Here is a 57,671-nt window from a genome sequence, read left to right as displayed (position 1 = left end):
GCACGTTCGAGCTGCACATGGCGTGGCGTGGGTCGCAGGATAACGATCCGGGGGAGCGTTGGTTGAGGTCGCGGATTCAGATGTTTTTTGGCGATCCGGACAGTCTCTGAAGCAAACTGCAAGACACCATCAAAGCCCCGTTCCAGGGGCTTTGTTGCATCTGAACAATCATGCGCATGGCGCCGCAGGAATCACTTAAGATACGCCCCCCCGCAATCGATACCCTCATATGAAGTCACAAGGACGGACTCAATGCTTTTTCTGCAACACGTCTACGCAACTCCCGTAGTGCGCGCCCTGCGCACGCTGCTATTGATCAGCCTGGCAATGCTCGGCAGTGGTTGCGCAATGATGTCGAATTACACCACGCTGAAAACGCAGATGCCGGCTCAGTTCAGTGTCGATACAACCGCGCATTACAGTCCGTTGTTCGGCGGTGTATGTCTGTTGCCCGAGGATTACGCCGGGGACCCCGACCCTGACAGAAAAGACTTCTACAGCCCCGCGCATGCCGAACCGTTCACTACTGAGTTCGAGGTCAGGGTGAGTTACACCGTCGCCGATTGCCTGGCCGTACTCAGCGGTTTCAGCTTCCGGATTCAGGGGCAACCCGGCACCGATCCGGAAGAGTTTGGCGTGTCCACTGTCGAGGTGGAGGTCGAGACGTTCCTGAGAGAAGACGAAGAGCCTGCGATTCGTCTGGACGAGCAAGTGCTTGCAGTGCGCTGTCGCTGGAAAGACCCCGAGCGTGAAGGTTCAAAGATGCATGATCTCCGTTGCGTCGGGGTGGATGCCAACGGCAAGGAGCGCAAAGGACCACTATTGGGCGTTCTGAAAAACAGACAACTGCAAGGCCTGACCTTGCGATTACAGGTCAGCGTGGTGGATGAAACTCCGCAGACTTGACGCCCTTATAGCGCCCCGAAATGCACCGCCAAGCCTCGCTTTTGGCAAAAATGCCATTAATGGCACAGTGCCTGATGACAAATTTGGTAATAAAGATTAACTTAGCGCCGCCTCGGCCTATGGAAGGTCGGGGATTTCGCACTCAGTTAAGGAAAACGATGGCAATGGTCTATTGTCGTGCTTGCGCCAAGGAGCTTCACGAAACGGCGCCCTCCTGCCCCCAATGCGGGGCGAGCCAACAGGCCGTCGTGCCGCCTCACGCAGTCGGTACGCCATGGCTGGCCATCGTTTCGTTGGTTTTAGGCATCCTCTGTGTACTCAGCCTGTTTGATGATTCCGAATGGGACAGAGATACGCTCACCGGTTTGGGCGCTTTCGCTGTTGCCGGTCTCATCTGCGGCATCATCAGCATCAACAAAAGAAACCCTGGACACAATCTCGCAATCGCCGGCGTTGTCTTGTCGGGCTTGGCTGGGCTTGTGTTTCTAGGGCTGTCGATTGATTAATTTTAGGGAAAAAATATGAGCATGGTTTTCTGCCGCGGTTGCGCCAAGGAAATAAGCACTCTGGCCGTGGCTTGCCCACAATGTGGGGCGCCGCAAGCAACCCAACAGTCCTATGCACAGGGCCCCGCCATTGCGACGGGTAATCCTTATGTGGAAGCGTTCAAGAATTACGTCGTGTTTCAGGGCCGGGCGACTCGCCGTGAATACTGGATGTTCTTTCTGATCAGCCTGTGCGTCTCCATTGGTTTCGGCGTTGTCGATGCCCTGCTTCAGACTGGCGGCATTCTGTACAACCTGTACAGCCTGGTGGCGTTCCTGCCGAGCATCGCCGTTGGTGTACGTCGTATGCACGATACCGACCGCAGCGGCTGGTGGATGCTGCTGCCAATCGTCAACCTGGTGTTCCTGGCGCAAGACAGCCAGCCGGGGCCGAACCGTTTCGGTCCGAACCGCAAAGGCATCAACTGATACACACCAGCCTCTGGCTGATCGAGACGGCCTTCATGGCCGTCTCTTTGTTTCTGGCATCCGCCATTGCAGCGTGACTTGCCAGGCAACCCATCATGAAACTTTCATCACAGATATTGATAGCACCCTAACGAAAGGTGCATGCTAGAGGGCTCGCTTTGGTCTTATATCATTCCGAATGATAGTTACCTTTGCTTCATTCGATTCGTGCCATCACACCCCGCCGAGCATCATCCGCCCATCTTCAATACATTGGCGGATGCATCCATGGAACAGTCACTCAAACATTTGCGCTTCCCGTTGGCCTTGTTGGCCGTACTGGTGATGAGCGCCTGCGGCAAGACTCCGGAGACTGCCGCCACCGCACCTGCTGCCAAAGTCAGCGTGGCCAAGGTGATCGAACAACCGGTCAACGAATGGGACGAATTCACCGGGCGCCTCGAAGCACCGGAAACCGTTGAAATTCGTCCACGGGTCTCCGGCCAGATCGACGATGTCGCTTTCACTGAAGGCGCCCTGGTCAAGAAAGGCGACCTGCTGTTCCAGATCGATCCGCGCCCGTTCCAGGCCGAGGTACGCCGCCTCGAAGCCCTGGTAGCCCAATCCCGTGCCAACGCCACCCGCAGTGAAAACGAAGCCGGCCGCGGTGAGCGTCTGCGTGCCAGCAACGCGATTTCCGCTGAACTGGCCGACTCGCGCACCAGCGCTGCCCAAGAAGCCCGCGCCGCCGTTGGCGCACTGCAAGCGCAACTGGATCTGGCCAAACTGAACCTCAGCTTCACCCGCGTCACCGCGCCGATCAGTGGCCGCGTCAGCCGTGCGGAGATCACCGCCGGTAACCTGGTGACCGCCGACACAACGCCACTGACCAGCGTGGTTTCCACCGACCGCGTCTACGCCTACTTCGACGCCGATGAGCGTGTGTTCCTCAAGTACACCCAACTTGCCCGTAACGGTCAGCGCGGCGCCACCACCCCGGTGTACATGGGCCTGTCCAATGAAGACGGCAACCCGCACCTCGGCCAGATGAACTTCGTCGACAACCAGGTCAACCCGAAAACCGGCACCATCCGTGGTCGCGCCGTGTTCGATAACAGCGACGGCACCTACACCCCAGGCTTGTACGCACGACTGAAACTGGTCGGCAGCGGCACCTACAACGCCATGCTGATCAACGACGAAGCCGTCGGCACCGACCTCGGCAAGAAGTTCGTGCTGGTGATGGATACGGACAACAAAACCGCGTACCGCGCCGTCGAACTCGGTCCGAAAATCGAAGGCCTGCGCATCGTGCGTACCGGCCTGAACAAGGACGACACAATCATCGTCAAGGGCCTGCAACGTGTGCGCCCGGGCTCGCCGGTCACCCCAGAAGTGGTGCCGATGGCCAGCGAACAAACGATTGCGGCACTCGCTCAACAACGTCAAGCGCTGGAAGCCAGCAACCTGCCCAAAGTCGCCCCTGCCAAGGGTGCGTCCGGTGCGGTTGTGAAGCTGGCCGCCACGACCCCACGCGGTTAAGGGACGACAACTCCGATGAATTTTTCCCAATTCTTCATTTCACGGCCGATCTTCGCAGCGGTGCTGTCGCTGTTGATCCTGATCGCCGGTGCGATCTCGCTATTCCAACTGCCGATCAGCGAATACCCGGAAGTCGTGCCACCGACCGTGGTCGTACGTGCGAACTTCCCGGGCGCCAACCCTAAAGTCATCGGTGAAACCGTGGCGGCTCCGCTGGAGCAGGCCATCACCGGCGTCGAGAACATGCTGTACATGTCCTCGCAGTCGACTGCCGACGGCAAGATCACCCTGACCATCACCTTCGCCCTGGGCACTGACCTGGACAATGCGCAGGTGCAGGTGCAAAACCGCGTGACCCGAACCGAACCGAAACTTCCCGAGGAAGTGACGCGCATCGGTATCACCGTCGACAAGGCTTCGCCCGATCTGACCATGGTTGTGCACTTGACCTCGCCGGACAAACGCTACGACATGCTTTATCTGTCGAACTACGCGATCCTCAACATCAAGGATGAGCTGGCGCGTCTGAACGGTGTCGGTGACGTGCAACTGTTCGGTATGGGTGACTACTCGCTGCGTGTCTGGCTCGATCCGAACAAGACCGCTTCGCGCAACCTGACCGCGACCGATGTGGTCACCGCGATTCGTGAGCAAAACCGCCAGGTGGCCGCCGGTCAATTGGGTGCGCCCCCTGCCCCGAATGCCCAGAGCTTCCAGCTGTCGGTCAACACTCAGGGGCGTCTGGTCTCCGAGGAAGAGTTCGAGAACATCATCATTCGTGCAGGCGACGACGGTGAAATCACGCGCCTCAAAGACATCGCTCGCGTTGAGCTGGGTTCCAGCCAATATGCGCTGCGTTCGTTGCTGGACAACCAGCCTGCCGTGGCCATCCCGATCTTTCAGCGTCCAGGCTCCAATGCCATCGACATCTCGAACGACGTTCGGGCGAAAATGGACGAGTTGAAGAAAGGCTTCCCGCAAGGCATGGACTACAGCATCGTCTATGACCCGACGATCTTCGTGCGCGGCTCGATCGAAGCGGTGGTTCACACCCTCTTCGAAGCACTGATCCTTGTGGTACTGGTGGTGATCCTGTTCCTGCAAACCTGGCGCGCCTCGATCATTCCATTGGTGGCGGTGCCGGTATCGTTGATCGGTACGTTTGCGGTGATGCACCTGTTCGGCTTCTCGCTCAACGCACTGTCGCTATTCGGCCTGGTACTGGCCATCGGTATCGTGGTCGACGACGCCATCGTGGTGGTGGAGAACGTCGAACGGAACATCGAACTCGGATTGAACCCGGTGGAAGCCACCAAGCGCGCCATGCGTGAAGTGACCGGTCCGATCGTTGCCACGGCACTCGTGCTGTGTGCAGTGTTCATTCCGGCGGCCTTCATCTCCGGCCTTACCGGGCAGTTCTACAAGCAGTTCGCGCTGACCATCGCGATCTCGACGGTGATCTCGGCGTTCAACTCGCTGACTCTGTCGCCAGCGCTGGCCGCTGTGTTGCTGAGGAGCCACGACGCACCGAAAGACCGTTTCTCGAAAGTGCTCGACAAGATCTTCGGTGGCTGGTTGTTCCGTCCGTTCAACCGTTTCTTTGATCGTGCCAGCCATGGCTACGTCGGCACGGTTGGCCGGGTTATCCGCAGCAGCGGCATCGCCCTCCTCCTGTACGCAGGCTTGATGGTGCTGACCTTCTTCGGTTTCTCCAGCACCCCGACCGGCTTCGTACCGGGCCAGGACAAGCAATACCTGGTGGCCTTCGCGCAACTGCCGGACGCTTCGAGCCTGGATCGCACCGAAGACGTGATCAAGCGCATGTCCGACCTGGCACTGAAACAGCCAGGCGTGGAAAGCGCCGTTGCCTTCCCGGGCCTGTCGATCAACGGCTTCACCAACAGCCCGAACGCCGGCATCGTGTTCGTGACCCTGAAACCGTTCGACGAGCGTAAAGACCCGAGCATGTCTGCCGGTGCAATTGCCGGTGCCTTGAACGGCCAGTTCGCCAACATTCAGGAAGCGTACATGGCGATCTTCCCGCCACCGCCGGTACAAGGTCTGGGCACCATTGGTGGTTTCCGTCTGCAAATCGAAGACCGGGGCAACCTCGGCTACGACGAGCTGTACAAAGAAACCATGAACATCATCAACAAGAGCCACAACGTGCCGGAACTGGCGGGCCTGTTCACCAGTTACACCGTGAACGTGCCGCAGGTCGATGCTGCCATCGACCGTGAAAAAGCCAAGACCCACGGCGTGGCCGTCAGCGACATCTTCGACACCCTGCAGATTTACCTGGGTTCGCTGTATGCCAACGACTTCAACCGTTTCGGGCGTACCTATCAGGTCAACGTTCAGGCCGAACAGCAGTTCCGCCTCGAATCCGATCAGATCGGTCAGCTGAAAGTGCGCAACAACAAAGGCGAAATGATCCCGCTGGCGACCTTCATCAAGGTCAGCGACACCTCGGGCCCGGATCGCGTGATGCACTACAACGGCTTCATCACTGCTGAAATCAACGGTGCCGCAGCACCAGGCTACAGCTCCGGCCAGGCCGAAAAAGCCATCGAGAAACTGCTCAAGGAAGAACTTCCGAACGGCATGACCTACGAGTGGACCGACCTGACCTACCAGCAGATTCTGTCCGGCAACACCGCGCTGTTCGTGTTCCCGCTCTGCGTATTGCTGGCGTTCCTGGTGCTCGCCGCTCAATACGAAAGCTGGAGCCTGCCACTGGCGGTGATCCTGATCGTACCGATGACCTTGCTGTCGGCCATCACCGGCGTGATCATCTCCGGCGGTGACAACAACATCTTCACCCAGATCGGCTTGATCGTACTGGTGGGACTGGCGTGTAAGAACGCGATTCTGATCGTTGAGTTCGCCAAGGATAAACAGGAAGAAGGCCTCAACCCGCTTGCGGCGGTACTGGAAGCTTGCCGCCTGCGTCTGCGCCCGATCCTGATGACCTCCTTCGCGTTCATCATGGGTGTAGTGCCACTGGTGTTCTCCAGCGGTGCCGGTGCCGAGATGCGTCATGCCATGGGCGTGGCGGTGTTCTCCGGGATGCTCGGGGTGACCTTCTTCGGTCTGTTGCTGACGCCAGTGTTCTACGTATTGATCCGTAACTTTGTCGAACGCGGCGAGCAGCGCAAAGCGGCCAAGGCGCTCAATCTTCAAAAGCCACTGGAGGCGCAACAATGAGTCTGAAAGTCTTCCTGCCGAGTCTGCTGGTGCTGGCCCTCAGCGCCTGCGCCGTCGGCCCCGACTACAAGACCCCAGCCACGGAGGCGGCCAACATCACGGCCGCCACTGACGGCGCCGCCGGGCAAAAGAACTTTGACCGTTCGAAATTCGAAGGCATTTGGTGGCAGCAGTTCGATGATCCGACCCTCAACCAGTTGGTGACGCAATCGCTGCAAGGCAACCGTGATCTGCGCGTGGCATTCGCTCGCTGGAAAGCCGCTCGGGCAATCCGCGACGACGCCAGCAACGACGCAATGCCGACCATCACCAGCCGTGCCAGCAGTGATCTGGCCAAGGGACAAATCCCGGGCCAGACCACTAATCGCGTCAACAGCGAACGCTATGACCTGGGCCTCGACATGGCGTGGGAGCTGGACCTGTTCGGCCGTATCCAGCGCAATCTGGAAGCCAGCGACGCCGATCAGCAGGCTGCCGAAGCCGATCTGTACCAACTGCAAGTCACCATGATTGCCGAACTGGTCGACGCCTACGGTCAACTCCGCGGTGCGCAATTGCGCGAAAAGATCGCCGTGGCCAACCTGAACAACCAGCAGGAGTCGCGCAAGATCACCATCAGCCTGCGTGACGCCGGCGTCGGCGATCAGCTTGATGTCGAACGTGCCGATGCGCGTCTGGCCTCGGTCGAAGCCAGCGTGCCGCAACTGCAGGCCGAACAGGTTCGGCAGAAAAACCGTATCGCCACCCTGCTGGGTGAGCGTCCGGACAAGCTGACCGTCGACCTCAGTCCAAAAGACTTGCCGGCGATTGCCAAAGCCTTGCCAATTGGCAATCCGGGCGAGCTGCTGCAACGCCGTCCGGACATCCTCAGCGCCGAACGCCAACTGGCCTCGGCCACGGCGCGAATTGGCGTGGCGAAAGCCGATCTGTTCCCACGGGTCAGTCTCAGCGGCTTCCTCGGCTGGACAGCCGGGCGCGGTTCGCAAATCGGTTCCTCGGCGGCCAACGCCTGGGCACTTGGCCCGAGCATCACTTGGGCAGCGTTCGACCTTGGCAGTGTGCGAGCGCGTTTGCGCGGCGCCGATGCCGAGGCCGAAGGCGCACTGGCGACTTACGAGCAGCAAGTCCTGCTGGCCCTGGAAGAATCGGAAAACGCCTTCAGCGATTACGGCAAACGTCAGCAGCGCTTGATCTCGCTGATTCGCCAGAGTGAGTCGAGCCGCAAGGCAGCTGACCTGGCCGAGATTCGCTACCGCGAAGGCACTACGGACTTCCTCGTGCTGCTCGACGCGCAACGTGAACGTCTGAACGCTGAAGACACTCAGGCCCAGGCTGAAGTCGATTTGTATCGCGGCATTGTCGCGATTTACAAAGCCCTTGGCGGCGGCTGGCAACCGGAGACCGTCGCCAGCCAGTAATCGATTGTTAAAGAGCTCCTTTGGTTGGCCGCAACCAACCAAATTTTTGCCCCGCGTATCATTCGGTCGCGGGGCTTTTTTGTGCCCTCACCCTGTAAGAGCTGCCGCAGGCTGCGATCTTTTGATCTTGATCGTTAAAAACCAAGATCAAGAGATCGCAGCCTGCGGCAGCTCCTACAAGGAGGGTTAGGGATTTCTTGATTCCAGGACGGTGACGGTTGCGGTGGTGCCGGCGCGCAGGCGGTTTTTGCCGGCGTAGTCGTTATCGATGCCGATCCGCACGGGCACGCGCTGGGCCAGTTTGACCCAGGTATAACTCGGGTTGATGTTGGCCAGCAGACGACTGCCCGGTGCGTTTTCCCGATCAGCGATGGCGAAAGCGATGCTCTGCACGGTGCCGCCGAAGGTTTCTCCGCTCATCAATTGAATCCGCACCCGATCGCCCTCCTCGATACGCGGCAGTTTGGTTTCTTCAAAATAGCCGCTGATGTAGAACGAATCGCTATCCACCAATGCCAACAAGGCGCCACCGCTCACGGCGTAATCGCCCTCACGGGTCAACAGGTTGGTCACGTAGCCGCTGACCGGGGATTCAACGCGGGTACGCTGCAAATCCAGTTCAGCCTGGGTCTGCGCGGCAATTGCCAATTGCACGTTGGCTTCGGCCAGCCCGAGGTTCGCCTGATTGCGCAACAGATCGGCCTGTGCCACGGCCACGTCGGTGCTGGATTTTTCCCATTCCTCGCCCGAGATCGCGAACCCTTGCTTGAGCGTACGTCGCCGACGTTCTTCGCTTTGACGCTGTTTGAGCAATGCTTCACTGGCAACGATCGCTGCTTGCGACTGCCCCAGGGTGGCCTTGGCCACTTCGACTGAGCGGCGCGCATGCTCGACCGCCAATGTGTAACGTGCCGGGTCGATTTCCAGCAGCAATTGACCCTTTTCGACATGCTGGTTGTCTTGCACGGCGAGGCTGACGATGCGCCCCGAAACATCGGCCGACAACGTCACCACATCAGCCCTCACCCGGGCATCGCGGGTCCACGGCGCGCGGGTGTAATGCTCCCAGGCGAACCAGCCAAGCACGATGGCAAGAACCACCACGGCCAGCGTCAGCAATCTTGCGAATAACACTTTCAAGGCATCAGGCTCCCATCAGCAGAATCAGCGCGGCACACACGCAGGCATACAAGGCGCCTTCGAACAGGGCCTCATGCCAGACCAGGCGCAGTACGCCCAGGCGGCGCAAGAGCCAGTCGAGCAACATGAACAGGGGGATTGCCAGTAACAAGGCCTGGGCAATGGGCGGCAGATAAACGCCGCCAATCTCGAAATCAATGGGCAAGGGCTGGCGCTCCTTCCGAGGTGGAATTTTGCAACTCGTCACCATGGCGCTCCAGGAACGACACCACGATCAGCAGGGCTACGCGCATGCGAAACACCGACCATAAATGCTCGTGACTGGCGACATGCAGATCGTCCAGTTCATCGCCCAAGTCGTGCAAGGTTGCCAACAGTGGCGTCAGTTGCACTTCTGCACGTCCGGCAACAAAGCGCCCGGTCTTGCGCAATGCCGAGGACAGCCGGCGGCTGAACGGGTCCGACAGTAACTGATTGTTCTGCGCCTGCTGGCGTAGCTGATGCATCGCCACCCCCAGCGCGACACAGGCGAGGCTGATTTCATAGAGTCGCTGCATCGCCCGATCATTTACCGCAGGCAACAGGCCAAGCATGCTGGTCAGGCGATCGACCATACGGCTTTCGAATGCGAACTGTTGCTCATCGGTGGCCGGGCTTTTGGTCAGCTCATACACCTGCTCGCGCGCCTCTTTATACAAGCGGCGAATACGCCACGCCGGGCGAAACGGAAAAATCCACGCGTAGACAATCAGCGCCAGCATCGCCGCACTGACGTAAGCCCCGGCAAACTCGAACCATTGAATCGCGCTGTTCTGCCCGGTGCCGATATTCTGCGGGCCGAGCATCAGGAAACTCGACAAACCCAGGCCCATGCCGATCCCCGCCGTCGCCGGGCTCGCGAGGCCAACCGCAATGACGTAGAGCAATGGTGCGAGCAACAAGGCCAGCCACTCGAAATCACTGACCGCCGGCACCAGCATGAATTGGTAGAGCGCTGACACCAGCAGGGCCAGCCCCAACCCGCGCGCATAACTCTGCGCAGCCAGCAGTGGTCGCGGAAACGTCGCCATCAGCGAACAGAGGATTCCCACCAGAATCATCCCGCCACGCGCACCGTCCCAGGCTGTCTCGATCCAGATCAGTCCCGCCACCAGCAACGCGGTAAAGGCACGGATGGCATTCATCGAGGCCAAGGTGAAATCCAGATGCAGCGGATTGGTCTGCCCCCGATAGAGGCAACTGGCTTCGCGTCCTTCCTGAATGGCATCGCTCAATTCGAGAATCTGCTCCAGTTGTTGCAGCAGCCGCGCCTGCTCCCAGCGCAACGCCCAGGCCAGCGAGCGCAAGGTGGCACTCATGTCTTCGGTCAGTTGCTCGGCCTTGTAGGCCAGTTGATCGAACCGATGCTGCAGCGTGACAAAGCCGTGGCGCGTTTCGGCAGAAAGCGAACGCCCCTGCTCCGCCAGTTGATCGAGAAATGCCAGTTCCTCGGCACGCAGACGCTGGACATCCTCAGGCAAGTCGCCCTCCCAACGCTCGGTGAGCAATTGCCGCTGATGACGCAACGCGGTCAATCTGGAAGTCAGCAACATCAATTGATTGCCCAACAGCAGCACCAGATTGTTGGCACTGCGCAAGCGTGGAGCGTCGAAATACAGATGCCGGCGCAACCCCTCCAGTGCACTGATCTCGGTCAGCAATTGCATTTGTCGGCGCTGGAAGTCAGCCTCGCTTTCTTCCGTGCGAATCACCGCAGCCGCATGAACGGCAACCAGCTTGATGACTTGATCGACCTTGGCGAAGTACCCTTTTGCCACCGCTTCCGGCCGGGCCGTGAGCAGGCTCACCACACAGACGCACGCCACCGCCAGCAACGTTTCGGTCACCCGCGTGACGGCCAGCAAAAAGGTGCCGTCCTGATCCGGAATCGCCAGCAAAGCGACCACGACTGCGGTGTAGCCACTGAGCACGAACGCCTGGGAGCTGGTGTAGCGCAGCAGCGTCCCGCCGGCGGTGCACAGCGCCAGCCACAATGCCAGGGTCGTGATAAATGGCAGTGGCGCCTGCGGAAAAATCGCCATGATCAGCACGGCCACGGCGGCCCCGAGTGTGGTGCCGATCACTTGGCCAAAACTGCGCGCAAGCGCCATTCCAGCCAGTGGCTGGCTGACAATCACCACCGCCATGATCGACCACTTGGGCTGGTCAAGATCAAACAGAAAAGCCAGATACAGCGTCAGCAAGCCCGCCACAACAGTGCGCAAGGCAAACAGCAGTACCGCCTGACCGGGATGGATGACCGCTTTGAAGTAATTGAACAGGGCTTGCATGGGCGCACTCGTCGAAGCAACTCCTGCAAGCGTAGACACTGCATCGCAAGCCTGACGGTTCACAAAGTCGACGCAAGTTGTAGGGCGATTCGCTGGCAATGGGTTTGACTCAGGGCGTGCGCTGACCGAAGCTTGCCGCTCTGCTCAAGTACGCCTGCTTTCGGAAACCTGCATGCATCAGTCCCGCCGCTATCTGTTTATCAGCCTTGGCCTCGTACTCGTCATTCTCGTCGGCTGGCTGTCCCTGCGCACCAGCGCCCCTGTGGTGCCCGAAGCGATCAAACATGGATACAGCGAGGCGTTGGCGGCGGCACGTGCCGGCCAGCCGGGTGCGGCGCGTCAGTTGTACCAGCAATTGGGGCGCCCGGACCTGTCGGTCAAACGCCGTGTCTGGCTGCATGCCGAATTGCCCAACTACCCGAGCCCACAGGCGTTGAAACTGGCCGACGCCGACTTGCAGAGCGAAGCGCCCGAAGTACGCCTGGCCGCGATCAAAAGTGTGGTTGGTCTGGTGCCCGGCGGCCAACGCAGCCTGTTGCTTGGGCCGTTGCTCGATGATGAAGATCAAACTGTGCGTTTCGCCGCGATCAACGCGTTGCTCGGTTTGACGCCGGATGAGCTGGGCCTGTATTTCGCGCCCCTGCAGCAAGGCATCGATAGCTGGGAACAAGCCCTCAAGGGCCAGGCGCCAAGCGCTGAAACCTATGCGCAATTGGCACGCCTGCATTTGCACAACGCCGAACTCAAAGAGGCACAGCAAGCACTGGAAAATACCCTGCAACTGGAACCAGGCAACCTGCCCGCGCTGGTCATGCAGATCGATGTGCTGGATCGCCTGGGCCAGAGCGACGCCGCGCGGCAACTACTCGCCCGACAATTGAAAGCTCAACCTGATTCGGCGTATCTGCAACATGCTCTGGGCCTGTGGTTGCTGCACCACGGCCAGCGCGAGTTCGCCCTGCTGGGTTTATCCAAGGCCGTCGAACTGGACCCCGACAACAAGGATTATCGCTACGACCTGGCGACCACCTTGCACAGCGCCGAAGAGCTGGAAGCGGCGCAAAAGCAATTGCAGGACATCGTCCAGCGTCACCCCTCCGACCGTAAGGCCCGGGTGCTGCTGATCAATTACTGGAAAGAGAGTGGCCAGTTGCAGAATGTGCAAGTTTTACTGGCGCAACTGGAACAGCTCAATCCGGACGATCCGGCCCTGCAACAAGGCCTTTGAGCTGCAATAGACGCTATTCTTCGTCACATCCTGCAAGAATATGTGGAACTGCCATCACGCCTGCGGGTCAAGTAATCAGGCCGTCTGTTTCAGTCAGCCGCCTCGATTCCCCTAGTCATGAGAGGGCATTTTTTGTCTACATCTAACGAGTTGATCAGTGCGAAAGCCGCTACCGGCATTGTCGGTCTGGATGACATCCTTGCCGGTGGCTTGTCTCGCGGTCATGTTTTCTTGCTGGAGGGTGAGCCCGGCACCGGCAAAACCACGGTCGCTTTGCATTTTCTACTGGCCGGCGCACGAGCCGGCGAACGCTCGTTGTACATCACGTTGTCGGAAACCGAGCGTGAGTTGCGCCAAGGGGCGCTGTCCCATGGCTGGGAGTTGGGCGACAACATCGAGATCTTCGAACTGACGCCCCCGGAAAGTTTGCTCAACGCCGAGCATCAGCAAAGCCTGCTGTATTCCTCCGACCTGGAACTGGGCGAAGCAACCAAGCAGATCTTCGAAGTGGTCGAACGTTTCAAACCCACCCGCGTGGTGCTCGACAGCCTCTCGGAGATTCGCCTGCTGGCGCAGAGTTCATTGCGCTATCGCCGCCAGATCCTTGCGATCAAGCATTACTTCGTGCGCTACGACGCCACGGTGCTGCTGCTGGACGACCTGACCACTGAATCCCTCGACAAAACCGTACACAGCGTGGCGCACGGGGTGATTCGCCTTGAAGAGTTGACCCCCAACTATGGCGCCGAGCGCCGGCGCGTTCGAGTGGTCAAATACCGAGGGCAGAAATACCGGGGGGGGTTCCACGACTTCACCATCATGGGCGACGGTGTGCATGTCTTCCCCAGGCTGGTGGCGGCAGAGCATCGTGGCGACTACGCCCGCCTGCAGTTGACCAGTGGCATCAAGGAAATGGACGCGTTGCTCGGCGGTGGTATCGAAACCGGTTCCAGCACGCTGATCCTCGGCCCGGCCGGTACCGGTAAATCGCTGATCTCGATGATTTTTGCCGCAGCCGCCGTGCGTCGTGGTGAGAAAGCCGCGTTGTTCATCTTCGACGAAGAGCTGGGATTGCTCTTCGAGCGCATGAACAACATTGGTATCGACCTCAAGGCGCTGCAGGCCACCGGCAATCTGCTGATCGAACAGGTAGATGCGGCGGAGCTATCCCCCGGCGAGTTCTCCCATCGCGTGCGACGTTGCGTCGATGAAGGCCAGATCAAAACCGTGGTGATCGATAGCATCAACGGTTACCAGGCCGCGATGCCGGAAGAAAACGCTCTGGTGCTGCACATGCACGAACTGCTGCTGTACCTCAATCGCAAAGGTGCAGCGACGTTCATGACAGTCGCGCAACACGGTCTGGTCGGCGACATGCAGGCACCGGTCGACATTACTTATCTGGCCGACACGGTCATTCTGTTGCGTTACTTTGAAGCCATCGGCAAAGTCCGTCGGGCCATTTCGATCATCAAGAAACGCACCGGCAGCCACGAATCGACGATTCGTGAATACCGTATTTCGGCACAAGGCATGACCATCGGTGAACCGCTGGAAGCCTTTCAGGGCGTACTGCGCGGTGTACCGACTTACCTCGGTGCGAGCAAACCGCTGCTTCAGGAAGAAAGCTCGTGACAGTGTCGGTGCCACTGGCCGAACGGGCGCTGATTCTGGCGCCCGTGGGTCGCGACAGCCAAATTGCATTGATGATCCTCAACGAGGCCGGTCTTTGCGGTCTGGTCACGGCAGGACTTGGCTCGCTGTGCACGGAGCTTGAGCTGGGCGCCGGCCTGCTGGTGATTGCCGCTGAAGCGCTGCGCGGCCCGGAACTGGAAGTGTTGTTCGAGCACCTTGAGCAACAACCGGCGTGGTCAGACTTGCCGATCGTGCTATTGACCCATCATGGCGGTCAGGAACAAGGCCCCTCCTCGCAACTCAGCAAACTGTTAGGCAACGTGACATTCCTTGAACGTCCGTTTCACCCGGCAACCTTGGTCAGCCTGGTATCCGCCGCACTGCGCGGGCGACGACGACAGTACGAAGCCCGCGATCGACTGATCGACCTGAGTGAAAGCGAACGACGCCTGCAATCAACGATGGAGACCCTTGAACAGCAGGTGGAGGAGCGCACCGCGCAACTGCGCCACAATGAAGAAGCGCTGCGTCAGTCGCAGAAAATGGAAGCGGTCGGCCAGTTGACCGGCGGCATCGCCCACGACTTCAACAACATGCTGACCGGTATCATCGGCAGCCTGGAGCTATTGCGTCGGCGCCTGGCCCGTGGGCGCACGGATGATCTGGACAGCCTGATTGATCTGGGTGTCACTTCAGCTAACCGTGCCGCCGGCCTCACCCATCGTCTGCTGGCATTCTCGCGGCGCCAGTCACTCGACTCCAAAGCAGTGCAGATGAACAGCCTGGTCATGTCGATGGGTGAACTGCTGCAGCGCAGCCTCAACGAAAGCATCCAGCTAGACATGCGTCTGGACGACAATTTGTGGGTCGCCGAAGCCGATCCCAATCAACTGGAAAGCGCCCTGCTCAACCTCGTGATCAACGCTCGCGATGCCATGCCTGATGGCGGCAAACTGGTGGTCGAAACCAGCAACCAGGTGCTGCACCGTCAATTCACCGAAGCCTACAGCAATCTGGCACCCGGCGATTACGTGATGCTCAGCGTCACCGACAACGGCAGCGGCATGCCCCAGAGCGTGATCAATCGCGCTTTTGACCCGTTTTTCACCACCAAACCGATCGGCCAAGGCACCGGATTGGGCCTGTCGATGATTTACGGCTTTAGCAAACAGTCCCGTGGCCATGTCTCGATTGACAGCGAAATCGACCAGGGCACCACAGTCAAACTGTATCTGCCGCGCTTCCGTGGCGAAGAACTTGAACAGTCTGCCACCGCTATCCAGCAAGCGCCGGACGCGCTGGATGGCGAAACCGTATTGATCGTCGAAGACGACCCGGCTGTGCGCGTGCTGGTCAGCGCGGTGCTCAGTGAGTTGGGTTATGCGTTTGTGGAGGCCAGCGACGCCGATGGCGCCGTGCCGATTCTCAATTCGGCACAGCGTATCGATCTGCTGATCAGTGATGTCGGTTTGCCCGGTATGAATGGCCGGCAATTGGCGGAGGTCGGCCGCCAATACCGCCCTGGCCTGAAAGTACTGTTCATCACCGGTTACGCCGAACACGCGGCCGTGCGTGGCGGGTTTCTCGACTCGGGCATGCAGATGATCACCAAGCCGTTCACCTTCGATCTGTTGACCGCCAAGGTGCGCGAAATGATTCGTGGGTGACGCGCGACGCCGTCAATCATGCCGGGTGGCATGCCTGTAAAGCGGCTGGCTCTCCAGCCTATGCCTTTTTTCCAATGTCCAATAGCTGTCAACTTTGACAGCTATCCAACCCTTCTGATTAAGGTTTGACTCTCCTCTGAAGACTACCGTGTCCCTTTATTAGGTCGACGGTGTGCGTCTAAGCGAACGCTTTTCAAGGACAGTCACTATGATCAGGAATCAGCTAGCGTTTGTGGCGTTGACCCTCATTCTTGCCGGGTGTCAGACCCACGAACAAGCGCCATTGGTATCGACGAGCAATACAATCGATATCGCTGCCGCAGCGACAAACACCGCGCAGAGCGGAGCAACCGTTGCAGCGGATCTGACCAAGCGCTACAACGATGTGCGTGTTAATTGTGGCTCGGCTTCCACCCCAGCCTTTTTGTGTACAGGCGTTATTCTGCGATCAACCGTACCCGGCCCCGACTACTCCACCTGGAATCCAAGTCCGCATTCAGTAAAGAGTGGCGGTGTGTCGTTTTCCTTTGCGCGCAAGGACGCAAGGTTTCAAAAACTGGTGTTTGGTCAGAACAGCGGATTCATCTTCTATCCGATATTCGAAAACCCGGCAGGCAAGCTGAAAATCGAGGTGTTGTGCAGCTTCCCTATCGACGGCTGGAGTCACCTACGCGACGTGCCAGGGTGCGGGGGGCACCCGTACTATCCGACCCAAAGTCGACGCTGCCAGACCATTGGCATCAGCACTGCCGAACAATGGATGACACATTGGCGAAGCGCGCCTTCCGCCGCTAACGCACCCGCCTTTCAATGCAGTTTCGATGTGCGCGACAGCATGAATCAATTGGGAGCAGACTCATTTTACCAATCCATTCGCACGAGGAATTTGCTCGGCGCGACCTGGTTTCATCAGCAAAACGAGCTGATTCTGGCAACCTGGCCACAGAATGTTCCCAAACAATTACCGATTCAGGCGTTCTTTTACATTGACAACGGCCTCGCCAACGCAAGACATGATCAGCTTGATTATTTCAATAAAACTGGAGGGCAAGTGTTACCTATCATCAAGATGACAATGCCAGCCAGTGCGACTGCAGACATGACGTTCACCTTCAATGCGGCCGATCAAGCCAAATAACGACGAACGAGCCGAACAGACCGTGGAGGCGCCCGGCAGAAGCGGTCTTCAGGCCAGCAATTCCTGAATTTTTTCCTGCAGCACGTCCAGGTCGAACGGCTTTTCCAGTATCGGCGCCCGGCGCGTGATCGGGCTCCCGGTCTCGCGAATCTCCTGCGGATAACCGCTGATGAAGATCACTTTAAGGTCGGGGCGCAGCTTCACGGCAGGTTCGGCGATCTGCACGCCGGAAATGCCGCCAGGCAGGCGGAAGTCGGTAATCAACATGTCCAGATGCGGTTTGCTCGCGAGAATCTCGAACGCCTGCTCGCCGTTTTCGGCTTGCAGCACGCGATATCCCTGCCCTGACAAATAATCGGTCAGGATCATCAAGATAACCGGTTCGTCCTCGACGACGAGTACTACATCTTGTGCATCTACGCTCATGGGAAGCCTTTGTTCGGTCAATAGCTGCTGATACGACCGTGTGGTCACTCAGAGGTTGCGTCGGATTTGCCGTTTTCCTCGATCGGCAGACAAACGCGAAACAGGGCGCCCTCGTTGATTTCACTCTCGACGACGATGGAGCCGCCATGGGCGGCGACGATCTGCTCGGAAATGAACAGACCCAATCCGAGCCCGGCGACTACCGTCTTGGCGGAAACCCGTTCGAACTGTTGAAAAATGCGTTTCTGGTTTTCGGGACTGATACCGATGCCGCGATCCTGAACCTCGACCCGCGCTTCATTGCCCTCTCGGTAAACGCGCACCTGAACCAGGCTGCGCCCGCCGTAACGCAAGGCGTTGGTGATCAGGTTGGAAACCACCTGCTCGATGCGGAACTCGTCCCAATGCCCCTCAACCGGTTCTGTCGCGGTAAAGGACACTTCAGTTTCCGCCGCCTCGATCTGCTGCGCAAAGTTCTGCAACAAGTTGCTGACCAGTTGCACCAGATCAAAACGGTTTGGCCGAATCGACAATTTGCCAGTGCGAATACGCGACACGTCGAGCATGTCTTCGATCAAGCGGATCAGGCTTTTGATCTGCCGCTCATCGCGGTCGACCATGGCGTGCATCTTGTCGAGGGTGAAGGCTGCAGCGTTGTCGCGCGCCAGGTGCATCTTGCGCAATTGGGTTTCGAGTATCAGGCCATTGAGCGGTGTGCGCACTTCATGGGCGACGATTGACATGAAGTCGTCGCGCATCCGTACCGCCTGCTCCAGTTCCAGTTGCGTGCTTTGCAATTGCTCCAGCAGCGCCTCTTGCTCGCGGCGGGCCTGCTCCAGCGCTTCGACCTGCTGCTTCATCGCCTTGCTCTGGCGGTACAGGTCGACGAAGACGTTGACCTTGCTCTTCACCGCGTGAATATCCAGCGGCTTGTGCAGGAAATCCACCGCCCCGCTCTCATAGCCTTTGAACGCGTAGTTCAGTTCACGGCCGGCGGCGCTGACGAAAATGATCGGGATGTTCTTGGTTTTTTCGGTGCCGCGCATCAACTCGGCGAGCTCGAAGCCGTTCATGCCGGGCATCTGCACATCGAGGATGGCCATGGCGAATTCGTGCTGCAACAGCAGCGACAACGCTTCGTCCGCCGACAGTGCCTTGTAGACGGTGCGGTCTTCACGTTTGATCAGCGCTTCGAGGGCCAGGAGGTTTTCCGGCAGATCGTCGACGATCAGCAACTTGGCTTGGATATTACTCAGCATGCGATTCGTTCCAGCTCGACAAGCAGACGGCCGATGCCGTAAATGGGTAGGACATGATCCGGCTGCTGAACGTTCAGTGCAGCCTGAGGCATGGTGGCGACCTGCGCTTCTTGCGGGTCCTGGACGATGGTCAGTCCGCCCCGCCGTTTGACTTCAGCCAGGCCGCGCGCGCCGTCATGATTGGCGCCGGTCAGCAATACAGCGGCCAGTGCCGGACCATAGGCATCAGCGGCCGACTCGAACAGGTAATCGATCGAGGGCCGGGAATAATGCACGCGGTCTTCAAGGCTCAAGGACAGGCTGCGATCCTGCTCCACCGACAGGTGATACCCGGGCGTGGCGAAGTACACGGTGCCGGCGACAATGTCCTGTTTGTCGATCGCCTCGTGTACCGGCATATCTATTCGCCTGGAGAACACTTCAGCCAGCTGGCTGCGGCGCTCTTCCGGCAAATGCAACACCACAATGATCGGCAGGACGAAGCCCTGCCGAAGCGGCCCCAGCAGGCTCAACAGGGCCTCGACGCCACCGGCGGAAGCACCGACCACAATTGCCTCGATTCGAGGTAAGTCCACGGCCTCGTTCATGATTTGCGGTAGATCCGTTCTTGCTTGACCAAGGGTTCGAACTGATTGGCGTAGTTGGAAAAATCCAGCGTTTCCTTGCTGCCGAGCACCAGGAAACCGCGATGGCACAGCGACTCATGGAACAGCCCGAACGCGCGATCCTGCAGTTTCTTGTTGAAGTAGATCAACACGTTGCGGCAGGAAATCAATTGGGTTTCAGAGAACACACTGTCGGTCGCCAGGCTGTGATCGGCGAAGGTCACGTTCTCGCACAAGCTCTTGTCGAAAATCGCGTAGCCGTACGCCGCTGTATAGTAGTCGGCAAAAGAGCACTGCCCCCCGGCCTGCTGGTAGTTGGCGGTGTAGGCGCGAACATTTTCCATCGAGAAAATGCCCTGCTTGGCCTTGTCCAGCGAGCGCGGATTGATGTCGGTGGCGTAGATGATCGTGCGATCCAGCAAACCCTCTTCGCGCAGCAGGATCGCCATTGAATAGACTTCCTCGCCCGTGCTGCAACCGGCGATCCAGATCTTGATCGATGGATAGGTGCGCAACAGTGGCACCACTTCCCTGCGAATCGCCAGAAAGTGCGACGGATCGCGGAACATCTCGCTGACCGGAATCGTCAGCAACTGCAGCAATTGCATGAACGCCGTCGGATCGTGCAGGACTTTTTCCTGCAGCGCCGAAATGGTCGCGCACTCGAACTGACTCAGCGCGTGTTGCACCCGGCGCTTGATCGAAGCGCCGGAGTAATCGCGAAAATCGTAGCTGTATTTGAGGTAAATAGCCTCGATCAACAAGCGTAATTCGATCTCGCTGTTTCGTTCGGCGGGTGTACTGCGTTCCACTAAATGCGTTCCATCTTCGGTAACCACACGCGAATCAGCGAGAACAGGCGATCCAGGTCGATGGGCTTGGCCAGGTAATCGTTGGCGCCCGCCTGCAGGCAGCGCTCCTGATCATCCTTCATGGCCTTGGCCGTCACCGCGATGATCGGCAACTTGCGCCAGCGCGGATCCTTGCGGATTTCAATGGTGGCTTCGAAACCATCCATTTCCGGCATCATCACGTCCATCAGCACCAGGTCGATGTCCTCGACTTCATTCAATTTTTCAATCGCTTCACGGCCGTTACGGCCGATCACCACGACTGCGCCTTTGTGTTCCAGGGCGCTGGTCAGGGCGAAAATGTTACGCACATCGTCGTCCACCAACAGCACCTTGCGACCCTCGAAGACCTTGTCGCGGCTGCGCGCGGTCTTGAGCATCTTCTGCCGTTCATGGGACAACTGCGATTCGACTTTGTGCAAAAAGAGTGTGACTTCGTCGAGCAAACGCTCCGGCGAACGCGCGCCCTTGATGATGATCGAGCGCGAATACTTGCGCAGTTCGGCCTCTTCATCGCGGGTCAGATTACGCCCGGTGTAGACGATGACTGGCGGGAACGAGCAGATGTCTTCCGTGGACATGCGCTTGAGCAAATCGTTGCCGAGCATGTCCGGCAGCTTCAGGTCGATGACCATGCAGTCATAGATCGTCGTGCGCAGCAGCTCCAGCGCATCTTGTGCGAGGCCGACGGCGGTAATTTCGATGTCCTCGTCGCCAATCAGTCGCGCAATGCTTTCGCGTTGCAGGTCATCGTCCTCGACCAGCAGCACGCGTTTGACCTTCTGCGTCAGCTTGGCCTCAAGACGGGCGAACACGTCCTTGAGCTCTTCGCGGGTGGTGGGTTTCACCGCATAGCCGATGGCGCCCATGTGCATGGCTGCTTCAACGCGGTCTTCGACTGAAATCACGTGGACCGGAATGTGACGGGTTTCCGCGTGCTCTTTCAGGCGCTGTAGCACGGTGAGGCCAGAATGATCCGGCAGGCGCATGTCGAGCAGGATGGCGTCCGGGACGAATTCGCGGGCCAGGTCGTAACCTTCATCGGCGCCATGGGCTACCAGGCACTGATAACCCAGCTCGTGGGCCAGGTCATACAGGATATGCGCGAAGTTGGGCTCGTCTTCCACCACCAGGATGCAGCGCGTGGCAAACGGGGCCTTGTCGCGGTCATCGGCAAAACGCGGAATGTGCACCGGGGCCAACGGCGAAACGACGGGGGCCACGGGTGCTGGTGCGCTCGGTGCTGGCGGGGTGAAGGTCGATGGCGCGCTGGATATTTCGCCGCCCTCGCTGTATTGCTGCGGCAACAACAGAGTGAACACACTGCCCTGCCCCGGCGTACTGCTGACGCTGATCGAGCCGCCAAGCAGCGTCGCCAGATCGCGCGAGATCGACAGGCCAAGGCCGGTGCCGCCGTACTTGCGGTTGGTGGTACCGTCCGCCTGACGGAACGCTTCGAAAATGCTTTCCTGCTGATCCGGGGCGATACCGATCCCGGAGTCACGCACGATGAACGCGATATGGTCATTCGGCTGACCGGCGATGGTCAGGCTGACCGTACCTTTTTCAGTGAATTTCACCGCATTGGACAGCAGGTTCTTGATCACTTGCTCCAGACGCTGACGGTCGGTGAACAGCATCCCCGGTGTGCCCGGCTGCAGGTCGACAGTGAAGGTCAGCTGCTTGTCTTTGGCCATCGGCTCGAATACGCCACGCAGGCCATCGGCCAGACGCGCAACGCTGGTGTTCTCCGGAAGCACTTCAAGCTTGCCGGCTTCGACCTTGGATATATCCAGGATGTCGTTGATCAGGTTAAGCAGGTCGTTACCGGCGGAGTAGATCGACTCGGCAAACTTGACCTGTTCGGCGCTGAGGTTGTCCTGCGGGTTTTCCGCCAGCAACTTGGCGAGGATCAGCGAACTGTTCAGCGGCGTACGCAGTTCGTGAGACATGTTGGCGAGGAACTCGGACTTGTACTTGCTCGAACGTTGCAACTCTTCCGCGCGTTCTTCCAGTTGCACTTGCGCCTGATTCAGTTCGGTGTTTTTCAGGTCCATGGCGTCGCGCTGCGACGCCAGCGTTTCCGCTTGTTCGGCAAGCTGCTCGTTGGTCTGCTCCAGCTCGACTTGCTGGGTTTCCAGATGCGCCTGGGACTCTTTGAGAATCCGCGACTGCTCTTCGAGTTCTTCGTTGGCGGTTTTCAGCTCTTCCTGCTGCACCTGCAACTCTTCGTTGAGCTGCTGGGTTTCGGCCAGCACTTCTTGCAAGCGCTGACGGTAGCGCGCCGCTTCAATCGAAGTGCCGATGTTGCCGGCAATCAGTTCCAGCAATTCGATGTCACGGTCATTCAACGGTCGGAGGAAGCCCAGTTCGATCACGCCATTAACTCGGTCGTCATCGCTGGTCGGCACCACCAGCACGCTGTGCGGCAGGCCTTCACCGAGCCCGGAGCTGACCTTGAAATAGTCCACCGGCACCGAATCCAGACGGATCAGACGCGCCTGTTGGGCCACCTGACCGACGATGCCTTCGCCGCTGTAGATCGATTGATCCTGCTCTTCCTGTTCGCGGGAGAAGCCGTAAGTCGCCACGCGTTTCAGGCCGCCATGTTCTTCCCGAACATACAACGCCGCCACCGCAGTGCCGAGGTATTGCGCACAGAATTGGAGGATATTGCGGCCCAGCAGATTGAGGCTCAGTTGCCCCAGGACCTGTTCGGCGAGTTCGGTCTGACCGTTGCGCAACCATGCCTGCTGCTCCAGACGCCCGGCGCTGGCCTGCTGCGCAGCGAGGTTGGCGCTGTAGTTTTGCGACAGCGTCATCAGGTCACGACGACCAATGTAGGCCAGCAGACCGCTGATACCGGCGATAAACAGCAGGTACAGGCTGATGCTCCAGATTGTTGTGCGGCGCACGTCTTCATTGCGCGAAGTGCGCAAGACCTGCTCGGTTTCAATCACGTCCTCGAATTGTTTACGAATCTCGTCCGTCAGGCGTTTGCCCCGTCCAGCCTTCACCGCGCCGCGATAATCGCCGCTGGCTCGCTGCAGATCGATCATCGATTGCGCGTAATTGGCCCACTCGGTCTGCAACGCCTCAAGGCGACGCAAGCGATCGGTTTGCACCGGGTTGTCGATCGTCAGCTCGGTCAGCGTCTTGAGCGCGACGGCGATGCGCGGCCTGGCCGTCTCATACGGATCAAGGAAGTGCTCGTCGCCGCTGAGCAAAAATCCACGCATACCGGTTTCCAGGTCAACGGTGAGTTTCACCGCTTCGTTGGCGTTATTGATCACCCGGTCGGTGTGCTCCACCCATTGGATGACCGACAGCAGATAAGTGATCAGCGACACGAAGAACACGGCACTGAGCAGACCGACGCCTAAAGGCAGGCCGATGTTGCGACTCAGAAGTTTGCGAAACCGTTGCTCATCAACCGAAGACGGAGAGGACATGGGGCAGCCTTGTCGAACTGTTGAAAACCAGAGAGTTTGCCCCAAAACGGCGGCGTGGATCCATTTTTCTGATCGGTTTAGCAGCAAATTTGCCGATTTGCCCGCGCTAGCACTGCAGCCAGCAGTTATCCTTGCCACTATTCTTTTTTGTATCCGCACGGGAACTTGTGGCTATGCGCCACTTACTCATGCAAGAGCCCGGCATTTCTGATCGACCGGCGCCCCTGAATTTCACCCCTTGAGAGCCTTTATTATGTCCGCCACCCTGTCCACCATCCTTGTCGTAGAAGACGACGACATCGTGCGCATGCTCATTGTCGATGTGTTGGAGGAACTGGAGTTCAAGGTGCTGGAGGCGGACGGCAGCGAGCAGGCGCTGGAGGTTCTCGGCGACGCGTCCCGACACATCGACCTGATGATGACCGACGTCGGCCTGCCCGGCATGGACGGCCGCGAACTGGCCACCGAAGCGCGCAAGCTGCGTCCTGCTCTGCCGATCCTGTTCGCCAGTGGTTATGCAGAAACGATTGATGTGCCGGCGGACATGCACGTCATTGGCAAGCCGTTCTCTATTGATCAGTTGCGCGACAAGGTCAAGGCTGTGCTCAAACAGGGCAACTAAGAGCCGCGCTGGCTGTGGTTTAATTGCGCCCCGTTTTTTGCCACAGCCCGCCTCAAGGAATACCCGCGCATGAATCAAGCCCCCGCCACCAAAGTCCTGGTTATTGGCTACGTCTGGCCGGAACCACGCTCTTCGGCTGCCAGCGGGCATGTCATGCAGATCCTTGAAACATTTTTGCAGCAAGGCTGGCAGATCACGTTCAGCAGCCCCGCCGGCCCCGGCGAGCACAAGGCTGATTTGGCCGAACTGGGCATTCGCGAAGTGCCGATCGAGCTCAACAGCAGCTCTTTCGATACCTTCATTGCAGAACTGGCGCCGGATATCGTGCTGTTCGACCAGTTCATGATGGAAGAGCAGTTCGGTTGGCGCGTCGAAAAACATTGCCCCGATGCCTTGCGCGTATTGGAGACGTCCGACCTGCAAAGCCTGCGGCATGCCCGTCATCAGCGGCTCAAGGACCGCTTGAAGGCCAGCGCCGATGAAAATGACTTCAGCGAATTGTTCGCCCCGGCCCTGCGCGAAGAGTTCCAGTTGATGGCCGACACCGATCTGGCTAAACGCGAGATCGCCGCACTCTATCGCTGCGACCTCAACCTGATGATCTCCGAGGTCGAGATTGAGCTGCTGCGTGAGCAGTTCGGCCTGCCGGGCGAGTTGCTGCACTGGTGTCCGCTGATGATCGACCCACCGACGACAACACCGCGCGCATTCGACGAACGTGAACACTTCCTGAGCATCGGCAACTTCCGCCATGCACCGAACTGGGATGCCGTGCTCTGGATGAAATCCACGGTATGGCCACTGATCCGGGCAAAACTACCCAAGGCGCAACTGCACCTTTACGGCGCTTACACCCCACCGAAAGCCACTGCCCTGCACAACCCTGCGCAAGGCTTTCATGTGATGAACTGGGCTGAAGATGCGTTGCAAGTGATGTCGGCTGCAAGGATTTGCCTGGCACCCTTGCGGTTCGGCGCCGGCATCAAGGGCAAACTGGTCGATGCCATGCTCTGCGGCACGCCGAGTGTTACCACGCCGATCGGCGCGGAAGCCATGCACGGCGATCATCCTTGGCCGGGGGCGGTGAACGTGTCGGCGCAGGCGCTGGCCGATGAAGCTGTTCGGTTATACAACGACCCAGTGCACTGGCAACAGGCGCAATCGGCAGGATATCAATTGTTGACCGATCGCTATCAACAATCGGTACACGGGCCGGCATTAATCAACATGTTATTGCACTGCCAAAACAACTTGCAGGCACTTAGACGCAAAAACTTTACTGGCAGCATGTTGCGTCACCACATGCACAAGAGCACTCAATACATGTCGCAATGGATTGAAGCAAAGAACCAGAAACCGTAAACAACACACAACAAGCATCAAACTTGCACTTGGCCAAGTTTATGCCAGGCATTATAACAACCCTGCATTCGCCGCACCGCTCAACTTGACAATGAGTGCGGCACAACTCTTTAAACCTTGCAGGGATATATTAATGACTATCGACACTTCGAATAACCAATCGACCAGAAACTGGATGGCGGCAACACCACAAATAGAACGTTTGACGCTCAGTGAATTGACATTGCCGGGCACCCACAATGCCGGTTGTGACTGGCAGGCCTCTTACGCACTGATACCGGGCAAACACTGGCTGGCGTGCCAGCATCAATCGTTCAGAAGCCAACTGGACAACGGTTCCCGGGCCCTCGATGTGCGTTTGATTCATGATCCCAGTGCCAAAAGCGGCACCGACAGGTTTCGCTTTCACCATAACGAATATCTGTCTTCGCGCACGCTGAAAGACTTGCTCGTTGATGTCTGGGATTTTCTCAGCGTCAACCCCGATGAGTTCATTGTTCTCGACTTTAAAAATTTCAAAAGCTTAAAGGGCGCATTTGATTTCAAACTGTTCAACGCGCTGGTTGTACAGGCGCTGGAACCACGGATGATTCCCGCGGCAAACAAGCGTCTGACATTGGCAGAACTCAAACGCGTCAGTCCGCTGCAAAGGGTACTGGTGTGTGCCCCACGACACAGCGAACTGGACGCCAAGCTGTTTCATGATGAGGTAGTAAGCAAATGGTCAGGTATTGCCACGGCTAACATTACCCAGTTACGGGCCTTTATTACGACAGTCGTAAGCGTACCACCCAGCAGTTGGTATAACTGGACACTGTCCGCGACGTGTTACAGCGCCACCGGTGGCCCAACTGATATACACGACGAACTGAATGCCATGTTCGACCCGAAAAACAGCGACTGGGCACGCAAGTGCAACATCATTAATGTCGATTTCATTGAGGAATCGAAAATCGTTGATTTCTGTCGCGCAGCCAACTTGCTCAAGGCACGCTGATCCCGATTTGGATAGCCATCAAATCGCTATGTTTGTGCAGACATTTCAAACGCTGGCGATACCGCCATTCAGTTCTACGCTGTGACATGAAAGCCGTTGCTCAACGGCAAACTCGGGAGGTGGCAAGTCGTCACTCCCACTTCATGTAATCACTTCGCACCATGGACGGGTACGAAGATCACGACAAGGACTTGTCATGAACAGCACTATTTCCGGCGAACTCGATAAACAGAACTGGATGAGCAAAGTATTGGACATCGGTCGACTGAAACTGACCGATGTCATTTGGCCCGGCACGCATAACTGCGGCATGGACAAAAAAGCCGCCCACCACGATGCGTTGCGCGGCAACTGGACCACCTGCCAGAACGATTCATTTGCCTGGCAGTTGGCCCACGGCGCCAGAGCCTTCGATATTCGCCTCGGGTATTCCAATACTGCGCAGTCATCATCGTTCTACTTCCATCACAACGGCTATCAATCCGGACGCACGCTTGAGGAGCTTGTCAGCGCTGTTATCAGCTTCCTCGCAAACCATCCGCACGAATTCATCGTGCTCGATTTCCACGAGTTGGCCGATGGCGAAAAACCGTTTGATTACCAGCGCCTCAATGACGTGCTGATCGAACGTTTGGGCGAACATGTCATACCGTCCACGGACGCCCACCTGACCGTCGAGCAACTCAAACGTAAAAGCCCGCGCCGCCGAGTGGTGATGGCGGCGGCCGCCAAGCGCGAACTGGACGAGGATGTGTTCTGGCCGTTCATTTGGCACAAGTGGAGCGGCAAGCGTTTCGCAGACACCGATGACTTGCACTCGCACGTCAAGACAACCCTTGAACGAACTGGCTATCCGCGTGTGCTCTGGTCGCTGTCGGCGACCAGCTATTCGTTACTGGGCGGGCCGCAACACATCAAGAACCAGATCAATGACTGGTTCGACACCACACGAGACTGGGTGACCCGCTGCAGCATCATCAATACCGATTTTTTCGAGGAATCGGATATCGTCCGCCTGTGCTGGAGCGCCACCAGCATGAAGGCAGTTTACGGTGACTCGCTACTGACAAGGGGCTGAGCCATTCGATGTGGGTGGTCGAACCCGGCATGAAAGGGGCATGATTGGCGGGCGATAATAAAAAAAGCGCCCAGCCATGACTCGAACAACCCGCGTGACCGACCCTTCCTACGAGTTGATGGATGACCATAACGGGTTGTCCATCATCTATCGCCAGCATGGCTTTCCCTGCCCGCTGGTGCGCTGGCATTTTCACAAGGAATACGAACTGCACCTGATCGTCGCCAGCTCCGGCAAGGTTTTTATCGGTGACTACATCGGCAACTTCTATCCGGAGACGTTGTTTCTCACCGGCCCGAATCTGCCGCACAACTGGATCAGCCAGGTGGCGGAAGATGAAATCGTGGAAAAACGCGACATGCTGGTCAATTTCACCGATGAGCTGTTCGAGACGGGTCATCAGGTATTTGCCGAACTGAAGAGCCTGGCGCCTTTGCTTGAGCGCGCGCAGTACGGCATCGAATTTCGCTGCAAACGCACCATTCGCCAAGCGATGACCTTGATGCAACGGATCGCCGACTCCAAGGGCATTACCCGGCTTGGGCACTTTTTTATCCTGATGGAACTGCTCGCTGCCAGTGATGATTTCCAGTTGTTGTCCGGCGCCACAACGCCGCAACTGGCTGATGAGCACAACATTGATCGGACCAACCGCGCGGTCGATTACATTTTCAGCCATTACGCTCGGGACATATCGCTGGAGGAAGTCGCCGAGCATCTGGGCATGACGCCGACTTATTTCAGCCGCGTATTCAAACAGGCCACAGGGCGCAATTTCATCGAGTTCGTCAATCGCCTGCGCATCAGCAAATCCTGCGAGCTGCTGGCCGATGGCGATAAACCGGTGACAGAGGTGTGTTTCGAATCCGGCTTCAACAATATTTCCAATTTCAATCGGCGCTTTCAGCAGCTCAAGGGTATGACGCCGTCGCATTACCGCCGCCTGGCGGTGCAGCGCCTGACCGAACAAAACCACGGCTGACACCACCATTCCCTTGTAGGAGTGAGCCTGCTCGCGATGGCGCCGTGTCAGCGCCGCGGATGGTGACTGACACATCGCTATCGCGAGCAGGCTCACTCCTACAGTTCCGTGTGAAACCTGTACACATTCGATAGCCCCGCACCGCTACAAACCCCTTCCCTGCGTTTCCATCGCCAAACCCCAGTGCAAAAAAGTATCGATAAAAGTGCTAGGGATGATTTGTCAGCCCTGCAATTGAAGGCTGTAATCAGTGCACATTCTTCCTGCACAGGAAGACACAAAAACAATAACTGTCCTTCTGCCCCGCCGGGTGCAGAAAAGGAGTGCACGATGCAACCCACTGCAAAAGCTCTGCTTGCCCTCACCTGCATGACCCTCAGCAGCGTCAGCCTTGGCGCCCAGACCCTGACCATCGCCACCGTTAACAACAGCGACATGATCCGCATGCAAAAGCTCTCGAAAACCTTCGAGACCGAGCATCCGGACATCAAGCTCAATTGGGTGGTACTGGAAGAAAACGTCCTGCGCCAGCGTCTGACCACCGACATTGCCACCCAGGGCGGCCAGTTCGATGTATTGACCATCGGCATGTACGAAGCGGCACTGTGGGGCGCTAAAGGTTGGCTGGAACCGATGAAAGATCTGCCGGCCAGTTACGCCCTCGACGATGTGTTCCCGTCGGTGCGTGAAGGCCTGTCGGTCAAAGGCTCGCTGTACGCCCTGCCGTTCTACGCAGAAAGCTCGATCACTTACTACCGCACCGATCTGTTCAAGGACGCCGGGCTGAGCATGCCGGAACGCCCAACCTGGGAAGAAATTGCCGGGTTCGCCGAAAAACTCACCAACAAGGATAAAGAACAGTACGGCATTTGCTTGCGTGGCAAGGCTGGCTGGGGCGAGAACATGGCGCTGATCAGCACCGTTGCCAACGCCTATGGCGCGCGCTGGTTCGATGAAAAATGGCAGCCGGAATTCAATGGCCCCGAGTGGAAAAACGCGCTGAACTTTTACGTCGACACCATGAAGAAATCCGGCCCACCGGGGGCATCGAGCAACGGCTTCAACGAAAACCTCGCCCTGTTCAACAGCGGCAAGTGCGCGATCTGGGTCGACGCCAGCGTCGCTGGATCGTTCGTCACCGACAAAACCCAGAGCAAAGTCGCTGATCACGTCGGCTTCACGTTCGCTCCGCACCAAGTCACCGACAAAGGTTCGGCCTGGCTGTATTCGTGGGCACTGGCAATTCCGACCAGCTCCAAGGCCAAGGACGCTGCGAAAGAATTCAGCGCCTGGGCCACCTCCAAAGAGTACGGCGAACTGGTCGCCAAGACCGACGGCATCGCCAACGTCCCGCCAGGCACCCGAGCCTCGACCTACAGCGATGCGTATATGAGCGCCGCACCGTTTGCCAAGGTCACGCTGGAATCGCTGAAGGTTGCTGACCCAAGCAAACCGACGCTGAAACCGGTGCCGTACATCGGCATTCAACTGGTGACCATTCCTGAGTTCCAGGCAGTGGGCACCCAAGTCGGCAAGCTGTTCTCGGCGGCGCTGATCGGCCAGACCACGGTGGATCAAGCCTTGGCCGCCGCCCAGCAGACCACCGAACGCGAGATGAAGCGCGCCGGTTATCCCAAGTAACCGCTTCTAAACCTGTGGGAGCTGGCTTGCCAGCGATGACGGCGGCACATTCAACTTCGATGTCGGCTGCTCCATCGCCATCGCGGGCAAGCCCGCTCCCACAGGGTTCGCGTCGATGTCAGGAATGCTGTCTTGCCTGAACATGTATCTGCACCCAATCGGTTGTGATCGCCATGAATACTTCTACTGCCAAAGCCCACATCGACTTGTCTCAGCCGCAGCGCAAGGTCCGCGTACGCAATCCCGGCTGGTTTCTGGTCAGCCCTTCGGTGGCCCTGTTGCTGCTGTGGATGATCGTGCCGCTGGGCATGACCATTTACTTCTCGCTGATCCGCTACAACCTGCTCTACCCCGGTGAAAACGAATTCGTCGGGATCGAGAATTTCACTTACTTCCTGACCGATTCGGGTTTCATGCCCGGTGCGACCAACACTCTGCTGCTGGTCGGCAGCGTGCTGCTGATCAGCGTGGTGCTCGGCGTGCTCATCAGCGCGCTGCTCGAAGCGAGCGAATTCCTCGGTCGCGGCATCGTGCGGGTCATGCTGATTTCGCCGTTCTTCATCATGCCCACGGTCGGTGCGCTGATCTGGAAGAACCTGATCTTCCATCCGGTCTCGGGGATCCTCGCCTACATATGGAAACTGTTCGGCGCGCAACCGGTGGACTGGCTCGCCCACTACCCGTTGCTGTCGATCATCATCATTGTCTCGTGGCAATGGCTGCCCTTCGCGATCCTGATTCTGATGACCGCCATGCAGTCGCTGGACCAGGAACAGAAAGAGGCCGCGCGCCTCGACGGTGCCGGGCCGATCGCGATCTTCTGGCACCTGACCCTGCCGCATCTGGCACGACCGATTGCCGTGGTAGTGATGATCGAAACGATCTTCCTGCTGTCGGTGTTCGCCGAGATTTTCACCACCACCAACGGCGGCCCCGGCTACGCCTCGACCAACCTCGCCTACCTCATCTACAACCAGGCGCTGGTGCAGTTCGATGTCGGCATGGCCTCGGCGGGCGGCTTGATTGCCGTGGTCATCGCCAACATCGCCGCGATCATTCTGGTGCGGATGATCGGCAAAAACCTGACTGACAAAGCCTGAGGCCTGCCATGACTCTCCAACAATCCCGCCGGCTGCAAAGCCTGCTGCTCGGCACCCTGGCCTGGGCCATCGCGATCGTGATTTTCTTCCCGATTTTCTGGATGGTGATGACCAGTTTCAAGACTGAAATAGACGCGTTCGCCACGCCGCCGCAGTTCATCTTCACGCCGACGCTGGAAAACTACCTGCACATCAACGAGCGCAGCGACTACTTCAGTTTCGCCTGGAACTCGGTGGTGATTTCCTTCAGCGCCACCGCGTTGTGCCTGCTGATCGCGGTGCCGGCGGCGTACTCGATGGCGTTCTACGAAACCCAGCGCACCAAAGGCACGCTGCTGTGGATGCTCTCGACCAAGATGCTGCCGCCGGTGGGCGTGCTGATGCCGATCTACCTGCTGGCCAAGAGCTTCGGTCTGCTCGACACACGCATCGCGCTGATCGTGATTTACACGCTGATCAACCTGCCGATCGTGGTCTGGATGATTTACACCTACTTCAAGGACATCCCCAAAGACATTCTCGAAGCCGCCCGCCTCGACGGCGCCACGTTGTGGCAGGAAATGGTTCGCGTGCTGCTGCCGATCGCCAAGGGCGGCCTCGCCTCGACCGTGTTGCTGTCGCTGATTCTGTGCTGGAACGAGGCGTTCTGGTCGCTGAACCTGACCTCCTCGAAAGCCGCGCCACTGACCGCGTTGATCGCCTCGTATTCGAGCCCCGAAGGGTTGTTCTGGGCCAAGTTGTCGGCGGTGTCGACCCTGGCCTGCGCGCCGATCCTGATCTTCGGCTGGATCAGCCAGAAACAACTGGTGCGGGGCCTGTCCTTCGGCGCCGTGAAATGAACATTGCCAAGCAAAAGATACCGCCCCTGTAGGAGCTGCCGCAGGCTGCGATCTTTTGATCTTAAAAAAACAACAACGCGGAGGCCCATCATCATGGCCAACCTGAAAATCAAGAATCTGCAAAAAGGCTTCGAAGGCTTCTCCATCATCAAAGGCATCGACCTGGAAGTGAACGACAAGGAGTTCGTGGTCTTCGTCGGCCCGTCCGGCTGCGGCAAGTCCACCCTGCTGCGACTGATCGCCGGCCTTGAAGAAGTCAGCGGCGGCACCATCGAACTCGATGGCCGCGACATCACCGAAGTCAGCCCGGCCAAGCGTGACCTGGCGATGGTGTTCCAGACTTACGCGCTGTACCCGCACATGACCGTGAAAAAGAACATGTCGTTTGCCCTCGACCTGGCCGGCGTACCGAAAGCCGAAGTCGAGAAAAAAGTCGGCGAAGCCGCGCGCATTCTTGAACTCGGCCCAATGCTTGAACGCAAACCGAAACAGCTCTCCGGTGGCCAGCGCCAGCGTGTGGCGATCGGCCGCGCCATTGTGCGCAATCCGAAAATCTTCCTGTTCGACGAGCCGCTGTCCAACCTCGACGCGGCGCTGCGCGTGCAGATGCGTCTGGAACTGCTGCGTCTGCACAAAGACCTGCAAGCGACGATGATTTACGTCACCCACGATCAGGTCGAAGCGATGACCATGGCCGACAAAGTCGTGGTACTCAATGGCGGAAAAATCGAGCAGGTCGGCTCGCCGCTGGATCTGTATCACCAACCGGCCAATCTGTTCGTCGCCGGGTTTCTCGGCACACCGAAAATGGGCTTCCTCAAAGGCAAGATTGCCCGCGTCGATGCCCAGAGCTGCGAAGTCTCGCTGGACGCCGGCACGCGCGTCACCCTGCCCTTCAACGCCGCCAATCTCAGTGTCGGCAGCGCCGTGACCCTTGGCATTCGCCCCGAGCATCTGGAACTGGCGCAAGCCGGCGACTGCACCCTGCAAGTCACCGCCGATGTCAGTGAGCGCCTCGGCAGCGACACCTTTTGCCACGTCATCACCACTGCCGGCGAAGCGCTGACCATGCGCGTGCGCGGTGATCTGGCCAGCCGGTACGGCGAGCAACTGAGCCTGCATCTGGACGCAGCCCACTGCCATTTATTCGATGCCGATGGCGTAGCGCTGACCCGCCCGCTGCGTGCTGCGGCCTGATTTTCGAGAGACTTGCCCAATGAAACTCAATCAACAGAATCTCCACGGCCTGGCGAGCGAAGTAAAGCTGCCGGCTTACCGCCTCGGCGACACTCGTCAGGGCATCGCGCACATCGGCGTCGGCGGTTTTCACCGCGCGCATCAGGCGTATTACACCGATGCGCTGATGAACACCGGCGAAGCGCTGGACTGGGCGATCTGCGGCGTTGGCCTGCGCGCAGAAGATCGCCGCGCCCGCGACGATCTCAAGGAACAGGACTACCTGTTCACCCTGTTCGAACTGGGTGACAGCGACGACACTGAAGTGCGCGTGATCGGCGCGATTCGCGACATGTTGCTGGCCGAAGACGGTGCTCAGGCACTGATCGACAAACTCGCCGACCCGCAGATCCGCATTGTCTCGCTGACCATCACCGAGGGCGGTTACTGCATCGATGACAGCAACGGCGAATTCATGGCACACCTGCCGCAGATTCAGCATGACCTCGCCCATCCTGACGCACCGAAAACCGTGTTCGGTTTCTTGTGCGCAGCCCTGGAAAAACGCCGCGCGGCGGGCATCCCGGCGTTCACCGTGATGTCTTGCGATAACTTGCCGCACAACGGCGCGGTGACCCGCAAAGCGTTGCTGGCATTTGCCACCCTGCGCAATAGCAATCTGTGCAGCTGGATCGACGCCAACGTCAGTTTCCCCAACGCCATGGTCGACCGCATCACGCCGATGACCAGCACCGCACATCGCCTGCAACTGGCCGATAAACACGGGGTCGACGATGCCTGGCCGGTGGTCTGCGAGCCGTTTGTGCAATGGGTACTGGAGGATAAATTCGTCAATGGTCGGCCCGCCTGGGAAAAGGTTGGCGTGCAGTTCACCGACGACGTCTCTCCGTACGAAGAGATGAAAATCAAACTGCTTAACGGCAGTCATCTGGCACTGACGTATCTGGGCTTTTTGAAGGGTTATCGGTTTGTTCACGAAACCATGAACGACCCGCTGTTTGTACGCTATATGCGTGCCTACATGGACCTGGACGTGACCCCGCAACTGGCGCCGGTGCCGGGCATTGATTTGACCGAGTACAAGGACACGTTGGTCGCGCGTTTTTCCAATCAGGCGATTGCCGACCAGCTGGAGCGAGTGTGTTCGGATGGCTCGTCGAAGTTTCCCAAGTTCACCATTCCGACGATCAATCGGTTGATTGCCGATGGCCAGGAAACCAAGCGTGCGGCACTGGTGGTCGCGGCATGGGCGTTGTATATGAAGGGCGTGGATGAGAACGGTGATACCTATTCGATTCCTGATCCACGGGCGACGTTTTGCCAGGCGCTGGTGGCGGATGATGCGTTGATCACTGAGCGGTTGTTGGCGGTTGAGGAGATATTCGGCACAGCGATCCCGCGTTCGACGGCGTTTGTGGAGGCGTTTGAGTGGTGCTGCAACAGCTTGCGCGAAGAGGGTGTGACGCGAACGCTGGAAAAAATACTGGCAGCCTGATCGTTCCCACGCTCTGCGTGGGAATGCAGCCCGGGACGCTCCGCGTCCCCATTCAACAGCGGACGCAGAGCGTCCATTGAGGCATTCCCACGCAGAGCGTGGGAACGAGCGACTTGTGGAGTCCTCATGACAACCCGACAACTTTTCCTCGGCATCGATTGCGGCACCCAAGGCACCAAGGCGATCATCCTTGACGCCGGCAGCGGGCAAGTCCTCGGCCAGGGCGCTGCTGCGCACACGATGATCAGCGGCGCCAATGGTCGTCGCGAGCAGGACACCCGGCAATGGCTCGACGCCTTCACCCTCTCCACTCGCCGCGCATTACTCGCCGCCAACGTCGACGGCCAGGCGATCCTCGGCGTCGGCGTTTCCGGCCAGCAACACGGTCTGGTATTGCTCGACGATCAGGGTGAAGTGCTGCGCCCGGCGAAACTCTGGTGCGACACCGAATCCACGGCAGAAAACGATCGTCTGCTCAAACATCTCGGCGGCGAAAAAGGTTCGCTGGAGCGCCTCGGGGTGGTCATCGCGCCGGGCTATACCGTGTCCAAACTGTTGTGGACCAAAGAACAGCACCCCGCCGTTTTCTCGCGCATCGCGCGGATTCTGCTGCCCCACGACTACCTGAATTTCTGGCTGACCCGCCGTGCCTGCAGCGAATACGGTGACGCCTCCGGCACCGGCTACTTGAACGTGCGCAGCCGTCAGTGGGACTTGCAATTGCTACGCGACATCGACGCCAGCGGGCGCCTGCAAGCGGCATTGCCTGAGCTGATCGATGCACATGAAGCCGTGGGCAAAATTCTGCCGGCGATTGCCGAACACCTCGGCATCAACCCTGAAGCGCTGGTCTCCAGCGGCGGCGGCGACAATATGATGGGCGCCATTGGCACCGGCAATATCCAGCCTGGCGCGATCACCATGAGCCTCGGATCTTCCGGCACCGTTTACGCTTACTCCGACGTACCGAAAGTCAGCCCGGATGCTTCGGTCGCGACGTTCTGTTCCTCCAGCGGTGGCTGGTTGCCGCTGATCTGCACCATGAACCTGACCAACGCCACCGGTGCGATTCGCGAACTGTTCAACCTCGATCTGCAGCAGTTCAACGACCTCGTCGCACAATCCCCGATCGGCGCCGACGGCGTGAGCCTGCTGCCATTCTTCAACGGCGAACGTGTGCCCGCCCTGCCCCATGCCACCGGCAGCCTGCACGGTTTGACCCTGGACAATCTGACTCAAGCCAACCTGTGCCGCGCCGCCGTCGAAGGCACGACCTTCGGTTTGCGCTACGGGCTGGATTTACTGCGTCAGAATGGTTTACAAAGCCGCAGCATTTGCCTGATTGGCGGCGGTTCGAAAAGTGCGGTGTGGCGGCAGATCGTCGCCGACATCATGAACACCCCGGTCATCTGCACCGAGCAAAGTGAGGCCGCAGCCTTAGGTGCGGCGATTCAGGCCGCGTGGTGCAAATCCTGGTCGAACGGTCACGAAGACACGCTGGCGGATCTGTGCCAGCGTTGCGTGACACTCGACCTGAGCAGTGAAACCCTGCCGATTGCCGCCAATGTCGCGGCGTTCCAGCAGGCTTATGAACGCTATCAACAGCATGTCGCAACCCTATAAAGAGCAAACAACTATGTACCTGGTGTGTGGCGAAGCCCTGTTTGATTTCTTCAGTGAAGACGATGCCAGCGGTCTGGCCTCGAAAGTGAATTTCAAGGCGATTGCCGGCGGTTCGCCGTTCAACGTCGCCGTTGGCCTGCGCCGGCTGGGCGTGGACTCCGCGCTGTTCGGTGGACTGTCGACGGACTACCTCGGCCGCCGTTTGCAGCAGGTGCTGCAGGAGGAAGGCGTACGGCCTGACTACCTGGTGGATTTCGCCGCGCCGACCACGCTGGCGATGGTCGCGGTGGGTGCCAACGGCTCGCCGCATTACAGTTTCCGTGGCGAAGGTTGCGCCGATCGGCAGTTGAGCATGGCGCACCTGCCTGCCCTCGGCCCTGAAGTACGTGGCCTGCATGTCGGTTCGTTTTCACTGGTGGTACAACCGATCGGCGAAACGTTGTTGGCCCTGGTTCAACGCGAAAGCGGCAAACGCCTGATCAGCCTCGACCCGAACGTGCGCCTCAACCCGCAGCCGAATATCGACCTGTGGCGCGAACGCATTGCCACGCTGGTGCAGCTGGCAGACCTGATCAAAGTCAGTGACGAAGACTTGAGCCTGCTCTACCCCGAGGCCGATCCGCAGCGCGTGATCGAGGGTTGGCTGGAGCATCGCTGCCATATCGTTTTTCTGACCCGTGGCGGTGAAGGCGCAACGGTGTTCAGCCGCACTCACGGCTCCTGGTCGGTACCGGCCTGCTCAGTGACGATTGCCGATACCGTCGGCGCCGGCGATACCTTCCAGGCCGCGCTGATCACCTGGCTGACCGAGCAGGGTCTGGATTCGGTGCAAGGCGTGCAGCAACTGGCTCGCGAACAGATCGAGACAATGCTCAAGTTCGCCGTGCAAGCCGCTGCGCTGACCTGCAGCAAGACCGGTCCGGATTTGCCCTATCGTCACCAATTGTCCTGAGCGCGTAGACTGTCGGCCTTTTTGCGCACGACGGGATAACGGCTTTTGAACTGCAGGCAGACGCTTGGACTTTTGACACTGGCAACGCTATTGACCGGTTGCGGTACTTCGCCGCCGCGCTCGCCGGAAAACCTCTGCGACATTTTCCGGGAAAAAAGCGATTGGTACGACGCCGCACAGGTCACGCAAAAACGCTGGGGGGTGCCGATTCAGGTGCCCTTCGCGATCATGTATCAAGAGTCCGGCTATCGCTACGACGCCAAGACCCCGCGTAAATACTTGCTTTGGGTGATTCCATGGGGCCGGGTGACCACGGCTTCGGGTTACGCTCAGGCCAAGGACGAAGTCTGGTCCGACTACCAGAAAAGCACCGGCCGACATGGTGCCGACCGTGAAGACTTCGATGACGCCATCGACTTTGTCGGCTGGTACATGGACAAGACCACCACCATCAATGGCGTCTACAAATACGACGCGTACAACCAGTACCTCAACTACCACGAGGGCTGGGGCGGTTATCGCAACAAGACTTATGCGAGCAAAGCCTGGCTGATGCCAACGGCGCGCAAAGTGCAGAATCGCTCGGACCTGTACGCCCAGCAATATGCCGGCTGCAAGGACGACCTGAACCGAGGGTTCTGGAGCCGCTTCTGGCATTGGCTGTAAGCCATACAGCCGCGGTCCATTCAGGGACGCCATCGCGGGCAAGCCCGCTCCCTCAGGGATTTCTGCGGTACACAGAATCTGCGTTCACTGAAGATCCTTGTGGGAGCTGGCTTGCCAGCGATGGCAGTCGAGCAGACGCTGAAATGACTGACCTTACAACACCGAAAAGTTGTAGCTGACGATCAACCGCGTCTCATCGACATCGCGGGCGAACTTCTCGTAGTTGGTCCGATACGTCGCATTGCGCAGACGCAAACTGACGTCCTTGAACGTGCCGGCCTGAATCACGTACTTCAACTCGCTGTCACGTTCCCACTCTTTGCCTTCCTGATCGCTGCCCAACACCTTGATGTGGTCACCGTTGACGTAACGGGTCAGGAAGCTCAGGCCATTGATGCCGATGGCCTTGAAGTCATAGTCATAACGCAACTGCCAGGAACGTTCCTGCGCCGCGGCGAAGTCGTTGACCTGCACATAGTTGACCAGATACGGATTGCTGCCATCGAGGTACGGCATCGAGTTGTCGCCGTTCATGCGTTGCCAACCGGCGCTGAAGGTATGCCCGCTGTGCGCGTAGGACAGCATGCCGCTCAATGCACGGTTATCGATGGACCCCGCCTTGGCATCGCCGCTGTCGGCACTCTTCAGCACACGCAGATCCGCTTTCAGCACACCGCCAGCCAGCGCTTGATTGCCCAACAGGCCAACGAAGTGCTGACGATAAATATCTTCCAGTTCGGCGTAGTGATACTGCGCGGTCAGGCGATCGTTGATCTTGTAATCGAAACCGTACATGTCGAAATGATCGGCGGTGGTGTTGCACGCGTAGCGCTTGTTCTTGCAATGCACGCGGATGTCTTGCGAATCGGTGGAGTCCCGCGCGGTGTACTTGTCCAGGCGCGCGGCCATGAAGGTCAGGTCTTTCAACTCTTTCGAGGTGAGCATGGCGCCGTTGAACATGGTCGGCAGCAAACGACCGTCGTTGTACTTCAGCAACGGCAGGTCCGGCAGCAGCGCGCCGTATTTCAATACGGTGTCCGAGACCTTGACCTTGGCGGTCAACCCCATTTTTGCGTACTGACCTTTCGAGCCGCGCGGATCGCTGCCGCTGGAGGGCAGCAAACCGCTGTTGCTGCGGTCCGGGCTGGAATCGAGCTGAAAACCGAGCATGCCCAATGCATCGAGACCAAAACCGACCGTGCCTTCGGTGTAGCCCGATTGCAGGTTGAGAATAAAACCCTGAGCCGACTCTTCACGCTTGGACGCGCCTTGGTCGTTCGAGGTGTGCCCATCACGGAAATCGCGGTTGAAATACACCGTGCGCGATTCGATTTTCGCCGTGGTGTCTTCGAGAAAACCGCTGGCCTGAACCTGCGCGGCAAAACCGGCGCACAGCACAACAGCTCCGAAGCCAAACGACTGGCGCGGGGTGATGAGGGGGAATGGGGGACGCATGAAAAACTCCAACATTGCAGCGTTTGCGCAAAGGCGCAATAAGCCAGAAAAATAGCTCCCGTCCCGGGTCGAGGATGAGCCGGGAAGAAGTGAACACGCAGGGGTGAGCGGCAATGATGGCAGATGGCTTTGTCGGGCCACAGGCGACTTTAGTCTGAAACTGACTGACGATTCTTTAGCGGGTGGCCGAATAATTCCACGTCGCCATCACTCACAACGACCTTGAATCGCCCGATTTCATTGGGTGAACCCTCACCTAAGGGTTTTCCCTATGACCTTGAGGGACCACGCATACGGCATTTGCGCCTTGAACGAGGCGGTTTAATCCTCCATCATCCGTCCCCTGCTTATTCAATGGACGGAATTCAAGGCATGCTGGACGCCAACGCAACCCACATCACCCTCACGCTTGAAGGCGCCAACGCCGACCTGCAAGTCCTCAGCTTCACCGGTCGCGAAGCCCTCAACGAACCGTTCCGTTTCGACCTCGAACTGGTCAGCGCGCGTCCCGACCTGAAACTCGAAGAACTTCTGCACAAACCCGGGTTCCTGACCTTCGGCGCCACCGGCGAAGGCAAGATCCACGGTTTGGTGTATCGCATCGAACAAGGCGATTCCGGCAAGACCCTGACCCGTTACAGCATCAGCCTGGTGCCGCAACTGGCCTATCTGCAGCACAACCACGATCAGCAGATTTTCCAGCAGCTCACCGTGCCGAAGATCATTGCCCAGGTTCTGGAAGATCGCGGCATTCTGGGCGACGCCTACAGCTTCCAGCTCAGTGCCGAATATCCGGAACGCGATTACTGCGTGCAATACGACGAATCCGACCTGCACTTCATCCAGCGCCTGTGTGAAGAGGAAGGTATCCACTTCCACTTCCAGCACAGCAGCAGCGGCCACCAACTGGTGTTCGGCGACGACCAGACGGTGTTCCGCAAACTCAAAGCCGTGAGTTACCAGCAAGACTCCGGCATGAGCGCCGACAAACCGGTGGTCAAGCGCTTCAACCTGCGCCTGGAAACCCGCACCAGCCGCGTCAGCCGCCGCGACTACGATTTCGAAAAACCGAAGCTGCTGCCTGAAGGCGCGGCCAAATCCGAGTTCTCCCCGGACCTGGAGGACTACGACTACCCCGGCCGCTTCACCACCCGCGAGCGCGGCAAGTTCCTCTCGACCCGTGCGCTGGAACGCCATCGCAGCGACTATAAACTCGCCGAGGGCAAAGGTGACGAACCGACGTTCACCAGCGGCCATTTCCTCACGCTGGCCGAACATCCGCGCGCTGAATGGAATGAGCTGTGGTTGCTGTTGGAAGTCTTCCACGAAGGCAAGCAGCCGCAAGTGCTCGGCGAAAACGTCACCAGCGACGTCACCGACAACAAAAGCGACTTCCACCAAGGCTACCGCAACAGCTTCCTCGCCACGCCGTGGGACGCGCACTACCGCCCGGCCCTTGAGCATCCAAAGCCAAAAGTGCTCGGTAGCCAGACCGCCGTCGTCACTGGCCCGTCCGGCGAAGAAATCCACTGCGATCAATACGGCCGCATCAAAGTGCAATTCCACTGGGACCGCGACGGCCAGGCCGACGACAAGACCACCTGCTGGATGCGCGTCGCCAGCGGTTGGGCCGGCAGTGCCTACGGCGGCATCGCCATCCCGCGCATCGGCATGGAAGTCCTCGTTACCTTCCTTGAAGGCGATCCCGATCAACCGCTGGTCACCGGCTGCCTGTACCACAAGGAAAACGTCGTCCCCTACGACCTGCCGGCGAACAAGACCCGCAGCACCTTCAAGACCCTCAGCTCCCCGGGCGGCAAGGGCTACAACGAGTTTCGCATCGAAGACAAGAAAGGCATCGAGCAGATCTACATCCACGCCCAGCGCGATTGGGACGAGAACATCGAGCACGACCAGAAGATCCGCGTCGGCAACGAACGCCATGACACCGTCGAAGCCAACACCCTGAGCGAATTCAAGGTTGAAGAACACCGGATTACGCACCTGGATCGCATCAGTGAAATGCGCGCTGACGACCACCTCACCGTGGGCGTGACCCAGCATGTGAAAGTCGGGACTGCGCAATTCGTTGAAGCCGGGACCGAGATTCACTACCACGCGGGTGACAAGGTTGTGGTCGAGGGCGGCATGGAGCTTACGGCCAAGGCTGGCGGCAGTTTTGTCAAAGTCGATGCCGGTGGCGTGACCATCAGCGGCGCCGAGGTCAAGGTCAACTCGGGCGGCGGCCCGGGCGCCGGCACAGGCATTGCCATCCTGCCACCGGTCATCCCCTTGGCCGCGGCAACAGACAAGGCCGGTGCCCTGCTCGTCCCCGCCGTCGCGCAAATCCTGCCGGCCAAAGCGCGCTAACCGATCTGCAAAGCCCGTCGCAAAAGCGGGCTGGGGACCACAGCTTGGGCCACGCCCTCAACCGTTGGCAGAGCAAATGGTTTACCCGTCAGAGGGGAGTCGTGGCTGACTCCCCAGGCCTTTTGCATACCGCAACACAAGCGTTCACCCATCAGTGGTAAACGCCTCCCGAGGAAATAAAAAATGCGCACATTCGCGCGCTCATCCAGGATGAAATCATTACTGTGTCTGACGTTCCCTTTGATCGGTGCCTGCAGCTCGGCTGACAGCATGACCGGCGACTACGGGGCCGACACTTTCACCTTGATTGCGAATTCACCTGCCAACTTCGAACTGACGTTCAAATCGCAGTATTCGCCGGAGTCCGGCCAGAACTGCGACGTTTATGTGCCAGGCCTGGGCAGCACACAACCAAGACGGCATCAAAAAACCGATAGCGTTGATGTAAAAGACAGAGCGCAAACGACCCGTTTCAAAATCCCTTTGAGCTATCACATCGCTGGATGCACCCTGGCGTTAACGCGGGTAGCCGTGGCCATCGACGGCCGCTATGGCCCATCTTCACTGGATATCGGTGGGGATGTCGGCGGAATATCTGTCAGAGGGGGCACAGCGTCGGGTGGTGTGACCCCTTCTGCGCCTGGAACCGCTGAGTTCAGAGGCCTGTGCACCTGGATGTTCCAGCTCAGCGTTGCAAGAATCGAAGATGACGGCATTTCAAAAATATTATCGTGCAGTGCGGCGGATTCAAATTGGAACGTGCCCGCCGACTATTACGAACGCGGTAAACCGGGCGGAACCGTTCAACGCTCAACGCTTAAAAACAGCGAGATCAGTTTTACTTACCGCCTATCAGAAGATGAAGTACCGAGCATGGACAATCGGTGGATTAAAACCACCCAGGGATGGAAACCGTGTCAAGGCAGCGCAACCTCCGAAAGATGCCAGAAACCGCCGGTGTTCAAAAAATTCAAAATCAACGGACGCGAGTGCTCCGTTTATCCAAACTGCACCGAGTAACGCCTGTCTGGCGAAACAAAAGCGCATAAGCTTCACGACTATCAAACACGGACGTCGGATTCAGCACCATGGAATTGCAGTTCAGCATCACCCCAGAACACACGCGGATGCGGATCGGCGCACTGCTTGAGCAGGAGCTGCTCAAGGATGATCAGCTGCAGGCGCGGCTGTTGGTTCATATGCAGCAGTTGCAAGACCGTTTGCTCGCGCCGCTGCTGTTTTTCCTGGGGCTGGCCGGTGGTTTGCTGGCGATCTATTTCCCCGCGCGCTTACTCAGCGCACAGACTTTAATCGCCATGGTGCTGTTCGCCGTGGTTTTTACGGGGAGCTGGTGGTTTTACTCCGATCGCCTGTTAAATCCTTTGCGCAAACGCATCGCTGACAACCGTGCGAAGCCGCGTGCGCCTTTTCGTCGTGCGAGCCAGCGCCTGATCGAAATGAAGTTACGCACGCAGCTCAAGGCGTCTGAGGGAAATTATCGCCTGCAACTCGACGAACAGGGTTTCACCCTGATCAATACCAAAGGCAAGAGTGCCAAAGCCAGCCTGGCCTGGGCGCAGATCGTGCGACTCAAAATCACGCCCGACTTTTACTCCGTTGCCTGCGCCAAACTGGACAGCAAGGGCAAGGCCTATCACATCCCCAGGCACAGCGATGCGATGGACGCGGAGCTTTATCAGCAAGGTCTGGCGCTGTTTTTGAGCCGGGTGCCAGTTTCGGTTCAGTCATGAACAGCCCGCTCGAAACACACTCGAGAATGTCCCCGTGAGAAAAATCCTCCTGGGCTTGTTGGTCACCATCCTGAGCTCTCACGCCCTGGCCACTGAACCTCGGTTTACGACTCAGCTCAGTTGTCAGTTGGGTGACAGCCCAAGCGTGATTTCGCTGCTTCGCGGGCATCCCCTTTCGGGTACTGATGTGTACCGGGTGCGCCTGCCCGATGCAGCGGGTTTCCTGTACGAAGACGCGGATGCTTCTCGAGGGAGTAACGTGCAGTCGCGATGTGTGCCACTGAAAGAGGGTTCGCGTGCACTGCTGGTCTCAGGTGAATTCACCTCGAATTACCTGCAAGGGGTGCTGTTCTATCTGGATCTTGTCGATCACAAGATCAGGCGAATCGAATTCGCTGAAAGAAACCGTCCGGGATGGATCTGGCTGACGGAGCAGGGTCCTCAGGTAATTTTTGCGAACGTCGGTCATGAAAGTTCGCACAAATACCTGATCTATGGCCCCAGTGACCGCTACCAGGAAACGGATGAGTTCCCCGCTCATTCACACGTGAAGAATGAAACGCTGGTGACGTTAAACTCTAACGACTCTCGCTCGATACAAATGAAGTTTTTACAAAGAATCGGCCCTACTCCTCAAAAAAACTCCCATTCCCTGACAGCCGGCGTTCAGCCGGGTTAACCATCGCTTAACGCCGTGGTCGAAAACTCTACTGAACCGCACGCCCTCGACCGTTTTGGCCGACGCCCAGTGCGGCAGGTTCGGCCCGCGTCACGCCGAACTTCTTTCCGTTGCTCGGGAGTCCTTTGATGAACATTCGTCCCTTCCTGCTCACCGCCGCCCTCGCCTGCACAGCCTTTGCCGGGCTGGCCCAGGCCAATGACACGTCCGCCACCTCCAAAGCCGTGCCTTATCAGTACGGCATGCCGCTGCACGTGGCGAAAGTGGTGTCGTTGACCGAACCACCCACAATGGATTGCAAGGTGATTACCGCAGACATGAAATACATCGACAACAACGGTAAGCCTGAGGAAATCAGCTATCGGAAATTGTCTGACGCGTGCAGTTATCAAAACTGACGGAAAGCTCTGATTTGCGGCTTTGCGGTAGGCTTGGCGTGCTCCGGAGGTTATGCTCGGGGTCCTCGCTCACTGCCGCAAAGGACTCGCCATGCAGTTGTCGTTTCGCACGTTGTCTGGGATCACTGCTTCGTTGTGTTGTGTGCTCGCGCTGGTCTGGGGCTTTTTCCCCGAACTGTTGTTGGCGATCTGGAGCATTGAATATTCCGACGGAGCCGGGTTTGTCGCGCGGCGCAGCGCCATGTTGTTCGCGGCGCTGGGGGTGATGTTTTTCCTGGTGCGCAATGCGCCGCCGTCATCGACACGAAGTGCGCTGAGCAACGGTTTTATGCTCGGCTGTTTTGGTTTGGCAGTGCTCGGTTTCGGAGAATGGCTGAACGGCCACGCCGGCCCCGGGATTTTGCTCGCGGTGCTGGTCGAGTTCGCGCTGGGCCTCGGTTTCGTGCAGGCCCGGCGCGTGACGGTCGAACTGAGTGAAACGGTGCGTTAAACGGCTCTGGAGCGTGGGCTGTAGTGGTGTGGCGTAGCTTGTTCCTTCAAGTCCGAGCGCAGCCCTGCGATCAGTTCATTGATTTCACGACAGCCATTGAGGTGGCTGGCGTCGATGCCACTGACCAACAAATCGACCTGATCGGTCTGATGATCGCCAAACACTTTGACGGTCATCGACAAGTCGGGCGACAACGTGCACTGGCAGCGTTTTGGCAGAAAACTGCTTTCAATGATGTTACGAAGTTCCAAGGCAGACAGAAACATGGCGAACCCTCTCCTTACTGTGCGATTGCCAATCAAGTATTCACGCTGACCTTTTGCTGCTCCTGCACGGGTGTGTCCCCGCTGTTTCCCTGGTGCGGCAAACGGTGGTACTGCGAAATGCCCATTGGAGTGTAGGCGCCCAAACCCGGTGCGCCGCACTGAAAAGACGCATAAAGCGTGCCTTTCATCGGCTCATTTTTGCCTTCACAAAATCAATGACTTGGCGCGATGGCCAGCACTTTGCCAGTTGCAAAATGCCGGAATGGTTCGTTCGTGCATTGCATTTTGCAATCCGATGCGGGGTTTGCATTCGCTGCCGGTGACAGTAAGAATGCCTGTCAACCACCCTACACCCGCCAGGAGGCTTCAATGGGTTTTTTACGCATCTGCGCGACCACCGGGCTTGTTATCGCAAGCCTGTCGACATTCGCCCACGCCGCCAAACTTGAAGACGTGGCCCCGTACCCGAAAGCCGAAGCCGGCTTCACCCGCCAAGTCATTCATTTACCCAAACAGGCCCAGGAGGAAAACTTCCAGGTCGAGATCCTCGCTGGTAAAACCCTTGAAGTGGATTGCAACCGCCAGAAGCTGGGCGGCGTTCTCGATGAAAAGAACCTGCAAGGCTGGGGTTATCCGTTTTATCGCCTGGAAAAAGTCATAGGCCCGATGAGTACGATGATGGCCTGCCCTCCCGGCTCGAAGAAAAAACGCGCGTTCGTACAGGTTGTCGGTGATGGCTTCATGCTGCGCTACAACAGCAAACTGCCGGTCGTAGTCTATGCCCCATCCGACGTCGAAGTGCGCTACCGCATCTGGTCGGCCTCGGACAAAACCGGAACAGCCCTTCAGGAATAATCAGAACAAGGAGCGCCGCCGTTGATTACCTGCCACGTCAGATATGTCATTGATCCTTATCAGTTGACCGAATTCGAGGCTTACGCCAAGGCCTGGCTCGGAATTGTCGAGCGCCTGGGCGGCAGCCATCACGGCTATTTTCTGCCCTCGGAAGGCGCCAGCAACATCGCTTACTGCCTGTTCAGCTTTCCCTCGCTGGCCGATTACGAAAGCTATCGGCATATCGCCATGACCGACCCGGAGAGCACGGCGCTGGTGGCGACGCTGGTCGAGAAGAAGTTCATTGTCAGCTACGAGCGCACATTCCTGCGCCCGTTGCTGGCCTGACCGACATCACGCGGGGACGCTGCACGCCGCCGCACGCTCGGCGACATGCCGCAAACTGTCGAAATTGATGTTTGCACCGGAATCGATGGCGACGAAGGTTTGCTCGCGGACTCCCGTGCGCGCCACGAACTGCTTGATCCCGGCCACGGCCAAGGCGCCGGAGGGCTCGGTGATCGAGCGGGTGTCGTCGTAGATGTTCTTGATTGCAGCGCACAGTTCATCGTTGCTGACGGTGATGACTTCGTCGACACAAAACCGGCAAACCTCAAAGCCGAACTCACCGATCTGCGCCACCGCCACACCATCGGCGAAGGTGCCGACATTGGGCAGGACGACCCGTTCTCCTGCGTGCAGGGCGGCTTGCAGGCACGCAGAGTGTTCGGATTCGACGCCGATGATCCGCACGTCCGGGCGCAGGTATTTGATATAGGCCGCGATGCCCGCGATCAACCCGCCACCGCCGACCGGAATAAAGATCGCGTCCAGCGCGCCCTGATGCTGACGGAGGATTTCCATGGCGACGGTGCCTTGCCCGGCGATCACGTGCGGATCATCGAACGGTGAAACAAAGGTGCGCCCGGTCTGCTCGGCAAGTTGCAGTGCATGAGCCAGTGCAAACGGAAAACTCTCACCGTGCAGCAGCGCTTCGGCGCCACGACTTCGCACGCCAAGCACTTTCAGTTCCGGCGTCGACTTCGGCATGACGATAGTCGCGGCAATTCCGAGCTCGCGCGCCGCCAGCGCCACGCCTTGCGCGTGATTGCCGGCAGACGCGGTGATCACCCCGCGCGCTTTCTGCGCATCGCTCAATTGCACCAGTTTGTTGTAGGCACCGCGGATCTTGAAGGAGAACGTCGGCTGCAGATCTTCGCGCTTGAGCAGGATACGGTTACCCAACGCTTCGGACAGCGCCGGCGCGGCCTGCAACGGCGTACGCACGGCCAGGTCATAGACGGGCGCGGCAAGAATCTTCTTCACGTATTGCTCAAGCAGGGCTTGCTGATCGTCGGTATACGTCATCTTCATCTCCTTGATAACCCCCTGTAGGAGCTGCCGCAGGCTGCGATCTTTTGATCTTGATCTTTAAAAGCAACATCAAAAGATCGCAGCCTGCGGCAGCTCCTACAGGGGGTGTTTTTTTACCTGGAGACAGAAAATGAAAACCCGCCTCTAGGGCGGGTTGGGTGCTGCAGTCGTGAGCTAGCCCGCCAAATGAGGAATGGCGGTAATAATGCTTGGCTGGCAACGCAGTACGGTGGAATTCATGTGCTGGAAATTAGCGCGGGCGTTGCGGGCAAGTCAATGGCCAATTTTGCCATACGCTTGTAATCTGCCAACTCCACTCAGCCGTTCAAGGATCGAATGCATGATGTCCGTCGCCCTGCCCCTCACAGCGCTCCTCGCTTTTACCGGTTACACGGTGTCGGTGATGCTCCAGGCTGAACAGTCGCTGATCGACTTCGGCATCAGTCTGATGTCGCGGCCCGACACCGCGCAGGTGGTGATTGATCTCTATCTGCTGGCGACCTTGGCCGGGATATGGATGGTCAAGGATGCCAAATCGCGGGGACAGTCGTTCTGGTCGGTGCTGCCCTACCTGTTGCTGACGGCGGTTTTTGTGTCGATCGGGCCGTTGTTGTATTTGGTGGTGCGTGGGGTTCAGCAGCGGCGTAAAACGGTGGACGTAACGCAAGCGGGCTGATCGAAATAATGCAGAGCTTACGAAATAGCTATCGCTGGCAAGCCAGCTCCCACAAGGATTCAGGGTGTCCACGGGTGTTGTGACCTCCCGAGTTTCTGTGGGAGCTGGCTTGCCAGCGATGGCGGTGGATGGAACAGCACAAATCACCTGGCCAACCGCCGTAGCCCAAACAACATTCCCCCCGCCCCCACCATCATCACCAGCAGAAACACCGGATAAGACACCCACCACGGCGTCCCGGCGGTCATCATGCTGAACTCAGACATACCGCCAATGCTCGCAATCAGGTTCAGCGGCAAAAACACCACGTTGATCAACGTCAGCTTGCGCAGAAGATTGTTCATGCTGTTGTTCATCAGGTTGCCACGCGCGTCGATCAGCCCGGAAAACACTGTGGAATAGATTTCCGCCTGCTTGTAACACTGGTTGTTTTCGATGATCAGGTCATCAATCAAACCCAGCGCTTCACTGCTAAAATGCTGCTTCTCGGCGTGATTGCGCAGGCGCGTCAGTACCGCACCGTTACTGTGCAGCGCGTTGATGTAATAGATCAGGCTTTCGCTGAGGTTGAACATCTGCACCAGGTGCTGATTCTGCATCGACGCATTGAATTTCTGCTGCAATTCGCGGGCGACCAGTTTGATCACCTTCAAGTGGCCGAGGTAGTGATGGATGTTGTTGAACAGCAAGTCGAGCAACACATCCAGCGGCGTGTTTAACGATTGGCGGGTGCCGAGACCATGCAAAGGCGTGTCGTCGGTCGCAATCACCAGCAATTGCCCCGGCGCGAACAGCAAGCCACAGGACGACACTTCAAAGGCCAGACTGCCGCCGCCGGAATAATTTTCCGGACGCTTCCAGATAAGAAACAAGTGATCCGGGTGAAACTCGATACGTGACACTTCGTCGGGGTCCAGCGCCGAAGCCAGTGCGTGTTCATCGACTTTGAAATGACTGTGCAGCAACTCGCGCTCGGCGGCGTCGGGGTTGCTGAACAGCATCACCTCGGCATCCAGTCGCTCGACCCGCTGCAAAGCGCCGTGGCTCAATGCAAAACTGTTGATCATCGGCGCGTCACCAGGCCTGTCCGCGCCGTTTCAACTCCAGGCGCCGTACAAACTCCTCGAGTACCAGCGAATACAGATCGTCCTGCAAATAGGCGTCTTCGATGCCGGCATCGAGGTTCGGGTTGTCGTTGACCTCGATCACTACCACTTTGTCGCCGGCCTGTTTCAGGTCGACACCGTAGAGGCCGTCGCCAATCAGATTGGCCGTCTTCACCGCCAACTCAACCACCGCACGCGGGGCTTCATGGACAGCGAGGGTGCGGCATTCGCCGTTGACGTCTTGCCCCTTGGCTTTGTGGTTGTAGATTTGCCAGTGTCCCTTGGACATGAAGTATTGGCAGGCGAAGATCGGCTTACGGTTGAGCACGCCGATGCGCCAGTCGTACTCGGTGTAGAAAAACTCTTGAGCCAGCAACAACACCGAGTGTTCAAACAGTTCGGCGGTCGCTTCAAGCAGCGCCTGCTGGCTTTCGACCTTGATCACCCCGCGCGAGAAACAGCCGTCGGGAATCTTCAGTACCAAGGGAAACCCCAGGCGCTCACCGACCCGTTCGAAGTCCTCGGGTCGCTCCTTGTAGAGGATTTCGGTGGCGGGCATGCCCAATTGATGGCTGTTGAGCAGGTCGGTCAGATAGACCTTGTTGGTACAACGCAGAATCGACGTCGGATCGTCCATGACCACCAGCCCCTCACTTTCGGCTTTCTTGGCGAAACGGTAGGTGTGGTTGTCGACGCTGGTGGTTTCGCGAATCAGCAAGCCGTCGTACTCGGCGAGCCGCGCATAGTCCTTGCGCTCGATCAACTCGACATCGATGCCCATGGTCTTGCCGACGCGGATGAAGTTTTCCAGCGCTTTGCTGTTGGAGGGCGGCAACGCTTCCTGGGGATCGTGAAGAATGGCCAGGTCATACCGCGCCACTTGTGGCGAGCGCGGTACTCGCCAGACTTTACGGCTGAAGCCGTCGAGCGCGTGGGCGAACTGATCTTCCTGATCGTCGCGCAACTTATGCAGCGCACCGGACTTAATGCCTTCGATGTGCCAACCGTTAGTTCGGCGAAACTCAACTAACAGTATCGGACAGGGAAACACTTCAAATAATTGTCGGGCCAGATCCTGCAAAGGTTCGATATGCGTTCGACCGAAATAAAGTGTCAGGGTGAAGCCCTCGGTATCGCTGTAAAGATTATGACTGAGGGCCTTTTCCAGGGTTTTATCAAGATCATCCAGCGCCAGGCCGTAGAGTGACTTTTTGGTCAGTTCGCTGATCGTGCGCACGGACGGAATCACCTTGTGCCCGCGCGCTTCGGCCAGCAGCGAGCAGTAATAGCCGTGCCCCAGGTACTTGTAGCTGCGACACAGGTTGATCACCTGCACGCGCTTGCCCGCCTCGCTGTCACGGCTTTGCTCAAGGTATTGCTGTGCAGTGATGATGTCTTCGCTGGGAAAGTAGGAGGCCCAATCTTCCTTGCGCTCGACAATGATCAGCACTCGACTGGAGGCTCTGACTGCTGGATTTAAATAAGTTGCCGCCGGCAAACTTTGCTCGGATACTTCGCGCCAATGACCCTGTACCGCTGACATAGAGATTGATCCGTTGGAGAACAAGACCTTTTCTATTAAGCACGAAGTTTTTCGAAAGTCTCGTTTCGTTACGCAACTTTTACGGTGGTCATATGAGTACTGTTTTTCGTCCGGCATCAGTTGAAGACTTGCCCGCACTGCTGGCATTGGAAGTGCAATGTTTCACCACGGACAGGCTGACCCGTCGCCGTTTCCAGTGGATGATTAATCGTGCCCACGGGCGATTGCTGGTGGCTGAGCATGACGGCCAGTTGCTCGGTTATGCGCTGGTGTTGTTTCATCGCGGCACATCGTTGGCGCGGCTCTATTCAATAGCCATTGCCACTGACGCGCGTGGGACCGGGCTGGGCAAGCAATTGCTGCAACGGATCGAGGCCTGCGCGCTGGAGCACGATTGCGCCTATCTGCGCCTGGAGGTGCGTACCGATAACCCCGCCGCGATTGCGTTGTACGAAGGCAATGGCTACCGGCGCTTCGCTTTGGTTCACGATTACTACGAAGACCACGCCGACGCCTTGCGGTTGGAGAAACGTATTCTCCAGCACCGTGATTCGCGCAGCATCAAAGTGCCCTATTACCGGCAAACCACCGATTTCACCTGTGGCCCGGCCTGTCTGTTGATGGCCATGGGCGCGCTGCACCCGGAGCGCTTGCTGGAACGACGCGAAGAACTGCAAATCTGGCGCGAGGCAACCACGGTGTTCATGACCTCGGGCCATGGCGGATGCAGCCCGCAGGGTTTGGCGCTCGCGGCTTGGCGACGCGGGTTTCAGGTGAGTTTACAACTGAGCATGGCCGGACCTTTGTTTCTTGACGGTGTACGCGATATGCATAAAAAAGACGTCATGCGCCTGGTACACGAGGAGTTCACCGCGCAGTTAGGAGAGACGGACGTCGAGACGCTGATCGCTGCACCACTGGATTTGCCGGCCATGCTGGATGCCGGTGGGCAACCGCTGGTGTTGATCAGCAGCTATCGGCTGACACGCTCCAAATCACCGCACTGGGTGATGGTCACCGACTGTGATGCGGATTTTGTCTATCTGCATGACCCGGACGTTGATCACAGCCAGCACCGACAGCCGATGGACTGCCAGCATTTGCCGGTCAGCCATGGCGAATTCGACAAAATGTGCCGCTTTGGCCGAGGAAAATTGCGCGCTGCCGTCACACTGTTTTCCCGCAACGCTTAGCATCCTGCGGCGAGGGGATATATCCCCGATAAGCCGTGCAGCGGCCTACTAAAGCGGGGATTGCTGCGCAATCAATCGGGGATAAATCCCCTCGCCACAGGAGCTGATTATTTCAGGCCGACTTTGTACAGCGAACCCTTGGCCTCGTCCGTCAGCACATAGAGGTAGCCATCCGGCCCCTGCCGCACATCACGGATCCGCTGCTTGAGTTCACCGAGCAAACGTTCCTCATGCACCACTTTGTCGCCATCGAACTGCAAGCGGATCAATTCCTGCGTCACCAATGCGCCGACAAACGCGTTGTGTTGCCACGGTTTGAAGCGATCGCTGTCATAGAACGCCATGCCCGAGACGCCCGGTGATTTCTCCCACACATGGTGCGGTGCAACTGTGCCTTCAGCCGTTTTGCCCTGCGCTTCCGGAATCGGTTGCATCGAATAGTTGATGCCGTGCGTTGCCAGTGGCCAGCCGTAGTTCTTGCCGCGCTCGATGATATTCACCTCGTCGCCACCCCGCGGGCCGTGCTCGTTTTCCCAGAGTGTGCCGTTCCAGGGATTGAGCGCTGCGCCCTGCGGGTTGCGAATGCCGTAGGCCCAGATTTCCGGGCGTACGCCGGTCTGGCCGACAAAGGGATTGTCGTCCGGCACCTTGCCGTCCGGGTAGATCCGCACGATTTTGCCTTGCAGTTTGTCGAGATCCTGCGCCGTCGGGCGGTCGTTGTTTTCACCCAGGGTAATGAACAGATAGCCGTCCCGGTCGAACACCAGACGCGAGCCGAAGTGATTGCCGACCGATAACTTCGGTTCCTGACGGAAGATCACCTTGAAATCCTTGAGTGTCGTCAGGTCATCCGACAGTCGCCCACGCCCCACCGCCGTGCCGGCCTTGTCACCCGCACCGCCACCTTCGGCGTACGACAGGTAAATCAGACGATCCTGCTTGAAGTCCGGCGACAGCACCACATCGAGCAAGCCACCCTGCCCCTTGGCCCAGACCTTCGGCACGCCATTGATGGGCGCCGACAGTTTGCCGTCAACCCCGACCACCCGCAGGTTGCCCGGCCGTTCCGTCACCAGCATGCCTTGGCGATCGGGCAGAAAGGCCAGCGACCAGGGATGTTCAAGCCCTTGGGTGATCGTCGTGACTTCGAGGGTGCCCTGCTCGCTTTGCAGCTCTTTGGGGGCGGCGGCGAATGCCGGGACGCTGATCAGCGCACCGGCGCAGAGACTGGCTAGAAGGGTTTTACGCAACATGCACGATTCCTTTTGTTCGTTTCAAAGACAGGCAGAACCTCAGTCCTGGCGTTCATCGGTTGCTGTCGCTGCTCCGTGAAGGTGGATTGGGAATAAAGGTGGGGGGTGTACTGGGTACCGAGCGAATCGGTTGGCCATTACCGATGCCACGGTTCTCGACGGTGGGCTGGCGCGGCATGGGCACCGTATTGGGGCCGCGCACGGGCGGCGTACTCGGCTGGGTGCCTTGCATACTGTTGGGGTTGGCCCGCCGAATCGGGCTGTTGTAGGGGTTGTTGCTGTTACCTGTGGGACTCTGGGCGAGCAGCTGCGCAGAAGCAGGCTGCATGACGTCCGCGTTAGCCCAACCCGCGCCGAGGGCGAGAACAGCGAGGACAAGCAGAATTCGGTTCATGGAGCGGCCTCTCGATGCGCGGGGAATAGAGCCTTCGAGTCCACGCTACGCGCAGGGTTCGGATTTGTTAAGTCACAGGCGTTAAACAACATGTAACACGACTTGACCAAGCTGCCGCGAGCCAACGCAATCAGCGGAAACTTTCGCGCGCCATGGCGGGTCATCCGATCATCACTCGGAGAACACCACCATGGCTCGGGCAATCTGGAAAGGCGCGATCAGTTTCGGACTGGTACACATCCCCGTCGCACTGGTGTCGGCGACATCGTCCCATGGCGTGGATTTCGATTGGCTCGACAGCCGCAGCATGGACCCGGTGGGCTATAAACGCGTGAACAAGGTGACCGGCAAGGAGGTCACCAAAGAGCACATCGTCAAAGGTGTGGCGTACGAGAAGGGTCGCTATGTGGTGCTCAGCGAAGAGGAAATTCGCTCGGCACACCCTGTTTCAACGCAGACCATCGACATCTTTTCCTTTGTCGACGCCGATCAGATCCCCCTGCAAAACATCGACACGCCGTATTACCTGGCGCCCGACAAGCGCGGCGGCAAGGTTTACGCACTGTTGCGTGAAACCCTGAGCAAAACCAACAAGGTCGCCCTCGCCCGCGTAGTGCTGCATACCCGGCAGTATCTGGCGGCGTTGATGCCGCTGGAGTCGGCGCTGGTGCTGGTGAAGCTGCGCTGGCCGCAGGAAGTTCGCGGCCTGGATGAGCTGGATTTAGGCACCGAAGTGACCAAGCCACAGTTGGCCAAGGGTGAACTGGACATGGCCAAACGTCTGGTTCAGGACATGAGCGGCGACTGGAAACCCGAAGATTACAACGACGAGTTTGAAGACAAGATCATGGCGCTGGTGGAGAAAAAGGCCCATGAAGGCAAGATCGAGGATGTCGAAACAGTGGGTGGCGAGGAAGAGCGCAAATCGGCTGATGTCATCGATTTGACCGAACTGCTCAAACGCAGCCTGGGCGGGAAAGCGGCGGCGAAGCCAAAGGCCAAGGCGGCTCCGGCCAAGAGAACGAAGAAAGCGTCAGGTAGCTGACAGCTTGTCTGTGCAAAAGTGATGTTCAATGTAGGTGCTGCGGCACGCTGTGATCTTTTGATTCTGATCTTCACAACAGATCAAAAGATCGCAGCCTCGTTTCACTCGTCAGCTCCTACAGATGCCTTGAGCAATCCTGTAGGAGCTGCGGCACGCTGCGATCTTTTGATTCTGATCTTAACAACAGATCAAAAGATCGCAGCCTCGTTTCACTCGTCAGCTCCTACAGATGCCTTGAGCGATCCTGTAGGAGCTGCGGCACGCTGCGATCTTTTGATCTTGATCTTCACATCAGGTCGAGGAATCAGATAAGAATGAAGATCGCCAGCAAGCTACCGAAGATCGCCCACTTTTCCATGTAATACAGCTTGCGATTGCGCTTTTTCAGCTCTTTGCCACGCAAGCGGATCTTGTAGATTTTGGTAAACAAACGGTTGATCCCACCCGTGCGGTCGCCCGCATCGTTCGGCGCACCTGCCGCTGACATCACGGTACGGCTGAACCAGGCGTTAAACGCCGCCGCCCAGCGGTACTTCATCGGACGTTCGATGTCGCAGAACAGGATGATCCGGTTCTTGTCGGTGGTGTTTTCCGCGTAATGGATAAACGTCTCGTCAAACATCACCGCTTCACCGTCGCGCCAATGATAGTTCTCACCGTCGACGTTGATGTAGCAACCTTCATCGTTCGGCGTTTCCAGACCCAGGTGATACCGGTAGGAACCGGCGTATGGGTCACGGTGACGAACCAGTTTCGAACCCGGCGGTAATTCGGCGAACATCGCCGCTTTGATCGAGCCGATGCTTTGTACCAGTTCAGTGGTGCGCGGGCACAGTTTCATCGCCGACGGATGGCTGTCGCCGTACCACTTCAGGTAGAAGCGCTTCCAACCCGTTTTAAAAAACGAATTGAAACCGACATCGTCGTATTGGTTGGAGCGTTTGATCTCCCCGGCACGCAACAAATTCTGGCCTTCTTCGCGGATCTCCTGCCAATGTGCCTGCAACGGGCTCAAATCAGGAAAGTCAGCCGGATCGAGGTAAGGTTTGTTCGGCTTTTTCGAGAACAGGTACAGAAAGCAGTTGATCGGCGCCAGAAACGTCGAGTGATCGCTCAATTGCCGGCCCAGTTTGTGGCGCACACGGCCACGAAGATGAACGTATGCAATGGAAATGACATAAATAGCAGCAATGATGAGTTTCACGGAAATCGTCACACGTCAGAAGTGAGCAAACTGCGCGCCTGATGGCCCAAGGCCTGGCGTCTTATGCAGAGGTCTGAATACAAATGGCACGTCCTTGAGCCCACGCGGTTGAAGGCGCTGGGTGATATGCATGGCATTTTAGCCACACTTTGTAACCGATAGTGAACCCTCATCTGTGAAAAACTGTCCCGTGATTGTGCCAATCGGCGTCCGCGGCGTCTTCGCCCTATCGTTTAAAGAGCCAGACCAGTACAATCGCCGCCAAACTTTACGCGCCCCCCTTGGTTGATGACGGGAACCTCCCCGCTTCAGCGCACTTTGACTCGGGCCAAGCGCTCCAGCCGCACCCTCGCTACTCAGAATGCTTCGCAGGAAAAACTCTTGATCTCTACAGCTAACATCACGATGCAGTTCGGCGCCAAGCCGCTCTTCGAAAACGTTTCGGTCAAATTCGGCGCGGGTAACCGCTATGGCCTGATCGGCGCCAACGGTTGCGGCAAGTCGACCTTCATGAAAATCCTCGGTGGCGACCTCGATCCTTCCGCCGGCCAGGTCATGCTCGAGCCGAACGTACGTCTGGGTAAATTGCGCCAGGATCAGTTCGCCTACGAAGAATTCACCGTGATCGATACCGTGATCATGGGCCACGAAGAGCTGTGGAAGGTCAAGGCCGAGCGCGATCGCATCTACTCGCTGCCGGAAATGTCCGAAGAAGACGGCATGGCCGTGGCCGAGCTGGAAACCGAATTCGCCGAGATGGACGGCTACACCGCCGAGTCGCGTGCCGGTGAGCTGTTGCTGGGCCTGGGTATCGGCATCGAGCAACACTTTGGCCCGATGAGCGAAGTCTCGCCAGGCTGGAAACTGCGCGTGTTGCTGGCGCAGGCACTGTTTTCCGATCCAGAAGTGCTGTTGCTCGACGAACCGACCAACCACCTGGACATCAACACCATTCGCTGGCTGGAAAACATCCTGACCCAGCGTAACAGCCTGATGATCATCATCTCTCACGACCGTCACTTCCTGAACAGCGTGTGCACGCACATGGCTGACCTGGATTACGGCGAGCTGCGCCTGTTCCCGGGCAACTACGACGAGTACATGACCGTGGCGACCCAGTCCCGCGAGCAACTGCTGTCGGACAACGCCAAGAAGAAGGCGCAGATTTCCGAACTGCAATCGTTCGTCAGCCGCTTCTCGGCCAACGCCTCGAAAGCCAAGCAGGCCACTTCGCGTGCCAAGGCGATCGACAAGATTCAGCTGGCCGAGGTCAAGCCTTCGAGCCGCGTCAGCCCGTTCATCCGCTTCGATCAGAACAAGAAGCTGCAC

At 58.2% G+C, this 57,671-nt stretch carries 51 protein-coding genes and 1 pseudogene (2 of these 52 cut by a window edge); 36 read left to right on the top strand and 16 right to left on the bottom strand.

Annotation, left to right across the window (positions count from 1 at the left end; all coding sequences use genetic code 11):
• The 7 genes from ACQ4MY_RS12505 to ACQ4MY_RS12475 form a co-directional block, all read left to right on the top strand.
• On the top strand, positions 1–110 hold the final stretch of the coding sequence (locus tag ACQ4MY_RS12505; RefSeq protein ID WP_008086482.1) for a LysR family transcriptional regulator. 805 nt of this gene lie to the left of the window's left edge; the window shows 110 of its 915 coding nt (coding positions 806–915); its start codon lies beyond the left edge, outside the window; it ends in the stop codon at positions 108–110.
• A 142-nt stretch (positions 111–252) separates the two neighbouring features.
• Positions 253–906: a hypothetical protein gene (locus ACQ4MY_RS12500; protein WP_158832912.1), complete on the top strand. Its 654-nt coding sequence runs from the start codon at positions 253–255 to the stop codon at positions 904–906.
• A 158-nt stretch (positions 907–1,064) separates the two neighbouring features.
• On the top strand, positions 1,065–1,412 hold the full coding sequence (locus tag ACQ4MY_RS12495; protein WP_008086479.1) for a DUF4190 domain-containing protein: 348 nt from the start codon (positions 1,065–1,067) through the stop codon (positions 1,410–1,412).
• A 15-nt stretch (positions 1,413–1,427) separates the two neighbouring features.
• On the top strand, positions 1,428–1,880 hold the full coding sequence (locus ACQ4MY_RS12490) for a DUF805 domain-containing protein (RefSeq protein WP_008086478.1): 453 nt from the start codon (positions 1,428–1,430) through the stop codon (positions 1,878–1,880).
• Between the two features lie 267 nt (positions 1,881–2,147).
• A complete protein-coding gene (gene mexE, locus ACQ4MY_RS12485) occupies positions 2,148–3,401 on the top strand; it encodes a multidrug efflux RND transporter periplasmic adaptor subunit MexE (protein ID WP_440095309.1) in 1,254 nt (417 codons plus the stop codon).
• Between the two features lie 15 nt (positions 3,402–3,416).
• Positions 3,417–6,608: an efflux RND transporter permease subunit gene (locus ACQ4MY_RS12480; RefSeq protein WP_008086476.1), complete on the top strand. Its 3,192-nt coding sequence runs from the start codon at positions 3,417–3,419 to the stop codon at positions 6,606–6,608.
• On the top strand, positions 6,605–8,026 hold the full coding sequence (locus ACQ4MY_RS12475; protein ID WP_008086475.1) for an efflux transporter outer membrane subunit: 1,422 nt from the start codon (positions 6,605–6,607) through the stop codon (positions 8,024–8,026). The genes ACQ4MY_RS12480 and ACQ4MY_RS12475 overlap by 4 nt, the downstream gene beginning before the upstream one ends.
• 186 nt (positions 8,027–8,212) lie before the next feature.
• Here ACQ4MY_RS12475 and ACQ4MY_RS12470 read toward each other — a convergent pair whose 3' ends face one another.
• From ACQ4MY_RS12470 to ACQ4MY_RS12460, 3 genes are read right to left on the bottom strand one after another with little or no spacing between them, the layout of a single operon-like run.
• Complete coding sequence (locus ACQ4MY_RS12470; RefSeq protein ID WP_440095308.1) at positions 8,213–9,166, bottom strand: biotin/lipoyl-binding protein; 954 nt, start codon at positions 9,164–9,166, stop codon at positions 8,213–8,215.
• 4 nt (positions 9,167–9,170) lie between these two features.
• Positions 9,171–9,371 carry a DUF1656 domain-containing protein gene (locus tag ACQ4MY_RS12465; RefSeq protein WP_008079479.1) on the bottom strand — a complete coding sequence of 67 codons (201 nt, stop codon included), beginning with the start codon at positions 9,369–9,371 and terminating at the stop codon, positions 9,171–9,173.
• Entirely contained in the window at positions 9,361–11,496 is a 2,136-nt protein-coding gene (locus tag ACQ4MY_RS12460) for an FUSC family protein (RefSeq protein ID WP_440095307.1), read from the bottom strand. Before ACQ4MY_RS12460 ends, ACQ4MY_RS12465 begins: the two co-directional genes overlap by 11 nt.
• A gap of 172 nt (positions 11,497–11,668) precedes the next feature.
• On the opposite strand from ACQ4MY_RS12460, the gene ACQ4MY_RS12455 reads away from it, so the two are divergent.
• The 4 genes from ACQ4MY_RS12455 (at position 11,669) to ACQ4MY_RS12440 (ending at position 17,164) form a co-directional block, all read left to right on the top strand.
• Positions 11,669–12,724 (top strand): tetratricopeptide repeat protein, encoded by a 1,056-nt coding sequence (locus tag ACQ4MY_RS12455; protein WP_008079483.1) that lies wholly within the window; start codon positions 11,669–11,671, stop codon positions 12,722–12,724.
• A gap of 132 nt (positions 12,725–12,856) precedes the next feature.
• Complete coding sequence (locus ACQ4MY_RS12450) at positions 12,857–14,359, top strand: ATPase domain-containing protein (RefSeq protein ID WP_158832926.1); 1,503 nt, start codon at positions 12,857–12,859, stop codon at positions 14,357–14,359.
• The gene (locus ACQ4MY_RS12445; protein WP_008079487.1) at positions 14,356–16,026 is read left to right on the top strand and encodes a response regulator; all 1,671 of its coding nucleotides are present in this window, start codon (positions 14,356–14,358) and stop codon (positions 16,024–16,026) included. Before ACQ4MY_RS12450 ends, ACQ4MY_RS12445 begins: the two co-directional genes overlap by 4 nt.
• A gap of 208 nt (positions 16,027–16,234) precedes the next feature.
• Positions 16,235–17,164: a halovibrin HvnA gene (locus ACQ4MY_RS12440; RefSeq protein ID WP_440095306.1), complete on the top strand. Its 930-nt coding sequence runs from the start codon at positions 16,235–16,237 to the stop codon at positions 17,162–17,164.
• A gap of 48 nt (positions 17,165–17,212) precedes the next feature.
• Here ACQ4MY_RS12440 and ACQ4MY_RS12435 read toward each other — a convergent pair whose 3' ends face one another.
• From ACQ4MY_RS12435 to ACQ4MY_RS12415, 5 genes are read right to left on the bottom strand one after another with little or no spacing between them, the layout of a single operon-like run.
• Complete coding sequence (locus ACQ4MY_RS12435) at positions 17,213–17,590, bottom strand: response regulator (RefSeq protein ID WP_008079490.1); 378 nt, start codon at positions 17,588–17,590, stop codon at positions 17,213–17,215.
• Between the two features lie 44 nt (positions 17,591–17,634).
• Positions 17,635–18,849, bottom strand: coding sequence for a hybrid sensor histidine kinase/response regulator (locus tag ACQ4MY_RS12430; RefSeq protein ID WP_008079501.1), 1,215 nt, complete (start codon positions 18,847–18,849; stop codon positions 17,635–17,637).
• The gene (locus tag ACQ4MY_RS12425) at positions 18,843–19,436 is read right to left on the bottom strand and encodes a chemotaxis protein CheB (RefSeq protein ID WP_440095305.1); all 594 of its coding nucleotides are present in this window, start codon (positions 19,434–19,436) and stop codon (positions 18,843–18,845) included. Before ACQ4MY_RS12425 ends, ACQ4MY_RS12430 begins: the two co-directional genes overlap by 7 nt.
• Positions 19,433–20,266 carry a CheR family methyltransferase gene (locus ACQ4MY_RS12420; RefSeq protein ID WP_008079503.1) on the bottom strand — a complete coding sequence of 278 codons (834 nt, stop codon included), beginning with the start codon at positions 20,264–20,266 and terminating at the stop codon, positions 19,433–19,435. Before ACQ4MY_RS12420 ends, ACQ4MY_RS12425 begins: the two co-directional genes overlap by 4 nt.
• A complete protein-coding gene (locus tag ACQ4MY_RS12415; protein ID WP_440095304.1) occupies positions 20,266–23,757 on the bottom strand; it encodes a response regulator in 3,492 nt (1,163 codons plus the stop codon). Before ACQ4MY_RS12415 ends, ACQ4MY_RS12420 begins: the two co-directional genes overlap by 1 nt.
• A gap of 253 nt (positions 23,758–24,010) precedes the next feature.
• On the opposite strand from ACQ4MY_RS12415, the gene ACQ4MY_RS12410 reads away from it, so the two are divergent.
• From ACQ4MY_RS12410 to ACQ4MY_RS12350, 13 genes are all read left to right on the top strand, one after another.
• A complete protein-coding gene (locus ACQ4MY_RS12410) occupies positions 24,011–24,379 on the top strand; it encodes a response regulator (protein ID WP_008079505.1) in 369 nt (122 codons plus the stop codon).
• A 69-nt stretch (positions 24,380–24,448) separates the two neighbouring features.
• Positions 24,449–25,741: a glycosyltransferase gene (locus ACQ4MY_RS12405; protein ID WP_440095303.1), complete on the top strand. Its 1,293-nt coding sequence runs from the start codon at positions 24,449–24,451 to the stop codon at positions 25,739–25,741.
• A 133-nt stretch (positions 25,742–25,874) separates the two neighbouring features.
• Positions 25,875–26,738 carry a phospholipase gene (locus tag ACQ4MY_RS12400; protein WP_440095302.1) on the top strand — a complete coding sequence of 288 codons (864 nt, stop codon included), beginning with the start codon at positions 25,875–25,877 and terminating at the stop codon, positions 26,736–26,738.
• 196 nt (positions 26,739–26,934) lie between these two features.
• Positions 26,935–27,816 carry a phospholipase gene (locus ACQ4MY_RS12395; protein WP_440095301.1) on the top strand — a complete coding sequence of 294 codons (882 nt, stop codon included), beginning with the start codon at positions 26,935–26,937 and terminating at the stop codon, positions 27,814–27,816.
• 76 nt (positions 27,817–27,892) lie between these two features.
• Complete coding sequence (locus ACQ4MY_RS12390) at positions 27,893–28,798, top strand: AraC family transcriptional regulator (protein WP_008079509.1); 906 nt, start codon at positions 27,893–27,895, stop codon at positions 28,796–28,798.
• Between the two features lie 330 nt (positions 28,799–29,128).
• Positions 29,129–30,439, top strand: coding sequence for an ABC transporter substrate-binding protein (locus ACQ4MY_RS12385; protein WP_008079510.1), 1,311 nt, complete (start codon positions 29,129–29,131; stop codon positions 30,437–30,439).
• A gap of 173 nt (positions 30,440–30,612) precedes the next feature.
• Complete coding sequence (locus ACQ4MY_RS12380) at positions 30,613–31,539, top strand: carbohydrate ABC transporter permease (protein ID WP_440095299.1); 927 nt, start codon at positions 30,613–30,615, stop codon at positions 31,537–31,539.
• Positions 31,540–31,547: 8 nt separating this feature from the next.
• The gene (locus tag ACQ4MY_RS12375; RefSeq protein WP_003225143.1) at positions 31,548–32,378 is read left to right on the top strand and encodes a carbohydrate ABC transporter permease; all 831 of its coding nucleotides are present in this window, start codon (positions 31,548–31,550) and stop codon (positions 32,376–32,378) included.
• 93 nt (positions 32,379–32,471) lie between these two features.
• Positions 32,472–33,575: an ABC transporter ATP-binding protein gene (locus ACQ4MY_RS12370; RefSeq protein WP_008079512.1), complete on the top strand. Its 1,104-nt coding sequence runs from the start codon at positions 32,472–32,474 to the stop codon at positions 33,573–33,575.
• A 19-nt stretch (positions 33,576–33,594) separates the two neighbouring features.
• Positions 33,595–35,070: a mannitol dehydrogenase family protein gene (locus ACQ4MY_RS12365; RefSeq protein WP_440095298.1), complete on the top strand. Its 1,476-nt coding sequence runs from the start codon at positions 33,595–33,597 to the stop codon at positions 35,068–35,070.
• Positions 35,071–35,196: 126 nt separating this feature from the next.
• Positions 35,197–36,693, top strand: a complete 1,497-nt coding sequence (gene xylB / locus ACQ4MY_RS12360) for a xylulokinase (protein ID WP_440095297.1) — start codon at positions 35,197–35,199, stop codon at positions 36,691–36,693.
• A gap of 13 nt (positions 36,694–36,706) precedes the next feature.
• Entirely contained in the window at positions 36,707–37,645 is a 939-nt protein-coding gene (locus tag ACQ4MY_RS12355; protein WP_440095296.1) for a carbohydrate kinase family protein, read from the top strand.
• A 45-nt stretch (positions 37,646–37,690) separates the two neighbouring features.
• Positions 37,691–38,311: a transglycosylase SLT domain-containing protein gene (locus tag ACQ4MY_RS12350; RefSeq protein ID WP_008079528.1), complete on the top strand. Its 621-nt coding sequence runs from the start codon at positions 37,691–37,693 to the stop codon at positions 38,309–38,311.
• A gap of 153 nt (positions 38,312–38,464) precedes the next feature.
• Here ACQ4MY_RS12350 and ACQ4MY_RS12345 read toward each other — a convergent pair whose 3' ends face one another.
• A complete protein-coding gene (locus ACQ4MY_RS12345) occupies positions 38,465–39,766 on the bottom strand; it encodes an OprD family porin (RefSeq protein WP_008079529.1) in 1,302 nt (433 codons plus the stop codon).
• Positions 39,767–40,138: 372 nt separating this feature from the next.
• Here ACQ4MY_RS12345 and ACQ4MY_RS12340 point away from each other — a divergent pair, with 372 nt between their 5' ends.
• From ACQ4MY_RS12340 to ACQ4MY_RS12315, 6 genes are all read left to right on the top strand, one after another.
• Entirely contained in the window at positions 40,139–42,136 is a 1,998-nt protein-coding gene (locus ACQ4MY_RS12340; protein ID WP_440095295.1) for a type VI secretion system Vgr family protein, read from the top strand.
• 183 nt (positions 42,137–42,319) lie between these two features.
• The gene (locus ACQ4MY_RS12335) at positions 42,320–43,156 is read left to right on the top strand and encodes a hypothetical protein (RefSeq protein ID WP_440095294.1); all 837 of its coding nucleotides are present in this window, start codon (positions 42,320–42,322) and stop codon (positions 43,154–43,156) included.
• Between the two features lie 68 nt (positions 43,157–43,224).
• A complete protein-coding gene (locus ACQ4MY_RS12330) occupies positions 43,225–43,887 on the top strand; it encodes a hypothetical protein (RefSeq protein ID WP_440095293.1) in 663 nt (220 codons plus the stop codon).
• Positions 43,888–43,921: 34 nt separating this feature from the next.
• Positions 43,922–44,566 (top strand): hypothetical protein, encoded by a 645-nt coding sequence (locus ACQ4MY_RS12325; RefSeq protein WP_440095292.1) that lies wholly within the window; start codon positions 43,922–43,924, stop codon positions 44,564–44,566.
• 128 nt (positions 44,567–44,694) lie between these two features.
• Entirely contained in the window at positions 44,695–44,964 is a 270-nt protein-coding gene (locus tag ACQ4MY_RS12320; RefSeq protein ID WP_008079534.1) for a DUF2790 domain-containing protein, read from the top strand.
• Between the two features lie 91 nt (positions 44,965–45,055).
• Positions 45,056–45,454 carry a hypothetical protein gene (locus tag ACQ4MY_RS12315; protein ID WP_440095291.1) on the top strand — a complete coding sequence of 133 codons (399 nt, stop codon included), beginning with the start codon at positions 45,056–45,058 and terminating at the stop codon, positions 45,452–45,454.
• On the opposite strand, the gene ACQ4MY_RS12310 is transcribed toward ACQ4MY_RS12315, so the two are convergent.
• Positions 45,451–45,720 (bottom strand): DUF1652 domain-containing protein, encoded by a 270-nt coding sequence (locus ACQ4MY_RS12310; protein WP_008079538.1) that lies wholly within the window; start codon positions 45,718–45,720, stop codon positions 45,451–45,453. The two genes, ACQ4MY_RS12315 and ACQ4MY_RS12310, sit on opposite strands and share 4 nt — an antisense overlap.
• Positions 45,721–46,089: 369 nt before the next feature.
• Between ACQ4MY_RS12310 and eco the strand changes: the two genes are divergently transcribed.
• Positions 46,090–46,575, top strand: a complete 486-nt coding sequence (gene eco / locus ACQ4MY_RS12305) for a serine protease inhibitor ecotin (protein ID WP_440095320.1) — start codon at positions 46,090–46,092, stop codon at positions 46,573–46,575.
• A gap of 21 nt (positions 46,576–46,596) precedes the next feature.
• Positions 46,597–46,902 (top strand): NIPSNAP family protein, encoded by a 306-nt coding sequence (locus ACQ4MY_RS12300; protein ID WP_008079542.1) that lies wholly within the window; start codon positions 46,597–46,599, stop codon positions 46,900–46,902.
• A gap of 30 nt (positions 46,903–46,932) precedes the next feature.
• On the opposite strand, the pseudogene ilvA reads toward ACQ4MY_RS12300, so the two are convergent.
• Positions 46,933–47,928, bottom strand: a pseudogene (ilvA, locus tag ACQ4MY_RS12295) (threonine ammonia-lyase, biosynthetic); the annotation flags it as partial.
• Between the two features lie 340 nt (positions 47,929–48,268).
• Here ilvA and ACQ4MY_RS12290 point away from each other — a divergent pair.
• The gene (locus ACQ4MY_RS12290; RefSeq protein WP_008079139.1) at positions 48,269–48,604 is read left to right on the top strand and encodes a DUF2834 domain-containing protein; all 336 of its coding nucleotides are present in this window, start codon (positions 48,269–48,271) and stop codon (positions 48,602–48,604) included.
• Between the two features lie 143 nt (positions 48,605–48,747).
• On the opposite strand, the gene ACQ4MY_RS12285 is transcribed toward ACQ4MY_RS12290, so the two are convergent.
• Together ACQ4MY_RS12285 and ACQ4MY_RS12280 are read right to left on the bottom strand one after the other, a co-directional pair.
• Entirely contained in the window at positions 48,748–49,671 is a 924-nt protein-coding gene (locus tag ACQ4MY_RS12285; protein ID WP_440095289.1) for a magnesium transporter CorA family protein, read from the bottom strand.
• Between the two features lie 7 nt (positions 49,672–49,678).
• Positions 49,679–51,253: a RimK family alpha-L-glutamate ligase gene (locus ACQ4MY_RS12280; RefSeq protein WP_008079134.1), complete on the bottom strand. Its 1,575-nt coding sequence runs from the start codon at positions 51,251–51,253 to the stop codon at positions 49,679–49,681.
• Positions 51,254–51,345: 92 nt separating this feature from the next.
• Between ACQ4MY_RS12280 and ACQ4MY_RS12275 the strand changes: the two genes are divergently transcribed.
• Positions 51,346–52,446 carry a peptidase C39 family protein gene (locus ACQ4MY_RS12275; RefSeq protein ID WP_440095288.1) on the top strand — a complete coding sequence of 367 codons (1,101 nt, stop codon included), beginning with the start codon at positions 51,346–51,348 and terminating at the stop codon, positions 52,444–52,446.
• A gap of 107 nt (positions 52,447–52,553) precedes the next feature.
• Here ACQ4MY_RS12275 and ACQ4MY_RS12270 read toward each other — a convergent pair whose 3' ends face one another.
• Both ACQ4MY_RS12270 and ACQ4MY_RS12265 read right to left on the bottom strand, forming a co-directional pair.
• Entirely contained in the window at positions 52,554–53,699 is a 1,146-nt protein-coding gene (locus tag ACQ4MY_RS12270; RefSeq protein ID WP_440095286.1) for a PQQ-dependent sugar dehydrogenase, read from the bottom strand.
• Positions 53,700–53,751: 52 nt separating this feature from the next.
• On the bottom strand, positions 53,752–54,093 hold the full coding sequence (locus ACQ4MY_RS12265; protein ID WP_440095285.1) for a hypothetical protein: 342 nt from the start codon (positions 54,091–54,093) through the stop codon (positions 53,752–53,754).
• A gap of 190 nt (positions 54,094–54,283) precedes the next feature.
• Here ACQ4MY_RS12265 and ku point away from each other — a divergent pair, with 190 nt between their 5' ends.
• Positions 54,284–55,138: a non-homologous end joining protein Ku gene (gene ku / locus ACQ4MY_RS12260; RefSeq protein WP_008079127.1), complete on the top strand. Its 855-nt coding sequence runs from the start codon at positions 54,284–54,286 to the stop codon at positions 55,136–55,138.
• Between the two features lie 304 nt (positions 55,139–55,442).
• Here ku and lpxO read toward each other — a convergent pair whose 3' ends face one another.
• Positions 55,443–56,342 carry a lipid A hydroxylase LpxO gene (gene lpxO, locus ACQ4MY_RS12255; protein ID WP_008079126.1) on the bottom strand — a complete coding sequence of 300 codons (900 nt, stop codon included), beginning with the start codon at positions 56,340–56,342 and terminating at the stop codon, positions 55,443–55,445.
• A gap of 381 nt (positions 56,343–56,723) precedes the next feature.
• Between lpxO and ACQ4MY_RS12250 the strand changes: the two genes are divergently transcribed.
• A protein-coding gene (locus tag ACQ4MY_RS12250) for an ABC-F family ATPase (RefSeq protein ID WP_081500496.1) crosses the window boundary here: on the top strand, positions 56,724–57,671 show its 5' portion. The gene runs 639 nt beyond the window's last position; only the first 948 of its 1,587 coding nucleotides appear in the window; its start codon is at positions 56,724–56,726; its stop codon lies off the right edge, out of view.

It is taken from the genome of Pseudomonas sp. SM4 (assembly GCF_051913165.1).
In the GTDB taxonomy this organism is placed as follows: Bacteria; Pseudomonadota; Gammaproteobacteria; order Pseudomonadales; family Pseudomonadaceae; genus Aquipseudomonas.
The sequence above is the reverse complement of the archived record's forward strand: the minus strand, read 5'-3'. Positions and strand labels throughout refer to the sequence as shown.

Excerpts from the sequence above, each read along its gene's own strand:
- ACQ4MY_RS12275 (WP_440095288.1), top strand. The coding sequence starts at position 51,346 with ATGAGTACTGTTTTTCGTCCGGCATCAGTTGAAGACTTGCCCGCACTG.
- xylB (WP_440095297.1), top strand. The coding sequence starts at position 35,197 with ATGACAACCCGACAACTTTTCCTCGGCATCGATTGCGGCACCCAAGGC.
- ACQ4MY_RS12490 (WP_008086478.1), top strand. The coding sequence starts at position 1,428 with ATGAGCATGGTTTTCTGCCGCGGTTGCGCCAAGGAAATAAGCACTCTG.
- ACQ4MY_RS12440 (WP_440095306.1), top strand. The coding sequence starts at position 16,235 with ATGATCAGGAATCAGCTAGCGTTTGTGGCGTTGACCCTCATTCTTGCC.
- mexE (WP_440095309.1), top strand. The coding sequence starts at position 2,148 with ATGGAACAGTCACTCAAACATTTGCGCTTCCCGTTGGCCTTGTTGGCC.
- ACQ4MY_RS12435 (WP_008079490.1), bottom strand. The coding sequence starts at position 17,590 with ATGAGCGTAGATGCACAAGATGTAGTACTCGTCGTCGAGGACGAACCG.
- ACQ4MY_RS12320 (WP_008079534.1), top strand. The coding sequence starts at position 44,695 with ATGAACATTCGTCCCTTCCTGCTCACCGCCGCCCTCGCCTGCACAGCC.
- ACQ4MY_RS12400 (WP_440095302.1), top strand. The coding sequence starts at position 25,875 with ATGACTATCGACACTTCGAATAACCAATCGACCAGAAACTGGATGGCG.
- ACQ4MY_RS12265 (WP_440095285.1), bottom strand. The coding sequence starts at position 54,093 with ATGAACCGAATTCTGCTTGTCCTCGCTGTTCTCGCCCTCGGCGCGGGT.
- ACQ4MY_RS12390 (WP_008079509.1), top strand. The coding sequence starts at position 27,893 with ATGACTCGAACAACCCGCGTGACCGACCCTTCCTACGAGTTGATGGAT.
- ACQ4MY_RS12380 (WP_440095299.1), top strand. The coding sequence starts at position 30,613 with ATGAATACTTCTACTGCCAAAGCCCACATCGACTTGTCTCAGCCGCAG.
- ACQ4MY_RS12460 (WP_440095307.1), bottom strand. The coding sequence starts at position 11,496 with ATGCAAGCCCTGTTCAATTACTTCAAAGCGGTCATCCATCCCGGTCAG.
- ACQ4MY_RS12395 (WP_440095301.1), top strand. The coding sequence starts at position 26,935 with ATGAACAGCACTATTTCCGGCGAACTCGATAAACAGAACTGGATGAGC.
- ACQ4MY_RS12415 (WP_440095304.1), bottom strand. The coding sequence starts at position 23,757 with ATGTCCTCTCCGTCTTCGGTTGATGAGCAACGGTTTCGCAAACTTCTG.
- eco (WP_440095320.1), top strand. The coding sequence starts at position 46,090 with ATGGGTTTTTTACGCATCTGCGCGACCACCGGGCTTGTTATCGCAAGC.
- ACQ4MY_RS12340 (WP_440095295.1), top strand. The coding sequence starts at position 40,139 with ATGCTGGACGCCAACGCAACCCACATCACCCTCACGCTTGAAGGCGCC.
- ACQ4MY_RS12315 (WP_440095291.1), top strand. The coding sequence starts at position 45,056 with ATGCAGTTGTCGTTTCGCACGTTGTCTGGGATCACTGCTTCGTTGTGT.
- ACQ4MY_RS12345 (WP_008079529.1), bottom strand. The coding sequence starts at position 39,766 with ATGCGTCCCCCATTCCCCCTCATCACCCCGCGCCAGTCGTTTGGCTTC.
- ACQ4MY_RS12280 (WP_008079134.1), bottom strand. The coding sequence starts at position 51,253 with ATGTCAGCGGTACAGGGTCATTGGCGCGAAGTATCCGAGCAAAGTTTG.
- ACQ4MY_RS12285 (WP_440095289.1), bottom strand. The coding sequence starts at position 49,671 with ATGATCAACAGTTTTGCATTGAGCCACGGCGCTTTGCAGCGGGTCGAG.
- ACQ4MY_RS12495 (WP_008086479.1), top strand. The coding sequence starts at position 1,065 with ATGGCAATGGTCTATTGTCGTGCTTGCGCCAAGGAGCTTCACGAAACG.
- ACQ4MY_RS12385 (WP_008079510.1), top strand. The coding sequence starts at position 29,129 with ATGCAACCCACTGCAAAAGCTCTGCTTGCCCTCACCTGCATGACCCTC.
- ACQ4MY_RS12455 (WP_008079483.1), top strand. The coding sequence starts at position 11,669 with ATGCATCAGTCCCGCCGCTATCTGTTTATCAGCCTTGGCCTCGTACTC.
- ACQ4MY_RS12410 (WP_008079505.1), top strand. The coding sequence starts at position 24,011 with ATGTCCGCCACCCTGTCCACCATCCTTGTCGTAGAAGACGACGACATC.
- ku (WP_008079127.1), top strand. The coding sequence starts at position 54,284 with ATGGCTCGGGCAATCTGGAAAGGCGCGATCAGTTTCGGACTGGTACAC.
- ACQ4MY_RS12475 (WP_008086475.1), top strand. The coding sequence starts at position 6,605 with ATGAGTCTGAAAGTCTTCCTGCCGAGTCTGCTGGTGCTGGCCCTCAGC.
- ACQ4MY_RS12355 (WP_440095296.1), top strand. The coding sequence starts at position 36,707 with ATGTACCTGGTGTGTGGCGAAGCCCTGTTTGATTTCTTCAGTGAAGAC.
- ACQ4MY_RS12375 (WP_003225143.1), top strand. The coding sequence starts at position 31,548 with ATGACTCTCCAACAATCCCGCCGGCTGCAAAGCCTGCTGCTCGGCACC.
- ACQ4MY_RS12365 (WP_440095298.1), top strand. The coding sequence starts at position 33,595 with ATGAAACTCAATCAACAGAATCTCCACGGCCTGGCGAGCGAAGTAAAG.
- ACQ4MY_RS12480 (WP_008086476.1), top strand. The coding sequence starts at position 3,417 with ATGAATTTTTCCCAATTCTTCATTTCACGGCCGATCTTCGCAGCGGTG.
- ACQ4MY_RS12270 (WP_440095286.1), bottom strand. The coding sequence starts at position 53,699 with ATGTTGCGTAAAACCCTTCTAGCCAGTCTCTGCGCCGGTGCGCTGATC.
- ACQ4MY_RS12370 (WP_008079512.1), top strand. The coding sequence starts at position 32,472 with ATGGCCAACCTGAAAATCAAGAATCTGCAAAAAGGCTTCGAAGGCTTC.
- ACQ4MY_RS12290 (WP_008079139.1), top strand. The coding sequence starts at position 48,269 with ATGATGTCCGTCGCCCTGCCCCTCACAGCGCTCCTCGCTTTTACCGGT.
- ACQ4MY_RS12335 (WP_440095294.1), top strand. The coding sequence starts at position 42,320 with ATGCGCACATTCGCGCGCTCATCCAGGATGAAATCATTACTGTGTCTG.
- ACQ4MY_RS12330 (WP_440095293.1), top strand. The coding sequence starts at position 43,225 with ATGGAATTGCAGTTCAGCATCACCCCAGAACACACGCGGATGCGGATC.
- ACQ4MY_RS12425 (WP_440095305.1), bottom strand. The coding sequence starts at position 19,436 with ATGAACGAGGCCGTGGACTTACCTCGAATCGAGGCAATTGTGGTCGGT.
- ACQ4MY_RS12405 (WP_440095303.1), top strand. The coding sequence starts at position 24,449 with ATGAATCAAGCCCCCGCCACCAAAGTCCTGGTTATTGGCTACGTCTGG.
- ACQ4MY_RS12500 (WP_158832912.1), top strand. The coding sequence starts at position 253 with ATGCTTTTTCTGCAACACGTCTACGCAACTCCCGTAGTGCGCGCCCTG.
- ACQ4MY_RS12430 (WP_008079501.1), bottom strand. The coding sequence starts at position 18,849 with ATGCTGAGTAATATCCAAGCCAAGTTGCTGATCGTCGACGATCTGCCG.
- ACQ4MY_RS12310 (WP_008079538.1), bottom strand. The coding sequence starts at position 45,720 with ATGTTTCTGTCTGCCTTGGAACTTCGTAACATCATTGAAAGCAGTTTT.